Source organism: Nonomuraea rosea (assembly GCF_039539705.1).
In the GTDB taxonomy this organism is placed as follows: domain Bacteria; phylum Actinomycetota; class Actinomycetes; order Streptosporangiales; family Streptosporangiaceae; genus Nonomuraea; species Nonomuraea rosea.
Map to the genome: position 1 here is coordinate 1 of NZ_BAABDQ010000043.1, position 54614 is coordinate 54614.

The 54614-nt window shown below is 72.7% G+C and carries 55 protein-coding genes and 6 tRNA genes (1 of these 61 running past the window's edge); 23 read left to right on the top strand and 38 right to left on the bottom strand.

Annotated elements, in window-relative coordinates; translation table 11 throughout:
* Positions 1-1030, top strand: a 1030-nt coding sequence (locus ABEA43_RS54475; RefSeq protein WP_345574888.1) for an MFS transporter, incomplete at its 5' end; no start/stop codon positions are given.
* Between the two features lie 20 nt (positions 1031-1050).
* On the opposite strand, the gene ABEA43_RS54480 is transcribed toward ABEA43_RS54475, so the two are convergent.
* Positions 1051-1791 (bottom strand): NAD(P)H-binding protein, encoded by a 741-nt coding sequence (locus tag ABEA43_RS54480; protein ID WP_345574890.1) that lies wholly within the window; start codon positions 1789-1791, stop codon positions 1051-1053.
* Positions 1792-1815: 24 nt separating this feature from the next.
* On the opposite strand from ABEA43_RS54480, the gene ABEA43_RS54485 reads away from it, so the two are divergent.
* Positions 1816-2139: a MarR family winged helix-turn-helix transcriptional regulator gene (locus tag ABEA43_RS54485; protein ID WP_345574892.1), complete on the top strand. Its 324-nt coding sequence runs from the start codon at positions 1816-1818 to the stop codon at positions 2137-2139.
* A gap of 28 nt (positions 2140-2167) precedes the next feature.
* On the opposite strand, the gene ABEA43_RS54490 is transcribed toward ABEA43_RS54485, so the two are convergent.
* Together ABEA43_RS54490 and ABEA43_RS54495 are read right to left on the bottom strand one after the other, a co-directional pair.
* Complete coding sequence (locus tag ABEA43_RS54490; protein ID WP_345574894.1) at positions 2168-2536, bottom strand: hypothetical protein; 369 nt, start codon at positions 2534-2536, stop codon at positions 2168-2170.
* Between the two features lie 8 nt (positions 2537-2544).
* Positions 2545-3267 (bottom strand): SDR family oxidoreductase, encoded by a 723-nt coding sequence (locus tag ABEA43_RS54495; RefSeq protein ID WP_345574896.1) that lies wholly within the window; start codon positions 3265-3267, stop codon positions 2545-2547.
* A 102-nt stretch (positions 3268-3369) separates the two neighbouring features.
* Here ABEA43_RS54495 and ABEA43_RS54500 point away from each other — a divergent pair, with 102 nt between their 5' ends.
* Positions 3370-4206, top strand: a complete 837-nt coding sequence (locus tag ABEA43_RS54500; RefSeq protein ID WP_345574898.1) for a helix-turn-helix transcriptional regulator — start codon at positions 3370-3372, stop codon at positions 4204-4206.
* Between the two features lie 58 nt (positions 4207-4264).
* Here the strand turns inward: ABEA43_RS54500 and ABEA43_RS54505 are convergent, their stop codons facing one another.
* From ABEA43_RS54505 to ABEA43_RS54550, 10 genes are all read right to left on the bottom strand, one after another.
* Positions 4265-4663, bottom strand: coding sequence for a VOC family protein (locus ABEA43_RS54505; RefSeq protein WP_345574900.1), 399 nt, complete (start codon positions 4661-4663; stop codon positions 4265-4267).
* Entirely contained in the window at positions 4660-5277 is a 618-nt protein-coding gene (locus tag ABEA43_RS54510) for an SRPBCC family protein (protein WP_345574902.1), read from the bottom strand. The genes ABEA43_RS54505 and ABEA43_RS54510 overlap by 4 nt, the downstream gene beginning before the upstream one ends.
* Entirely contained in the window at positions 5277-5642 is a 366-nt protein-coding gene (locus tag ABEA43_RS54515) for an ArsR/SmtB family transcription factor (protein ID WP_345574904.1), read from the bottom strand. The genes ABEA43_RS54510 and ABEA43_RS54515 overlap by 1 nt, the downstream gene beginning before the upstream one ends.
* Before the next feature lie 53 nt (positions 5643-5695).
* Positions 5696-6301: an energy-coupling factor transporter transmembrane component T family protein gene (locus ABEA43_RS54520; RefSeq protein WP_345574906.1), complete on the bottom strand. Its 606-nt coding sequence runs from the start codon at positions 6299-6301 to the stop codon at positions 5696-5698.
* Positions 6298-6972 carry an energy-coupling factor ABC transporter ATP-binding protein gene (locus ABEA43_RS54525; RefSeq protein WP_345574908.1) on the bottom strand — a complete coding sequence of 225 codons (675 nt, stop codon included), beginning with the start codon at positions 6970-6972 and terminating at the stop codon, positions 6298-6300. The genes ABEA43_RS54520 and ABEA43_RS54525 overlap by 4 nt, the downstream gene beginning before the upstream one ends.
* 71 nt (positions 6973-7043) lie before the next feature.
* Positions 7044-8192, bottom strand: coding sequence for a thiolase family protein (locus ABEA43_RS54530; protein WP_345574910.1), 1149 nt, complete (start codon positions 8190-8192; stop codon positions 7044-7046).
* A gap of 1 nt (position 8193) precedes the next feature.
* A complete protein-coding gene (locus ABEA43_RS54535) occupies positions 8194-9555 on the bottom strand; it encodes an AMP-binding protein (protein WP_345574912.1) in 1362 nt (453 codons plus the stop codon).
* A 7-nt stretch (positions 9556-9562) separates the two neighbouring features.
* Entirely contained in the window at positions 9563-10171 is a 609-nt protein-coding gene (locus ABEA43_RS54540; RefSeq protein WP_345574914.1) for a biotin transporter BioY, read from the bottom strand.
* Between the two features lie 91 nt (positions 10172-10262).
* Entirely contained in the window at positions 10263-10901 is a 639-nt protein-coding gene (locus ABEA43_RS54545; RefSeq protein ID WP_345574916.1) for a DNA/RNA non-specific endonuclease, read from the bottom strand.
* A 196-nt stretch (positions 10902-11097) separates the two neighbouring features.
* A complete protein-coding gene (locus ABEA43_RS54550) occupies positions 11098-11922 on the bottom strand; it encodes an NAD(P)H-binding protein (RefSeq protein WP_345574917.1) in 825 nt (274 codons plus the stop codon).
* Positions 11923-12021: 99 nt separating this feature from the next.
* Between ABEA43_RS54550 and ABEA43_RS54555 the strand changes: the two genes are divergently transcribed.
* Positions 12022-12426 (top strand): winged helix-turn-helix transcriptional regulator, encoded by a 405-nt coding sequence (locus ABEA43_RS54555; protein WP_345574919.1) that lies wholly within the window; start codon positions 12022-12024, stop codon positions 12424-12426.
* Positions 12427-12441: 15 nt separating this feature from the next.
* Here ABEA43_RS54555 and thrC read toward each other — a convergent pair whose 3' ends face one another.
* Positions 12442-13518: a threonine synthase gene (gene thrC, locus ABEA43_RS54560; RefSeq protein WP_345574921.1), complete on the bottom strand. Its 1077-nt coding sequence runs from the start codon at positions 13516-13518 to the stop codon at positions 12442-12444.
* Positions 13519-13582: 64 nt separating this feature from the next.
* Between thrC and ABEA43_RS54565 the strand changes: the two genes are divergently transcribed.
* Positions 13583-14509 carry a MurR/RpiR family transcriptional regulator gene (locus tag ABEA43_RS54565; RefSeq protein WP_345574923.1) on the top strand — a complete coding sequence of 309 codons (927 nt, stop codon included), beginning with the start codon at positions 13583-13585 and terminating at the stop codon, positions 14507-14509.
* Here the strand turns inward: ABEA43_RS54565 and ABEA43_RS54570 are convergent.
* From ABEA43_RS54570 to ABEA43_RS54625, 12 genes are all read right to left on the bottom strand, one after another.
* On the bottom strand, positions 14493-15020 hold the full coding sequence (locus ABEA43_RS54570) for a GNAT family N-acetyltransferase (protein ID WP_345574925.1): 528 nt from the start codon (positions 15018-15020) through the stop codon (positions 14493-14495). The two genes, ABEA43_RS54565 and ABEA43_RS54570, sit on opposite strands and share 17 nt — an antisense overlap.
* Positions 15021-15066: 46 nt before the next feature.
* Positions 15067-15633 carry a helix-turn-helix domain-containing protein gene (locus ABEA43_RS54575; protein WP_345574927.1) on the bottom strand — a complete coding sequence of 189 codons (567 nt, stop codon included), beginning with the start codon at positions 15631-15633 and terminating at the stop codon, positions 15067-15069.
* Positions 15634-15660: 27 nt separating this feature from the next.
* The gene (locus tag ABEA43_RS54580; RefSeq protein ID WP_345574929.1) at positions 15661-15957 is read right to left on the bottom strand and encodes a DUF6204 family protein; all 297 of its coding nucleotides are present in this window, start codon (positions 15955-15957) and stop codon (positions 15661-15663) included.
* A gap of 2 nt (positions 15958-15959) precedes the next feature.
* Entirely contained in the window at positions 15960-16598 is a 639-nt protein-coding gene (locus ABEA43_RS54585) for a TetR/AcrR family transcriptional regulator (protein WP_345574931.1), read from the bottom strand.
* A gap of 50 nt (positions 16599-16648) precedes the next feature.
* The gene (locus tag ABEA43_RS54590) at positions 16649-17707 is read right to left on the bottom strand and encodes a BUD32 family EKC/KEOPS complex subunit (RefSeq protein WP_345574933.1); all 1059 of its coding nucleotides are present in this window, start codon (positions 17705-17707) and stop codon (positions 16649-16651) included.
* Between the two features lie 110 nt (positions 17708-17817).
* Positions 17818-18639 (bottom strand): nitroreductase/quinone reductase family protein, encoded by an 822-nt coding sequence (locus ABEA43_RS54595; RefSeq protein WP_345574935.1) that lies wholly within the window; start codon positions 18637-18639, stop codon positions 17818-17820.
* A 323-nt stretch (positions 18640-18962) separates the two neighbouring features.
* Positions 18963-19043, bottom strand: a tRNA-Tyr gene (locus tag ABEA43_RS54600).
* A gap of 19 nt (positions 19044-19062) precedes the next feature.
* Positions 19063-19138 (bottom strand) — tRNA-Arg (locus ABEA43_RS54605).
* 15 nt (positions 19139-19153) lie between these two features.
* Positions 19154-19226, bottom strand: a tRNA-Glu gene (locus tag ABEA43_RS54610).
* Positions 19227-19247: 21 nt separating this feature from the next.
* Positions 19248-19320: transfer RNA gene (locus tag ABEA43_RS54615), tRNA-Leu, on the bottom strand.
* A gap of 6 nt (positions 19321-19326) precedes the next feature.
* Positions 19327-19398, bottom strand: a tRNA-Gly gene (locus tag ABEA43_RS54620).
* Positions 19399-19425: 27 nt separating this feature from the next.
* Positions 19426-19496 (bottom strand) — tRNA-Ala (locus ABEA43_RS54625).
* 390 nt (positions 19497-19886) lie between these two features.
* On the opposite strand from ABEA43_RS54625, the gene ABEA43_RS54630 reads away from it, so the two are divergent.
* Positions 19887-20489 (top strand): TetR/AcrR family transcriptional regulator, encoded by a 603-nt coding sequence (locus ABEA43_RS54630; protein WP_345574937.1) that lies wholly within the window; start codon positions 19887-19889, stop codon positions 20487-20489.
* Positions 20490-20498: 9 nt separating this feature from the next.
* On the opposite strand, the gene ABEA43_RS54635 is transcribed toward ABEA43_RS54630, so the two are convergent.
* Positions 20499-20942: a winged helix-turn-helix transcriptional regulator gene (locus ABEA43_RS54635; protein WP_345574939.1), complete on the bottom strand. Its 444-nt coding sequence runs from the start codon at positions 20940-20942 to the stop codon at positions 20499-20501.
* Positions 20943-21071: 129 nt separating this feature from the next.
* Between ABEA43_RS54635 and ABEA43_RS54640 the strand changes: the two genes are divergently transcribed.
* Together ABEA43_RS54640 and ABEA43_RS54645 are read left to right on the top strand one after the other, a co-directional pair.
* Positions 21072-21944, top strand: coding sequence for an aldo/keto reductase family oxidoreductase (locus ABEA43_RS54640; RefSeq protein ID WP_345574941.1), 873 nt, complete (start codon positions 21072-21074; stop codon positions 21942-21944).
* A gap of 68 nt (positions 21945-22012) precedes the next feature.
* The gene (locus ABEA43_RS54645; protein WP_345574943.1) at positions 22013-22795 is read left to right on the top strand and encodes a MerR family transcriptional regulator; all 783 of its coding nucleotides are present in this window, start codon (positions 22013-22015) and stop codon (positions 22793-22795) included.
* Positions 22796-22797: 2 nt separating this feature from the next.
* Here the strand turns inward: ABEA43_RS54645 and ABEA43_RS54650 are convergent, their stop codons facing one another.
* A complete protein-coding gene (locus tag ABEA43_RS54650) occupies positions 22798-23445 on the bottom strand; it encodes a response regulator (RefSeq protein WP_345574945.1) in 648 nt (215 codons plus the stop codon).
* Positions 23433-24680, bottom strand: a complete 1248-nt coding sequence (locus ABEA43_RS54655) for a sensor histidine kinase (protein ID WP_345574947.1) — start codon at positions 24678-24680, stop codon at positions 23433-23435. Before ABEA43_RS54655 ends, ABEA43_RS54650 begins: the two co-directional genes overlap by 13 nt.
* A 133-nt stretch (positions 24681-24813) precedes the next feature.
* On the opposite strand from ABEA43_RS54655, the gene ABEA43_RS54660 reads away from it, so the two are divergent.
* Together ABEA43_RS54660 and ABEA43_RS54665 are read left to right on the top strand one after the other, a co-directional pair.
* Positions 24814-26244 carry an alpha/beta hydrolase gene (locus ABEA43_RS54660; RefSeq protein ID WP_345574949.1) on the top strand — a complete coding sequence of 477 codons (1431 nt, stop codon included), beginning with the start codon at positions 24814-24816 and terminating at the stop codon, positions 26242-26244.
* Positions 26245-26324: 80 nt separating this feature from the next.
* A complete protein-coding gene (locus ABEA43_RS54665; protein ID WP_345574951.1) occupies positions 26325-27704 on the top strand; it encodes a serine hydrolase domain-containing protein in 1380 nt (459 codons plus the stop codon).
* Here the strand turns inward: ABEA43_RS54665 and ABEA43_RS54670 are convergent.
* Positions 27697-28824: a hypothetical protein gene (locus ABEA43_RS54670; protein ID WP_345574953.1), complete on the bottom strand. Its 1128-nt coding sequence runs from the start codon at positions 28822-28824 to the stop codon at positions 27697-27699. The two genes, ABEA43_RS54665 and ABEA43_RS54670, sit on opposite strands and share 8 nt — an antisense overlap.
* 60 nt (positions 28825-28884) lie before the next feature.
* The gene (locus ABEA43_RS54675) at positions 28885-29250 is read right to left on the bottom strand and encodes a YybH family protein (RefSeq protein ID WP_345574955.1); all 366 of its coding nucleotides are present in this window, start codon (positions 29248-29250) and stop codon (positions 28885-28887) included.
* Between the two features lie 103 nt (positions 29251-29353).
* On the opposite strand from ABEA43_RS54675, the gene ABEA43_RS54680 reads away from it, so the two are divergent.
* Both ABEA43_RS54680 and ABEA43_RS54685 read left to right on the top strand, forming a co-directional pair.
* Positions 29354-30223, top strand: a complete 870-nt coding sequence (locus ABEA43_RS54680) for a LysR family transcriptional regulator (protein WP_345574957.1) — start codon at positions 29354-29356, stop codon at positions 30221-30223.
* A 100-nt stretch (positions 30224-30323) separates the two neighbouring features.
* Entirely contained in the window at positions 30324-31694 is a 1371-nt protein-coding gene (locus tag ABEA43_RS54685) for a serine hydrolase domain-containing protein (RefSeq protein WP_345574959.1), read from the top strand.
* Positions 31695-31707: 13 nt separating this feature from the next.
* Here the strand turns inward: ABEA43_RS54685 and ABEA43_RS54690 are convergent, their stop codons facing one another.
* Entirely contained in the window at positions 31708-32586 is an 879-nt protein-coding gene (locus ABEA43_RS54690; RefSeq protein WP_345574962.1) for an alpha/beta fold hydrolase, read from the bottom strand.
* An 84-nt stretch (positions 32587-32670) separates the two neighbouring features.
* Here ABEA43_RS54690 and ABEA43_RS54695 point away from each other — a divergent pair, with 84 nt between their 5' ends.
* From ABEA43_RS54695 to ABEA43_RS54710, 4 genes are all read left to right on the top strand, one after another.
* Positions 32671-34800 carry an AfsR/SARP family transcriptional regulator gene (locus tag ABEA43_RS54695; RefSeq protein WP_345574965.1) on the top strand — a complete coding sequence of 710 codons (2130 nt, stop codon included), beginning with the start codon at positions 32671-32673 and terminating at the stop codon, positions 34798-34800.
* A 70-nt stretch (positions 34801-34870) separates the two neighbouring features.
* Complete coding sequence (locus tag ABEA43_RS54700; protein WP_345574968.1) at positions 34871-36316, top strand: DHA2 family efflux MFS transporter permease subunit; 1446 nt, start codon at positions 34871-34873, stop codon at positions 36314-36316.
* 96 nt (positions 36317-36412) lie between these two features.
* Positions 36413-37327: an alpha/beta fold hydrolase gene (locus tag ABEA43_RS54705; protein WP_345574970.1), complete on the top strand. Its 915-nt coding sequence runs from the start codon at positions 36413-36415 to the stop codon at positions 37325-37327.
* A gap of 161 nt (positions 37328-37488) precedes the next feature.
* Complete coding sequence (locus ABEA43_RS54710; RefSeq protein WP_345574972.1) at positions 37489-38520, top strand: hypothetical protein; 1032 nt, start codon at positions 37489-37491, stop codon at positions 38518-38520.
* Between the two features lie 5 nt (positions 38521-38525).
* Here the strand turns inward: ABEA43_RS54710 and ABEA43_RS54715 are convergent, their stop codons facing one another.
* Entirely contained in the window at positions 38526-39974 is a 1449-nt protein-coding gene (locus tag ABEA43_RS54715; protein ID WP_345574974.1) for an MptA/MptB family glycosyltransferase, read from the bottom strand.
* 108 nt (positions 39975-40082) lie between these two features.
* Here ABEA43_RS54715 and ABEA43_RS54720 point away from each other — a divergent pair, with 108 nt between their 5' ends.
* The gene (locus ABEA43_RS54720; protein WP_345574976.1) at positions 40083-40538 is read left to right on the top strand and encodes a hypothetical protein; all 456 of its coding nucleotides are present in this window, start codon (positions 40083-40085) and stop codon (positions 40536-40538) included.
* 5 nt (positions 40539-40543) lie between these two features.
* Here the strand turns inward: ABEA43_RS54720 and ABEA43_RS54725 are convergent, their stop codons facing one another.
* Complete coding sequence (locus tag ABEA43_RS54725) at positions 40544-41632, bottom strand: sensor histidine kinase (RefSeq protein ID WP_345574978.1); 1089 nt, start codon at positions 41630-41632, stop codon at positions 40544-40546.
* Complete coding sequence (locus tag ABEA43_RS54730) at positions 41629-42291, bottom strand: response regulator transcription factor (RefSeq protein WP_345574980.1); 663 nt, start codon at positions 42289-42291, stop codon at positions 41629-41631. The genes ABEA43_RS54725 and ABEA43_RS54730 overlap by 4 nt, the downstream gene beginning before the upstream one ends.
* A gap of 142 nt (positions 42292-42433) precedes the next feature.
* Between ABEA43_RS54730 and ABEA43_RS54735 the strand changes: the two genes are divergently transcribed.
* A complete protein-coding gene (locus ABEA43_RS54735) occupies positions 42434-43939 on the top strand; it encodes a DUF1349 domain-containing protein (RefSeq protein WP_345574982.1) in 1506 nt (501 codons plus the stop codon).
* Positions 43940-44023: 84 nt separating this feature from the next.
* On the opposite strand, the gene ABEA43_RS54740 is transcribed toward ABEA43_RS54735, so the two are convergent.
* Positions 44024-44887 (bottom strand): LysR family transcriptional regulator, encoded by an 864-nt coding sequence (locus tag ABEA43_RS54740; protein WP_345574984.1) that lies wholly within the window; start codon positions 44885-44887, stop codon positions 44024-44026.
* A 106-nt stretch (positions 44888-44993) separates the two neighbouring features.
* On the opposite strand from ABEA43_RS54740, the gene ABEA43_RS54745 reads away from it, so the two are divergent.
* Both ABEA43_RS54745 and ABEA43_RS54750 read left to right on the top strand, forming a co-directional pair.
* Positions 44994-45641 carry a dihydrofolate reductase family protein gene (locus ABEA43_RS54745; RefSeq protein WP_345574986.1) on the top strand — a complete coding sequence of 216 codons (648 nt, stop codon included), beginning with the start codon at positions 44994-44996 and terminating at the stop codon, positions 45639-45641.
* 7 nt (positions 45642-45648) lie between these two features.
* On the top strand, positions 45649-46227 hold the full coding sequence (locus ABEA43_RS54750; protein WP_345574988.1) for a cysteine dioxygenase family protein: 579 nt from the start codon (positions 45649-45651) through the stop codon (positions 46225-46227).
* A 15-nt stretch (positions 46228-46242) separates the two neighbouring features.
* On the opposite strand, the gene ABEA43_RS54755 is transcribed toward ABEA43_RS54750, so the two are convergent.
* Positions 46243-46419: a hypothetical protein gene (locus tag ABEA43_RS54755; protein WP_345574990.1), complete on the bottom strand. Its 177-nt coding sequence runs from the start codon at positions 46417-46419 to the stop codon at positions 46243-46245.
* A 138-nt stretch (positions 46420-46557) separates the two neighbouring features.
* On the opposite strand from ABEA43_RS54755, the gene ABEA43_RS54760 reads away from it, so the two are divergent.
* Together ABEA43_RS54760 and ABEA43_RS54765 are read left to right on the top strand one after the other, a co-directional pair.
* Entirely contained in the window at positions 46558-48078 is a 1521-nt protein-coding gene (locus ABEA43_RS54760) for an ABC transporter transmembrane domain-containing protein (RefSeq protein WP_345574992.1), read from the top strand.
* Positions 48075-49838: an ABC transporter ATP-binding protein gene (locus ABEA43_RS54765; RefSeq protein WP_345574994.1), complete on the top strand. Its 1764-nt coding sequence runs from the start codon at positions 48075-48077 to the stop codon at positions 49836-49838. The genes ABEA43_RS54760 and ABEA43_RS54765 overlap by 4 nt, the downstream gene beginning before the upstream one ends.
* On the opposite strand, the gene ABEA43_RS54770 is transcribed toward ABEA43_RS54765, so the two are convergent.
* On the bottom strand, positions 49804-53484 hold the full coding sequence (locus ABEA43_RS54770) for an NACHT and WD repeat domain-containing protein (RefSeq protein WP_345574996.1): 3681 nt from the start codon (positions 53482-53484) through the stop codon (positions 49804-49806). The genes ABEA43_RS54765 and ABEA43_RS54770 overlap by 35 nt on opposite strands.
* Positions 53485-53794: 310 nt before the next feature.
* Between ABEA43_RS54770 and ABEA43_RS54775 the strand changes: the two genes are divergently transcribed.
* On the top strand, positions 53795-54614 hold the beginning of the coding sequence (locus ABEA43_RS54775; RefSeq protein WP_345574998.1) for an SGNH/GDSL hydrolase family protein. The gene runs 1157 nt beyond the window's last position; 820 of the gene's 1977 nt are visible here — the first part of the coding sequence; its start codon is at positions 53795-53797; the stop codon falls past the right edge of the window.

A 54614-nucleotide genomic window follows, 5' to 3' on the forward strand; every position in this document is an offset into this window, starting at 1 on the left:
GTGGCTGGCCGCGCGGTGGGGCGGGCGGCGGCTGCTGGGGCTGACCCTGCTGGCCGCCGTGCTCGCGGTGCTCGGCACGGCCGCGGCGCCGTCCGTGGGGTGGCTGGTGGTCGCCGCCGTCGCGATGGGGGTCGCGTCCGGGGTGCTCAACGTGGCGCTGAGCATCGAGGCGATCGCCGTCGAACGCGCGCTCGGCAGGCCCGTCATGGCCACCTTGCACGGCACGTGGACGCTGGGAGCGGTGGCCGGGGGCGCGGCCGTCACCACGTCCTTGCACCACGGCGTCGGCGTCCAGGCGCTGATGACGACGGGCGCGACCGCCGTGGCGGTGGCGATGCTGCTGACCGGCACCCGGTTGCGCGGACTGCCGGGCGCGGACGGCCCGCCGGCGGCGCGGGTCGCCCAGGAGCCCGCGCCGCTCCAGCCGCGAGTCGTGGTCATGCTGGGCGTGGTCGGGGCGGCCGCCTTCATCACGGAGGGCGCCGCCACGGACTGGGCGGGCGTGCACGCGACCCGGGTGCTCGGCGCGGACGCGGCCACCGGATCGCTGGTGTACACCGTCTTCTTCGTCGCGATGACGCTCGTGCGCTTCGTCGGCGACGCCGTACGCGCCAGGGCCGGCGCCGTGACCAGCATCCGGCTGGCCGGGTGGACCGCCACCGCCGGCGCCGGCCTGGTCCTGCTCTCCGGCGAGCTGCCCGGCCCTCCGCAGGCGGGCATCGCCTGCGCCATCGCCGGCTGGGCGCTGGCCGGGGCCGGCATGGCCGTGGTGTGGCCGATCGTGACCAGCACGCTGGGCGCCGCCGGCATCGGCGCGCAGCGCCTGTCCGCGGTCACGACCATCAGCTACGGCGGCGGCCTGGTCGGCCCCGCCGTCATCGGGTACGTCGCCGGCACGGCCACACTGCCCGCCGCCCTGATCATCCCCGCGGTCCTGGCGTTGCTCGTGGCGACCGTGGCGCCGCGGCTGCTCGGAACGATGCTGCAGGCCCGGACGCCGGATCGCCCGTCGGTCCTCCAGTCCGGCTGACGACGCTGCGGACGTGTGGATCAGGCGACCCGGAAGGCGCCGGCGTTGCGTTCGCACCAGGCGGCGAAGGTGCGGGGCTTGCGCCGGAGCAGGCGCTCCACGGTGCCGGTACGGAATCCGGCGGTGTCGGCGCGCGTGAGGTGGAACCCCTCGACGATGGCCTCGGCCAGCGCCGGCGGCGCCCCGTTGGGAAACCGGGCGGCGACGGCCTCCTCCGCGGTGGTCACCGGCCGGATCGCGATGTCCCGGCCGGCCGCCGCGGCCAGGATCTCGACCTGTTCGGTGATGGTGAACGGCTCCTCGCCGGTGAGGACGTATTCCTGGCCTTCGTGGCCGTCACCGGTCAGGGCCAGGGCGGCCACGGCGGCGATGTCGGCGGGGTCGATCGGCGCGTATCGGCCGGGTCCTGCCGGGTCGAGGACACAGCCCGCCTGGCGGATGGTGGGCAGCCAGTCGAAGGCGTTGGTCATGAAGCCGCCGGGCCGCAGGAACGTGGCCGAGATGCCGGAGGCCCGGATGGCCTGCTCGCGTTCGTGGTGCCAGCGGCCCATGGCGGGCATGGGATCGCCGAGCACGTTGAACGAGGACAGGTGCACGATATGGCGCACCCCCGCGGACTGGGCGGCGGCGACCGCGTGCCTGGTGTGGTCGAGGCCGATGCCGGGGGTGAGCAGGAACAGCCGGTCGGCTCCGGCGAAGGCGGGCGGCAGCGTCGCCGGGTCGCTCAGGTCCGCCACGACCCGCTCGGCCCGCTCGGGCAAGGCGGCGGCGCGGGCCGGGTCGCGGTGCTGTGGAAGCAGGACGGCCGCACCCCGGGCGAGGTCGCCGCCGCACTGAACGTCACCACCGCCAACGTGGTCAAGGCGGCCACCCGGATGACCGCGGCCGGCCTGCTCACCCGGCGCCGCGACGACCGGGACAACCGGCTGGTCCGGCTGTGGCTCACCGACGCCGGACGCGCCCTTCAGGCACCCATCGAACGGGAACGGCGGCTGCTCGAAGAGCAGGTCACCGCCGACCTCACCGAGGCCGAACGCGAACATCTCCTCAGCGCGCTGACGAAGATCCACCGCTCGGCGACCGTCCTGCTCGACCCGGCCATCACTTGAGATGGACGAGAACGGTCTCGCATCGAGGTCAGACCCAACGGCGAATGGCGTCGATCGTTGTTTCCGGTGAGGTGTTGAAGCAGAAACGAATCCCGGGAGTCGTCGCCGCCAGAACGTTGATCAGCCGTTCGAACAGGAGGGTGTGCTCAGGGACCATGCGCACCCCGCCTCCGATCATGACCACGCCGAAGGGCCCCTCGGGCAGCCGTTCGCGGATGGTCTTCTCTGCCTCGTCCGGGTCGGTGCCGACCTGGCACGACACCGTGTCGAGGCCCGCCGCGCGCAGCGCCGCGTCGCCCTGCTCGATCCGGGCGGTGAGCGTCGCCTCGTCGAGGCCGGGGAACGCGGTGTAGTCGATCGTGCTCGGATGCAGGCCGATCGTCAGGATCTTGGTCATCTTCACTCCTACCATGGGACGGGGCCATCACTGCCGAAGAAGCCTCCCGTCGGCCCGTCTGGGTCCAAGGTGGCCAACCTGATGATGGCATCGGCTCCCTCCTCGACGGTGTGGACGCCCGTGTGATAGTTCATGTCGGTGGCGGGGTTGCCCGGGTCCGCCGCGTTGACCTTGAACCCGGGCAGCGCCCGGGCGTACTGGGAGACGATCATGTTGAGCGCCGCCTTCGACGAGGCGTAGTCCAGGCTCAGGAAGCCGTGCTCGGGGCGGGCGGGGTCGGCGCCGCGTGCCAGCGAGGCGAGGGAGCTGGACACCATGACGACGCGGGGCCGCTCCGACCCGCGGAGCAGCGGCAGGAACGCGTGGGTGACCCGCACCGGGCCGAACACGTTCACCTCGTACAGCACCCGGAGCGCGTCGGCGTCCATGTCGGCCGGGCTCAGCATCGGGCCACCGACGCCGGCGTTGTTGACGAGCACGTCCAGGCGATCCACCCGCTCGGAGACGGCCTTCACGGCCGCCGCCACGGACTCGTCCGAGGTGACGTCGAGCTCCACGAACTCCACCTCGGCACCCTCCTCCGCCAGCGCCTCGGCGGCCCGGCTGCCGCGTTCGCGGTCCCGCGCCGCCAGGAAGACCTGCCAGCCCTTGCCGGCCAGGCGGCGTACGGTCTCCCGGCCCAGCCCTTTGTTCGCTCCGGTGACCAGCGCGACTGTCTTCACTTCTGTCATGGAGCCGATCTTGGCCGCGCGCGCCGGGGCCCACCAGGACCGGTACGGCCTAGGACCGGCCGTACCACCCGGACGCGGCGAACCGCGAGGCATAGTCGAAGGGTGAACCGCGCAGAACTCGCCGAAATACTCCGCACGGCCCGAGCTCGGGTACGACCGCACGACGTCGGGCTGCCCGCGGGAACGCGTCGCCAGGTGCCAGGTCTGCGCCGAGAGGAGCTGGCCATGCTCGCGGGCCTGAGCGTCGACTACGTGGTCCGGCTGGAGCAGGGGCGCGGACCGCGGCCCTCCCGTCAGGTCATCGCGGCCTTGGCCCAGGCCCTGCGGCTCGACGACGACGACCGCGACCTGATGTTCCGGCTCGCCGGCCACGAGCCGCCCCAGGCGGGACGCATCGCGATGGTCGTCCGGCCGAGCGTGCTCCGGCTGCTGGACCGCATGGCGGACCTGCCCGTGCTGGTGTTGTCGGCCAAGGGAGACGTGCTGGCCTGGAACCCCCTCGGGGCGGCGCTGCAAGGCGACATGTCCGCCTGGCCGCAGGGGCGGCGCAACCTCATCTGGCAACGTTTCCTCGGCAGCAGCCGCTGTCAGGTCGCCGCGGGCCCGGAGGAGGACGACGCGGCCGCCTACGCTTCGGTCGGCACGCTGCGTGCCGCACAGGCCCGCTACCCCGGCGACCTCGACCTGATCCAGCTGATCGCCGAACTACGTCGTGGCAGCCCGCGGTTCGACGAGCTCTGGCGGGAGGGACGGTCCTCCCCATGGCGTACCGCGACCAAGACCATCAGGCACCCCAGCCTGGGCACGATCTCGCTCGACTGCGACACCATGCTGCTCCCTGACGGCCACCAGACCGTGCTCGTGTACTCGGCCGAACCGGGATCCCCGGAAGCGACGGCGCTCGACATGCTGCGGGTGATCGGACTGCAGCCGGTGTGAGGAGGGCTTCCTCAGCCTCGGGCCTCGTGATCACGAGCCCCGAGGCCGAGGCGCCGGGTCACGGCAGGTTGAGCTGCCAGGACACGCCGAACCGGTCGTTGACCCAGCCGAACTTGGTGCTGAAGCCGTAGGAGTCGAGCGGCATCAGCGGCTGCCCGCCCTCGGACAAGGCCGTGTACAGCCGCTGCAGCTCCTCCTCGGTGTCGCACCCGACGTACAGCGACATCGACGGCGTGAACGTGAACTGGTGCTGGACGTCGCTGTCGATGCACATGTACTCCTGGCCCGCCAGCGTGAACGTCGCGTGCCTGACCGTGCCCTCCTTGCCCGACTCCCCGGCGCCGTAGCGGGAGATGGCGACGATCTTGGCATCGTCGAACAACGAGAGGTAGAACGTCATCGCCTCCTCCGCGTCGCCCTTCTGGAACATCAGGAACGGGGTGATCTTCTGCGTCATGCGGGACCCTCTTCCGGGGCGTAGAAAGCGGTGGTTTTGGCGACGGCGGTGGAGACCGCGTCGGGATCGGCGCCCGTGGCCTGATACGCCTCGCCCCAGGCCGCGCTGCTCGCCGTGATGTAGCGCCGGCCCGCGTCGGTCAGATGGAAGCGGCTCTCGTCGACCCGCTCACCACCCGCCAGGTGCAGGGCCAGGCCCAGCAGTGCGAGATCCCAGCCCACGCCGGTCGCGCCAGGACCGTACTGCTCCCACATCTCCTCCGGGACCTCGGCGGTGTGGCGCAGCTCGAACAGGGTGCCGCCATCCTCGGCGGACAGGGTGACCTCGACTTCGGAGAAGGCGGGCTCCGGGCCGTACTGCCAGGTGACCTTGAGCAGGCCGGGCGGCTCGCACCGCAGGATCTCGCCGCCGGCGTTGCCTTCGAGCTGGTACGTGCCGCCCACCTTGAGATCCCCCGTGACCGGCATGAACCAGCGGGCGAGGCGCTCGGCGTCCGTGCAGGCGTCCCACACGTCCGTGACCTCGGCGTCGTAGCGGCGCCGCAGCACCAGGGCCTTGCGCTTGCCGTCGAGCAACTCGCGGTGCGCCCGGGTGAGCTCGTTGACGATGTCCATCAGGTGTCCTTGTCTTCGTCTTCCGGTGCCTCGTCTGCTTTGCGGCGTTCGCGCTTGCCGCGGGCCAGCTCCGTCGCCAGCGCGTCCAGGCGCTGGCTCCAGAAACCGCGGAAGCGCTCCAGCCAGAGATCGACCTCCTGCAGCGGAGCCGGATCCACCGCGTACAGCCGCCGGGTGCCCTGGGCCCGCACACTGGCGAAACCGTGGTCGCGCAGCACCCGCAGATGCTGCGAGACGGCCGGCTGGGAGATCCCGAACTCGCTCTGGATGACGGTCGTGACCTCGCCGGAGCTCTGCTCCCCGCCGGCCAGCAGCTCCAGGATCCGGCGCCGGACCGGATCGCCGAGGACGTCGAATGCGTGCACGACCTGAGTATTTCAGGCAGTGCTTATATAAGTCAAACCCGGTATTAGGCGGGTCAGTCGTCCAGGCCGCGGGCGCTCAGCGCCTCGCCCAGGGCGTCGGCGTGCCGCAGCGAGCTGACCACCAGCGGCACGGCGAAGGCGCGCAGGCTGCGTTCGACGCCCCTGGCCCGCTGCGCCTCCCTGACCCGGGTGGCCAGCCCGGCCACCACCGGCACGCTGCGGATGGTCAGCGACAGCAGCAACGACAGCCTGAACGGGTCCAGGCCCGCGAACCTGACCGGCGACAGGCACCGCTCCAGCGCCGACATCATCGCCGAGGTCCGCGTGGTGAGCGTGACCAGCCCGGCCAGCGCCACCGCCAGCACGATGCGCAGCACCGTGACGGCCGCGCTCTGCAGGTCCGCGAACACCCACTGCATCCCGAACAGCCCCACCGCGAACCAGCGCACCGGCCTGACCTGCGCCCAGGCCGCCGCCATCCCCGCCCGCGCCAGCGCGTACAGGGCCGCCACGACGACTCCCGCCACGGCCAGTGCCGCCGGCGTGCGCAGCAGCACCAGCGTCGTGCACGCCACCGCCAGCCCGGCCAGCTTGACCCCGGCCGGGAGCCGGTGCAGCGGCGAGGCGCCGGGGAGGTAGGCGCCGGTGAGGTCGTTCACGACATGATCTTCCGGTAGTGGCCGATGGCCTCGCCCGGGGCACCGTCGGCGACGACCCGGCCCTGGTCCAGCACCAGCACCCGGTCGAAGTCCGCCAGCAGCGGCAGGTCGTGCGTGACCACCAGCACCTGCTGCGGCAGGTCGCGCAGCAGGGCGGCGACCTGGCGGGAGTGGCGCAGGTCGAGCAGCGTGGTCGGCTCGTCCATCACCAGGATCTCCGGCTCCAGCACCATCACCGAGCACAGCGCCAGCAACTGCTTCTGGCCTCCCGACAGATGGTGGGCCGGGTGGTCGGCGTGGCCGTCCAGGCCGTACCTGGTCAGGACCGCCTCGACGCGCCGCGCCACCTCCTCGCGGGTCAGCCCCTTGCGGCGCAGGGAGAAGGCCACGTCCTCGGCCACCGTCGGCATCACGATCTGCGCGTCGGGGTCGGTGAACAGGAACCCGACGCCGCGCCTGATCTTCGCCGCGTCGCGGCGGGTGTTCAGGCCCAGCACGGTCACGGTGCCCGACGTCGGCAGGGCCAGGCCGTTGATCAGGCGGGCCAGCGTGCTCTTGCCGGAGCCGTTCGCGCCGACCACGCCGACGCGCCGCTCGGGCAGGCGGGCGCTGACGCCGTGCAGCACGTCACGCGGGCCGAGGCGCACATGCACGTCGGCGAACTCGATCACCTCACACCACCGTCTCCCCCGCAGCTCCCGGCCACGCCGGGCACATCACCCATGCCGGAAATGTCGGCCACTCACACCACCTCGAACAGGGCCGCGACGCCCAGCCCGCCGCCGACCGCGGCCGCCGCCAAGCCCATCGTCCCCGCAGGCGCGCCCGCCCGGACGAGCCGGCTGAACAGCCGGGTCACCACGACCGCGCCCGTCGCCCCCCACGGATGCCCCAGCGCCAGCGCACCGCCGCCCGAGCACACCCGCTCCCCGTCCGCGCCCAGCGGATCCAGCCCCAGCGCGTCGGTCACGGCCAGCACCTGCGCCGCGAACGCCTCCACGATCTCCACTGCCGCGATCCGATCCATGTCCACCCCCGCCCGCGCCAGCACCCGCCGCACGGCGGGCACCGGACCCCATCCGGGCAGCGCCGGATCGCACCCCGTCACCGCGCCGGCCACCAGCCGCATCCCCGGCAGGCCCGCGCGCAGCCGCTCGGGCACCAGGGCCACCGCCGCCGCGCCGTCGCTGATCGGGGAGGAATTACCGGCCGTCACTGTACCCCCCGCCACGAACGCCGCAGGCAGCCGGGCCAGCGACGCCGCCCGCAGCGGACGCGGTCGCTGGTCGCGCGACCGCTCTCCGATCGCGACGATCTCCTCGTCGAAGCAGGCGGCCAGCGCCTTGGCGTGGCTGCGGCAGGCGTAGGTGTCCTGGCGCTCCCTGCTGATGCCGCACGCCGCCGCCAGGGCCTCGGCGGCCGGGCCCATGTCGGGGTCGGGGTGGCCGTCCGGCGCGAAAGGCGCCCTGTCGTACGGCTGCGCCGCCCCCCGGTGCGTACGCAGCGGCGCGGTCGACGCGCTTTCCACGCCCCCGGCGATGACGAAATCCATCTCCCCGGCGCGGACCGCCTGCCCGGCCACCAGGATCGCGGCCAGGCCGCTGCCGCACTGCCGGTCCACGGTGAGCCCCGGCACCTCGTGGCCCAGGCCGGCGGCCAGCGCCGACACCCTGGCCACGTTCCCGCCGGGGCCCATGCAGTTGCCCAGCACCACGTCGTCGGCCCGCCGCCCGGCGACGTCGCGCGCCACGGCCGCGATCACGGGGGCGGCCAGCCGCTCGACCGCCAGCTCCTTGAACGCGTGACCGGCCGTCCCGATCGGCGTCCTGCGCGCCGCCACGACGACCGGCGCGGCACCGCCGCCGATCTTGGCAAGACTATGTCGGTTCATGTCAGGACAGCCGCCGGATGTCGGGATCGCCGCCGGCCAGCCGTTCTGCGAGTAGCGCGCGGGCGGGCTTGCCCCCCTGGGTGCGCGGCAGGCTCGGCACGGCGTACCAGCGTCTGGGCCGCTGGGCGGTGTCCAGCCCGCCCCTGGCCGTCGCCTCCAGCAGCGCCCGCGACGGCGGCGCGACCCCGTCCGACTCCAGGACCGCGGTGACCACCGCCCCCAGGTACGGGTGCGGCGAGCCGATCACCACGATGTCCCCCACGCCGGGCACCCTCCTGAGCACCTCCTCGACGTCCTCGGGCACGACGGTGGCGCCGCCGGTCTGGATCGCGCCGTCACCACGGCCGCGCACCCGCAGGACCTCCCCACTCCGGTACGGCTCCGCCATGTCGCCCACGCTCACCCATCCGCCCGCGTCCCGGCGCAGCGGCCCGGCCGCGTCGCCCAGGTAACCGTCGGCCAGCCATGGCGAACGCGCCCACACCTCGCCCGGCCTCTCCCGCGCCCCGTTCCTGACCTCGATCTCCACCTCCGGAAACGGCCGCAGCCCGCCACCGTCGGCGTCCACGGCCACGAACGACAGCTCGGTGGCGCCGTAGTACGACACCACCCCCACCCCGGCGCAGGCCGCCGCCGCCCGCGCCCCGGCGTCCAGCGCCGCGCCGCCGACGACGGCCGTGCGCAGCGTACCCGGCTGTTTCAGCACGTCAGGCAGCCGATGCGGCACCAGGTGCACGACGCTGGCGCTGGCCAGGTGGCCGGCCAGCGACCCGCCGGGCCAGCGACCGGGCAGCACGGCGGTCGCGCCGGTGGCCAGCGTGTGCACGGCGGCGAAGGCGTACAGGGAAGAGGAGAGCGGGCCCGGGATCAGCACGACGTCATCGGGCCCGATCCCGGTCAGGTCGCACAGATGCTGGAACGAGCCCGTCCACGACGCGCGGGTGCGCACCACCGCGCGCGGTCGCCCGGTGCTGCCCGAGGTGAAGCAGGCCCACGCCCGATCACCGGGCGCCGCCCGCGGCGTCACCGGCGGACCTTCCGCGTACGGCAGCGGCGCGCCGACGTGGGCGTCCACCGCACCGGCGACCCGCGCCCACCGCGCGCGATCCCAGTCGGGCTCACCGACCAGCGGCGTGGCGCCGGCCAGATCCGCCGCCAGCGCGGCGGTCAGCAACGCGACCGGGTCGTCCAGGCCGACGGAGACCAGCGCGCCCCGGCCGGACCCCTGCCCGAGCAGGTGCCGGGCGGCACCGTTGATCTTCTCGGCGAGCTCGGCGTAGGTGAGCTCGCCCTGAGGGCCGCGGACCGCCGGGCGCGCGGGGCGCTCGGCGGCATGCCGCAGCACGTGTTCGGCGACGGGCATCGAAGGGTCAACGCCCCCCGCCGGTACGCAGCCGTTCGTGGTGCACGGCGGGCACCGCGTCCGGGTAGGCCCGCTGCGTGCCCCTGGCCACCACGGACGCCACCACCGCCTTGATCAGGTCGCCGGGCAGGAAGACGGCCGCCGCCCACAGCGTCGCGCCCAGCGGCACGCCCGTGACCAGCGCCTGCACGGGAACGCCGAACAGGTAGACCACCCCCACACCGCCCACCAGGCACGCCACCACCAGGTGGACGATCCCCGGACTGCGGCCCGCGCGCTCGACCAGCCAGCCGGTCACCGCCGCGCCCGGGATCCAGCCGATCAGGTAGCCCGCCGACGGCCCGGCGAACACGCCCAGCCCGCCCCGGCCGCCCGACAGCAGCGGCAGACCCGCCGCGACCAGCACGAGCAGCACCGTGACGGCCAGCGCGGCCCGCCACGTGCCGAGGATCGCGCCCGCCAGCATCACGCCCAGCGTCTGCAGCGTGATGGGGACCGCGTTGCCGAACACGTTCAGCGACCCGGGCAGGCCGAGCACCGCGATCAGCGCGGCGAACACGGCCACCCTCGCCAGGTCCCCCGTGGGGAACCTGCGCTGTCTTCCTGCATCCTTCATGAGGTCGATCCCACACCAGAACGACACGCTTCGGTCATGGAGGGATCCCACAACTTTCCGCGCGATCATCTGCGAACGACCGATACCCGTCCTACAGACCCTCCCTGCCGCAACGGGCCGCGTGGAAGGCGTCGGTGATTTTGGTCTCCCAGGATTTGAGCTGCGCGGCGGGCAGGTTCTCGTTGGGCAGGGTGAGCGCGACCTTCCTGGACACGTTGGAGATCCGCGGTGACATGGTGATCTGGATCCGGTCGGGCGCGATCGCGTCCTTGTCGGCGTAGTGCAGGCGTACGCGGTAGTCGGCCACGGTGCCGTCGCCTTCGAGGCAGGCGCGGGCGCCGTTCTCGACGCGTTTCATCAGGCCCTGGTTGATCTGCCTGCCGCGCATCGGGACCAGGTTGTAGCGCCTGCTGACGCCGTTGAAGGAGGCGGCGATGAGGTGGCCGCCCTGCCAGTCGCCCCGGCCGCCCCAGTTCCCGACGGTGCTCTCGCACTCGCCGCGCTGCGCGGCCTTCGCGGTCAGGGTCTTGGCCAGGGCGTCGATCGGGCGTCCGAGGTGGTCGGTGGTGAAGGTGTGCTGGTTGGCTCGGTAGGTGTGGTCCGGCGTCAGGAGCCGCTCACAGGTGGCGGCGTCGGGTGCGTACGCGGGGGCGGCCGTCGTGGACGTCGCGACGAGCGCGAGTACGGCGGCCGCGCCCCGCAGGGCAGTGGGCACACGGGTAACGGGCACGGAGGTCGTTCCTCTCGTGAAATGGGGGATTTCGCCGGTTCAGGAGTGACCACAGGACAGGGCGAATCGCCCTATCGGCCGCCTCGTCGGCTTTGTTCCGACATACGTGCCCGAGGGATGAATCACATAACGTTACTGAATGGCTACTTTTAGTAGTTAGCGCAGGTAGGTCGGGCTGTGAATCCGTTCTTGAGGATCATGCGAAGGCGGCGATGTTGCGTCCCGCCCAATCGGCGAAGGTCCGGGGCGGACGGCCGAGGAGCCGCTCGACGTCGGGACTGACGCGCTGTTCGGCGGCGGACGGTGTGCCAAGGGCGCCGAGCGTGGCCTCGACGACCGGCTCGGGCATGTAGCCGAGCATCTGACTCCGTGCCTCCGCACGGCTCAGCTCCGCGAACCGCACCGGCTCGCCCAGGGCGTCCCCGATCGCCGCGGCCTGCTGCCGGGGGGAGATCGGCGCAGGGCCGGTCAGCGTGTAGGTGTTGCCTTCGTGGCCCGGCTCGCGCAAGGCGACGGCCGCGACCTCGGCGATGTCGGCCGGATCGACGGCCGGCACCGCGACGCCGCCGAACGGCGCCGCGACCACCCGCTGCGTACGGACCGAGCCGGCCCATTGGAGCGCGTTGGAGTCGAAGTTGCCCGGCTGCAGCATCGTCCACCCCAGGCCCGACCGCTTGACGGCGTCCTCCAGATGCGAGGAGTGGCGTTGCGTGCCGACGCCCTGGGACGACAGCAGCACGATCCGGGGGACGCCGGCCGTCCGCACGACGTTCAGGATCTCATCGAGATCGCCGTTCGCCATGAAATCCGCGGAGGTCAGCAGGAACAGCGCGCCGGCTCCATGGAGGGCGGGGGCGAGGCTCTCCGGCTCGGCCAGGTCGGCCTGCCGGTGCCGCACCCCCGCGGGCACGTCCTGTTCTGAGATCTTGCGCGACAGCGCCGTCACCTGCTCGCCCGCTGCTGCGAGCGTCCGCACGAGCTGCCGTCCGACGTTGCCCGTGGCTCCGGTCACCACAATCATGTTCGCTCCCAGTCATCGAGTCCTCTGCGGACTCGTCGGAAGCTAGCAGCGCTGGGATAGTAGGTACCTATAGGAAAGTAATGGGAAGAAGGGGTCATTGTGACCAACAGCACAATTCCGGCGGACGGCGTCGATGTCCCCCCGGAGCTGGCGTGTCCGATCACCCCGGTGGTCGACATCGTCTTCAGCCGCTGGACGACTCCCATCCTGTGGGTGCTCCACGAGTACGGGCGTCATCGGTTCGTGGAGCTGCAGCGCCGGATCGTCACCATCACCCCCAAGGTGCTGACCGAACGGCTGCGGCAGCTCGAACGCGACGGGCTCGTGGTGCGCACCTACCACCCCGAGGTGCCGCCGCGGGTCGAGTACGAGATCAGCGAACTGGGACGAAGCCTCGCACCGCTGTTCGCGGCACTGTCCGAGTGGTCGGTCAACCTGGACGAGGTCGAACGGGCCCGGCAGGACTACGACACCAGGGAGCAGCATCGCGGCCGCCGAGCCTGATCCGGCACTCCTCTCTTAGGCCGGGTTCAGCGTGGCGAGCCCCAGGGCGCGGGCCACGTCCGAGGTGGCCGCGGAGGCCTCCGTCGCGGTGTAGCCGTCGCGCATGGAGGCGTCCAGGTCCTTCAGCCCGTTGCCGCTGAGCGTGATCACGATCCGCAGGCCGGGCTCCAGCGCGCCGCGGGCGTGCCGGTCGAGCAGCCCGGCCACCCCGGCCGCCGACGCGGGCTCGGCGAACACGCCGTCGTGCCCGGCCAGCATCCGGTACGCCGTGAAGATCTGCTCGTCGCTCACCGCGTCGATCAGCCCGCCGGACTCGTCGCGGGCGGCGATCGCACCGTCCCAGGTGGCCGGGTTGCCGATGTTGATCGCGGTGGCCGCCGTACGCGGGACCGCCACCGGCTCGCCGAGCACCAGCGGGGCCGCGCCGGCCGCCTGGTAGCCCCACATGCGAGGCAGCCGCGTGGACCGGCCCGCCGACCGGTAGGTGCGGTAGCCGCCCCAGGTCGCGGTGATGTTGCCGCCGTTGCCGACCGGCATGCAGTGCACGTCGGGCGCGTCGCCGAGCGCGTCCACGATCTCGTAGGCGACGGTGCGCTGGCCGGACAGGCGCAGCTCGTTGCCGACGGAGTTGACCAGCGCGATCGGGTGGTCCGCGGCCAGCTCGCGGGCTGCGCGCAGGCAGTCGTCGAACGTGCCGTCGATCTCCACGATGCGGGCGCCGTAGCGTACGGCCTGGCTGAGCTTGCCGAGCGCGACCTGCCCCTTGGGGACGAGAACGGCGGCGGTGAGCCCGGCGCGGGCGGCGTAGGCGGCGGCCGATGCGCTGGTGTTGCCGGTGGAGGCGCACAGGACGGTCTCGGCGCCGGCCTCGGCCGCCCTGCTGATCGCCACCGTCATCCCGCGGTCCTTGAACGAGCCCGTCGGGTTCGCGCCCTCGACCTTCAGCCAGACCTCGCAGCCGGTCAGCGCCGACAGGTGGGCCGAGCGGAGCAGCGGGGTGTTGCCCTCGCCCAGGGAGATGGAGGGGGTGTCGTCGGTGACCGGCAGCCAGCGCCGGTAATCGCTGTCGATCAGACCATGCCAGGTAGTCATGCCCAGCACCGTAACATCTGTTTCTTCCATGCCGGAATACGGGAGGTGATGTAACATTTGACAGGTGGAGAATGATCCGGTGGCCGCCCGGCTCGGCGCGGTCTATCCCGAGTTGCCGCCCGGTGAGCGGGCGATCGTGCGGGTGCTGCTCGACGACTATCCGTTCGCGGCGCTGGGCTCGCTGCGGGCGCTGGCCGAGCGGGCCGGGGTCAGCCCGCCGACGGCGTCGCGGCTGTTCGACCGGCTGGGGTACGGCGGCTTCGCCGACTTCCAGGCGGCGGTCAGGGACGGGGCCCGGGACCGGTCACGCCTCCACGAGTTCGTCACCCGAACCCCCGGCCCCGGCACCCGCACACTCGGTACCGGCACGCCCGACGCGTCCACGCCTGTGGTCGCGGCGCCCGGCGCTGAGCGGGGCGCGGCGAAAGCGGGCGGGGAGGGTGCGGTTTCCGCGTTGGAGCGGGCGGCCGAGGACCTGCGGGCAGGGCTGGAAGGGACGCTGGCCGCCCTGTCCGAGCCGCTGCTCGACGCCGCCGCGACCGTGCTGGCCGAGGCCCGGTCGGTGTGGGCGCTCGGCGGGCCGCTGAGCGAGCTGGCCGCCGAATACCTCATCCGCCAGCTCGCCAGCCTGCGCCCGGGCGCGCACCGCGTACCGGATTCCGCGGCGGCCCGCGCCAGGACCGTGCTGGAGCTGGGCGGATCCGACGTGGTCGTGGCCTACGACTTCCGCCGCTACTCCCCTGCCGCCGCCAGGTTCGCCGCCGCCGCCCGGGCCCGCGGCGCGCGGCTGGTGCTGGTCACCGACGCCTGGGAGTCGCCGCTGGCCGCCCAGGCCGAGGTGCTGATCAGGCTGCCCCGCGAGGCGGCCGGGCCGATCGCGCCGCTCGCGCACGAGATCGCCGTCACCGAGCTGCTGCTCGTCGCCACGGCCGCCCGGCTGGCCCCCGCGCAACGGCTGGCCGACCTCGACGCGCTCACGCAGACGTTGTGAGCCGCTTGTAGAAGAAGCTGCAGTCCCGCAGCGTGCCGTCAGGGGATCCGGCGTAGTCGGGGACGATGCCGTAGCGGGTCCAGCCGCCGCTCGCGTACACATGCTCGGCCACGCTGCCCGTCTCGGTGTCCAGGAGCAGCAGGCCGGCCCCGGCCGTCAGCGCGGCCTGCTCCGCGGTGGCCAGCAGGGCACGGGACAGGCCCCGGCCGCGGGCGTCGCGGCGGACCATGAGCTTGACGATCTCCGCGCGGTGGCGGGCGTTCGGCTTGGCGGCCAGGACCAGGCCGACGACGGCGGCCACGCGGCCGCCGTCACGGCAGACCCAGACCATGAAGTCGCCGCCGGCCACCGCCGGGGCCTGGGCCCGCCACCAGGCGGCGGCCTCCTCATGGCCGAACGGCGCCAGGAAGCCCACGGACGCGCCGCCGTCCACGGCGTCGACGAGGAGCTCGGCGAGATCCTTGACGCAGGCGCTGAAATCCGCGGCGGACAGACGGTCGATGGTGTGCATGCGGCTCCTTCGCATCAGGTGGTCGATGGCCGTGATGAACAGGCGGTCACGGGAGGACGATCAGCAGCGCGTACCGCACCGGCCCGGGCCCCGGGCAGCGGAAGCGGGAGGCGCCCCACAGACGGAAGCGCAGGCAGTCGCCCGCCTCCACGGTGTGCGTGCGACCGTTGGCGGTGATCTCCACCGCCCCTTCCAGCACCCAGATGTGCTGCTCCAGCCCCGGTACGGGCGGCGCGTCGTACGCGATGTCCGCCCCGGGCCGCAAGGTGCCCTCGACGACCTCCCCGCGCAGGCCAGGGTGCGGCGGCGACACCGAGCGGCGCACGAACCCCGACTCCTCGTCCCGCCACACCGCCTGCGCCCCGGCGCGCACCACCTGCGGCGGCTCCGACTCCACCTCCGCCAGCAGCCGCGACATCGTCCGCTCGTGGACCGCGCAGAGCTTGCCCAGCAGGGCCGCCGTCGGGCTGATCTGCCCGCGCTCCAGCCGCGACAGCGTCGAGCGGCTGATCCCCGACCGGCTCGCCAGCTCCTCCAGCGACCAGCCCCGCTCGACGCGCAGCTCGGCCAGCCGACCGGCCAGCCGCGCCTCGATCTCCTCAGCTTCTCTCACATACGGGAATATATCCCACATATGAGACTAGCTGTTGCGCCCCTTCCGCCGGATCTTGATGTCCCGCATGTCCGTCACGCCGATCTGCAGGATCTCGTACGGATGCCCGTGCGCCTCCAGCGCGACCATCGCCCCGAGCGCGCCCTCGTCCTCGCCGTCGCCCGGCTCGGCGGCCACCTGGCAGCGGAACGTGAACGCCGACATGCTCCCGTCATGCGTGAACGTCCCGGCCTCGGTGTACGCCGCGCCTTCCGTGGCCCGCACCGCCTCCCGGCCGGCCTCGTCGAGGCCCTTGAACTTCCCTCTGATCGTCACCCTGAACACGATCACTCCTCTCGTACGGCATAGGCCAGAACGCGCTCGCTCAGCAGGCCTTCCGCGACCTCAAGCAGCTCCAGCACCCGCTCGGCGATCGCGTCGGGCCGCTCGCCCGCCGCCGCGCCCCGGCCGATCTCCGACAGCACCAGTGCGTGCAGGGCCCCGACGTGCCAGGCCACCACCCGTGGCAGCGGATCGCCCGGGGCTGCGCCGGTCTCCTCGGCCAGTACGCCGGCCAGCGCCTCCGTCATCTGGTGACCGAGATCCTCCAGTCTCGCGGTCAGCGTCGGAGCGCCCCGCACCATCTCCAGGAACCGTCCGAACCCCGGGCTCAGCCCCACCCTGCGCTCGCGCCCGCGCACCTCTTCGCGCAACCGCGCCAGAACCGCGCCCGCCGCCGACTCGCCCCGCGCCCGCCGCCGCACGATGTCGGCCAGCCGCTGCGGCGAGGCCTCCTCGGGCGGCAGGACGAGGTCCTCCTTGGCCTGGAAGTAGTTGTAGACGGTGTTCACCGACACCTCGGCGGCCGCCGCGACCTCGGCGATCGTGACGTGCTCGAACCCGCGCTCCACGAACAGCCCGATGGCCACGTCGGAGATGCGCTGCCGGGTCTGGCGCTTCTTGCGCTCCCGGAGTCCTTCGGTCATGTTTGGAGTCTACTGCAAATTTGCAGTCCATTGCATTTTTGCAGCGGTCTCTACGCGGCGATCGCGCTTTCTGCCCGCTCGGCCGGGTACGGCGTGGTCCGGCTCGTGCCGAACAGGTCCCAGTAGAAGTCGTTCAGCACGGCCGCGAGGGGTGCGCGCCGGTCGAGGATCGCCGCGAGCGGCTCCGGCAGGCCGGGCTGCCGCTCTCCCTCGGCCCACCGCCGGACGAAGTCGTTGCGTGCGACCGGCGGGGTCCCGTGCGTGGACCGCACCCCGGCCGCGCTGGTGACCAGCCAGTTGACCAGCCACATCATCGTGTGCCCCAGGTCATGGGTACGGTTGCGGACGGCGAACGCCGACTCCTCCGCCGACAGCTCGAACCGGGGTGACGTCGCCAGCCCGAAATCGGTGAAGTAGAGGCGGCGGCCGTCGGTGAGGATGTTGTGGAAGTGGGCGTCGAAATGCAGCAGGCCGCCCGCGTTCATGACCTCGACGCCCTCCAGCAGGCGCTCCTCCAGCAGCACGCCCGCCGAGGTGACCGCCTCGATCCCGGCAGCCTGCCGCGTGGCCAGCCAGTCCGGGAGGCTGAGAGGGATGTGCTCCATGAACAGCACGATGCTCGCCGCGGCCGCCGCGATCGCTTCGAGCCGCCGCCCCACCGACGGCGCGCCGCCCCAGAAGGCGACGGCAGCCTCGACGTCGGCGTAGTCCTCATGGACGGGCGGCGCTCCCGGCAGCACCCGCCAGTGGTACATCAGCGGGAAGGCCGCGCTCCGCCCGGCGAGCACCCAGTTCGTCGTCATGGCGCAGGCCGCCAGCTCACGCCACGCGCCGAACCCGGGCGAGCCGACGCCGTACTGGCAGAACGTGGGCAGGCCGAACAGGTTCGCCGTGGACATGACGTGCTCGGGACGGCGTTCGAGGTCGGTCAGGGGGATCCGCTTGGCGAACACGGGCACGCCGCCCGCGTCGAGCAGCACCGAGACGCCGCCGATGCCGGAGCCGATCACCTTCGCGCGGTCCACGAGCTCGCCGAGCCGCCTGTCGCTGAGCAGGGCCAGCTCGTTCGACGCGGCGGCGTACCTGGTCAGGCGGGCCGGACGTGACATGTCCGATCCGTCGTGCGAAAGTCCCACGCCCTGCCTCCCGATGACCTTGCTCGTCGCGAGACTAACGGCAATCACCGCGAACCGCGGGACACCGCGCGATCCCCTGGCGGTCAGTTCAGGAGCGCGACGAGCTGCTCCTCCTCGTAGTCGAGGTGCGCCTCCAGCTCCTGGGTGAGCCGGTCCACCTCGGTCAGCAGCGTCTCCGGCGTGAGTCCGTCGTCGGCGAGCGAGGTCTGGAGCTGCTCCAGGAGGCGCTGGACGACCACGTGCTCGGCGCGCAGCCTGGCCAGCACCTCGGCGAGCTCGGGGTAGCGGCTCTCCAGCGCGGCGAACAGGCCCCTGTCCTCGTGCGAGTGGTGCACGTGCAGCCCCTGGCACATGGTCAGGCAGTTGATGCGCAACTGCGCGCCCAGCCGGGGGCCGGATGTGCGCACCTCCTCGCGGATGACGGCCAGCTCCCGGCGGAAGGCGTCGTGGACGTTCCTGAGCATGTCGCCCATGCGCCCGGCGGGCGGTCCCCCGTCGATGGGGACGAGCGCGACGACCGGCAGCGTCCTCCCCGATCTGACCTGATAGTCGCCCCAGCCCGGGTCGGCTTCCACGGCTCGCGCGAACACGCGCTCACGTTCCTCGCCCTGGAGGACAACTGCTTTGGCCTGGTACGTGAAGGTGCCGTCCTCGACGGTGGCCTGCGGGTCGGCGAGCAGGTTGTGGTACCAGGCCGGATGATGCGGCGCACCGCCGGCCGAGGCGATGATCAGGACGCGCTCGCCGCCGTCGGGCAGGTAGCCGAGCGGCGTGGTGTGGCGGCGGCCGGTTCTGGCTCCGGTGGTGGTCAGCAGGAGCAGCCTGCCGCCCTCGAACGGGCCGCCGACCTTGCCGCGGTTGGCACGGAATTCGTGGATGATCTGCTGGTTGAAGTCATTGGGCATGCTGAAGTTCGCTCCAGGCGGGTCGTGATGTCAAGGACATGGGAAACCCGCGCGGCATGCCGACGCGAAACGGGTGGACTACACCGCAGAAGGCATGGGGTGACGCGCGGGCGCGGTGTGTCTAAGCACGACCGACGGTGTGAGTGTTCACGGCGTCATCCCCTTTGAGTCGGCGCCTCCATGTCGCTTCCGTTTTCCGGCCGGCGACACGCGACGCGACGGCCATTACACGCGTACGCCGCAAGATCTGTCAAGTCCTCTGGGGACTCCACAGCGGAAGAACACCGGAGCCGCCTCGGCCCCCATCCTGTCGAGGCGGATCGTGCGCGAGGACGGAGTCGAACCGCCACAGCCGAAGCGTCCGGTTTACCGCCGAATGGGCTCGCCACGTGCCCGGCTCGCGCAAGGGTGAAACATATCGAGTAGCCCCAGCAGGATTCGAACCTGCAACAGACCCGGCTTCGTAGGCCGGCGCTCTCATCCATTGAGCTATAGGGCCAAGTAAATGGCGTCGTACCCCGTACCGGACTCGAACCGGCGATTTCCCGGGTGAAAGCCGGGCGTCCTGACCGCTAGACCAACGGGGCGCGCCTCAGAAAAGGCGTTCGTACGTCCGGCGGGATTCGAACCCGCACCGTCCGGTTCCTTAAACCGGTGCCTCTGCCATTGGGCCACGGACGCATGGTGAGCCGCAGCGGGGACTCGAACCCCGTCCTGCTGGGTGGAAGCCAGCTGCCTTACCGGTTCGGCCTCTGCGGCGGAAAGTGGCGGGCGTGCCGCCACCGGTGGACCGACAGGATCTTGAAACCTGAACTCCTGCTTGCAAGGCAGGTGTGATGCCTTTTCACCATCAGCCCTTGGTGTCTTCCGCTGTGGAGTTGTCAATTTTCCGCAGAGCAATGAGAAAGGCCGCCCGGTGTGCACCTGGCGGCCTCTGGATGATCCTTCGCGAGGTTTATCCAGAAGCCTGCCCGAGATAGGCGCCGCCCAGCGCCGCAAGCCCGCGCGACAGGCGCGCTTCCTGCTCTCGGGTGGCGGCTGCGGATCGCATGACTGGCCTTTCTCTGCGTCGTCTCCGAGCGGCTCTTGTCCGCTCTTTCCGGTCGATGTGGCCAACAGTAATGGGCGGCGTCCGGCGGCTGCCACTCATTTATTAAGACGTTCGCGCGATCCATTCGGTTTCCGTGCGGCGTTTACCGACTGTGAATACGGACCGTATCGTCTCGTGTCGCTGCTACCCTGATCACATGCCGAAGCAACCCGACCCTGCCCGCCGCAGCGAGCGCTCGCGCCAGGCCATCCTCGACGCCACCCGCGAGCTGGTCTCCGAGGTGGGCTACGCCAAGGTGTCGATCGAGGCGATCGCCGCGCGGGCGGGTGTGGGCAAGCAGACGATCTACCGCTGGTGGCGCTCCAAGGGCGCCGTGGTCTTCGACTCCTTCCTCGCGCTCAGCGACGCCGGCGAAGGCGACCTGGCCCTGCCCGACACGGGCGACATCGAGGCCGATCTCAAGGCGGTGATGCGGGCGACGGTGGCCGAGTTCGCCGATCCGGCGTTCTCGGCGCCGATCAGGGCGCTCAACATGGAGATCATCGGGGACCCCGGCCTGGCCGCCCAATACCTCGAGAAGCTGGCGGGCCCGCTCGACGAGGCCAAGAAGGCCCGGCTGCGCAGTGCCCAGCAGGCCGGCCAGATCGCCCCGGACGCCGACCTGGACCTGGCGCTGGAGCTGTTGTACGCCCCCCTCTACCAGCGCTGGCTGCTGCGCTCGGGCCCGCTCACCCCCGAGTACGCCGACGCCCTCGTGGACCTCACCCTCAAGGCCCTGCGCCCCTCTGCCCGGCCGTGACGGTCCCTGTCAGGCGACGCGGGCATCGTACGTCTCGCGGTTGGCGAGCACGTCGTCCATGTGCGTCTCGGCCCAGGTCTTGAGGCCGCGCATCATGTGGTGCAGGGAGAGGCCGAGGTCGGTCAGCTCGTAGGAGACCGTGACGGGCACGGTCGGCGTCACGGTGCGGGTGATGAGACCGTCGCGTTCCAAGGAGCGCAGCGTCTGTGTGAGCATCTTCTGGCTGACGCCGGCCAGCAGGCGGGACAGCTCCGAGTAGCGCATCGATCGCGGTTCGCCCGCGCAGCCGGCGTCCAGCTGATGCGAGCCGTCGCTGCCCAGCGCGGCCAGGATGAGCGTGACCCATTTGTTGGAGAGCCGGTCGAGCAGCTTGCGGCTTGGGCATGCCGCCACGAAAGCGTCATATTCCGCCTTGACCTGGGCCCTCTTCTGGGCCGCCGTCGTCGTTGCCATTGACTGCTCCTCCAACACGCGGGTGTCTTACGCACTTCGAAGTGCCTGCTTCCCATAAGGAAGTTACCCATCCATAGTGGAGCAAGGAGCCGTCAGGCACCACCCAGTTCGACACGTAAAGGCAGACATATGAGCATATTTCCCGCTTCGCTTCCCGGCGGCACCTGGACCCTGGGCGACCTGACTGTCACCCGGTTCGGCTACGGTGCCATGCAGCTCGCCGGTCCCGGGGTGATGGGTCCGCCGGCCGATCACGACGGCGCACTCGCCGTCCTTCGCGAGGTCGTCGAGCTCGGAATCACCCATATCGACACCAGCGACGCTTACGGACCGCGCGTCACCAACCAGCTGATCCGTGAGGCGCTGCACCCGTACCCCGAAGCGCTGCACATCGTGACCAAGGTCGGCGCGACCCGTGACCAGCAGGGCGGCTGGCCCCCGGCCCGGCAGCCGGAAGACGTGCGCCGCTCCGTACACGAGAACCTGGAAGCCCTCGGCCTCGAGGTGCTCGACCTGGTCAACCTTCGGATCGGCGACGCCCAGGGACCCCGGCCCGGCTCGCTCGACGAGCCGTTCGAGGCGCTCGCCGAACTCCAGCGGCAGGGCCTGATCCGGCACCTCGGGGTGAGCAACGCGACGGCGGAACAGGTCGCCGAGGCACGGGCGATCGCGCCGATCGTGTGCGTCCAGAACCTGTACAACCTCGCCTACCGGCAGGACGACGAACTGATCGACGAGCTGGCTGAGCAGGGCATCGCCTACGTGCCCTTCTTCCCGCTCGGCGGCTTCAGCCCCCTGCAGTCCTCGGCGCTCTCGACGGTGGCCGCCCGGCTGGACGCCACGCCGATGTCCGTCGCCCTGGCCTGGTTGCTGCATCGCTCGCCGAACATCCTGCTCATTCCCGGCACCTCGTCGGTGGCGCACCTGCGCGAGAACGTCATCGGCGCGGGACTCTCGCTCTCCGACGAGGAGCTGGCCGAGCTGGACAAGATCGGCCAGTAGGCGGAGGGCGGGCCCACCGGATCGCCGCGATTTGACCCTGACCTAGCGTCAATGTCTTAACTGGGAGCATGCGCATCGGAGAGCTCGCGGCGCTGATCGGGGTGTCCACCCGGACAGTGCGCTACTACCACCACCAGGGCGTCCTGCCGGAGCCGCCCAGGCTGGCCAACGGTTACCGCGAGTACGGCATGCGCGACGCCATCGCCCTGGCCCGCGTCCGCCGCCTGGTCGAGCTCGGGCTGAGCCTGGACGAGGCGCGTGACGTCATCGCCGACGACCGGTCCAGGGAGCTGCCCGAGATCCTCACGGAGATCGACGCCGACCTGGCCAGGCAGGAGCGGGAGATCCAGGTCAGGCGGGCCCGGCTGGCCGCGGTGCTGGCGCGGGCCGAGGCCGGGACGCTCAGCCCCGAGGACACCGCCTCGCCCGACCTGGTGGCCTTCCTGCGCACGGTCGACCTGCCCGCCTCGAAGGCGGCGGCCTGGGATCGCGAGCTGCTCGTGCTGATGGACACCATGGCCGACGCCCCGCACAAGCAGCGCGCGTTCACCCTGCTGGATTCGCTGGCCGGCGACCCCGAGGTGGCGGCCATCGGCCAGGAGTTCTACCGCAGGCTCGACGAGCTGGCCGGCGCCGAGCCCGGAGACCCCAGGGTCGCGCCGCTGGCCGCGATGATGGCCGACTACAGCGCCAAGCACCTGCTGGTCGAGCCGGGAGCGGGCGACTGGGACGCGTCGGCGGTCGAGCCCTTCCTCGACGAGCTGGCCCCCGCCCAGGCGGAGGTCGTCCGGCAGGCCACCCGGATCATCGCGGCCGGCCCGGCCCCGGACGCCGCCGGAGGCACGGACTAGCCTCAGGCGCGCAGGTACATCAGGACCGCCCGGACGCGGCGGTGGTCGTCGGTGGCGGTGGGCGGCAGGTCGAGCTTGGTGAAGATGGCGTTGATGTGCTTGCCGACCACCTTCTCGCTGACGTGCAGCTCGTTGGTGATCGCGGTGTTGGAGCGGCCCTCGGCCATCAGGGCCAGGATCTGGCGTTCGCGGGGGGTCAGGCGGGTGAGCGGGTCGTGGTGGCGGGTGAGCAGGCGGCGGACGACCTCGGGATCGATGACGCAGCCGCCGGCGGCGACCCGCTCGATCCCGTCGACGAACTCCCGCACCTCCAGGATGCGGTCCTTGAGCAGGTAGCCGACTCCCCCGGTGTCCGTGGAGGCGAGCAGCCTGGCGGCGTAGGCGGTGGCCACGTACTGGCTCAGCACCAGGACGGGCAGGCCCGGGCGCGCGTGCCGCAGCGCCACGGCGGCGCGCAGGCCCTCGTCGGTGTACGTCGGCGGCATCCGCACGTCGGTGACCACGATGTCCGGGGAGTGCTCGGCGACGGCGGGAGCCAGCGCGTCCGGCTCGCCGACGGCGGCGACCACGTCGTGGCCGAAGCGGGCCAGCAGCGCCGCCAGCCCCTCGCGCAGCAGCAGGGCGTCCTCGGCGAGCACTATGCGGAGCACGGTAACTCCAGGCGCAGGACGGTCGGCCCGCCGGGCGGGCTGGTCAGGACGAGGGTGCCGGCCAGGGCGTCCACCCGGTCGGCCAGGCCCGTCAGCCCGGTGCCGCCGGCCGGGTCGGCGCCGCCGCGCCCGTCGTCGCGCACCTCGACGGTCAGCGTGCCGCGGGTGTGCTCGCCGGTCACCAGGATCGCGGTCGCCGCCGCGTGCCGGGCCGCGTTCGTCAGGGCTTCGGCCACGACGAAGTACGCCGTGAGCTCCACCGGCGGCGGCAGGCGTACCGGCAGGTCGAGCCGCACATGCACCGGAACGGCCAGGCCGCCGGCCAGCTCGGCGACGGCGGCGGGCAGCCCCAGGTCGGTGAGCACCCGGGGGTGGATCCCGTGGACCAGCTCGCGCAGCTCGGCCAGCGCCGCCCGCGCCTCGCCGGCGGCCTGCGCGAGCAGCGGCCGGGCCGCCGCGGGGTCGTGGTCGAGCTCGAGCTGGGCCGTGACGAGGGTCATGCCGAGCCGCAGCAGCCGCTGCTGGGCGCCGTCGTGCAGATCCCGCTCGATCCGGCGGCGTTCGGACTCGAAGGCGTCGATCAGGCGGGCCCGCGAGCGGGTCAGCAAGCGGACGCGGGCCTCGTCCCCGGGCGCGAGCAGCAGCCGGGCCAGCTCGCCCTGCGCCATGGCGGCCGCGGCCGTGGTGTAGGCGAGCAGGACCGCCGAGGCCAGAACAGCCACCGCCGCCCCTCCGGCCAGCAGCGGCGCCGCCGACGGGGACGCGTCGGCCGGGTGGGACACCGCGACGCCCGTCTGCGCCGATGAGGTGGCGAAGTTGGCCACGCCGCTGGCGTAGATCAGCGCCGGGGCCGCCCCGAGCAGTACCGCCGCGACGTTCATGACCAGCAGCACGCTGCCGTGCAGGACCGTGTACGCCAGCTCCCGCCACGTGGCCGCCTCGGTGTACCGGGCGCGCAGCCACGCGGCGGCCCCCGGCCGGTCCGGCACGCGGTGTGGATCCGCCAGCGCGGGCACGCCCAGGAGGGCGACGCGCCGCCGTTCGAGCGCCGCCAGCGGGAACGCGCCCGCCACCAGCGCCACCGGCAGCCAGGCCAGGGCCAGCAGGCCGGTCGCGATCCCGGTGAACACATAGGCCGCCGTGCGCAGCGGCCACGTCGACACGACGAAACGCAAGGGAGCGTGGCGCAGCGCCTCCGCCACCGTCCTCCCCCTGGCCGTGCCGCTCACCGCCATGGCCGCCACTGTACGAGCTCGGGGCCCGGTCGCGAGGTAGTGCCTGCCCACCCCTCCCCCTGGGTGCGGGGACTCCTGTGCCTGCCCGGCGTACCGCCTTCGATGGAGGCTCGACGCGAAGGAGATGGGATTCATGCCGCATTTCGTACGCACGCTGGGAGCGGTGCTCGCCGGTGCCGCGCTCATGTTCTCGGGAACGCCCGGCCCCGGCGGCGCGGCGATCGGCTGGGCGCCGTGCGCCGGTGACAGGACGGCGGAGTGCGGCAGCCTGCGTGTCCCGATCGACTGGGCCCGGCCGGACGGCGCGACGTTCGGGCTCGCGGTGGCCCGGCGCAAGGCCACGGACCCGCGACGGCGCATCGGCGTCCTCGTGGCGAACATCGGGGGCGGCGCGGGAACCGGTTTCGTCCAAGCCGAGGCGGGCGCCTATTTCGGGAAGGAGATCCTGGCCAGGTTCGACGTGGTGGGCATCGACCCGCGGGGCACCGGGGGCAGCCGGCCGGTGCGGTGCTCGGCTGACATCGTACGAAAAGAGCCGATTCCGGACCCGCGCGATCAGGCGGACTTCGACCGGCTCAAGGCGTACGCGGCCGAGCTGGCCGCCGACTGCCGTCGCCGTACCGGCCCGGTGGCCGACCACCTCGACTCGCTCAGCGTGGCCCGTGACATCGACGCCGTACGTGCCGCGCTCGGCGAACCCACGCTCAGCTACCACGGCGTGTCCGCGGGGACGCTGGCCGGGCAGCACTACGCCGAGCTGTTCGGGCGGCGCGTCCGCGCCATGTCGCTGGACAGCGTCATCGACCACAGCCTGTCCACCGGACAGCTCCTGCTCGGCCAGGCGGCCAACGCCGAGGACGCGTTCGGCGCGTTCGCCCGCTGGTGCGCCCGCGACCGGGCGTGCGTGCTGCACGGCCGCGACGCCGGGCGGGTCTGGGACGGGCTGATGGCCAGGGCCGACCGCGGCACGCTGCGCGACCCCGCGCTGCCCGGCCGCGTGCTCAGCGCCCTCGACCTGGCCACGGAGGCGCATCTGGGCGGGCTCATGGAGCCGTCCTACCGGTGGCTGGCCGAGCGGATGGCCTCACTGGAGTCGGGCAGGCCGGGCCCGCGAGGCGTCGTGCGCGGGCAGCCGGGTCCCGAGGTGCGGGAGATCGAGCATCCGGCGCCCGCCACCTGCCAGGACTGGCGGCTGGAGATCCCCGACCACCGGCGGTTCGCCGCCTACGCCGAGCGGATGCGGCGGGTGGCCCCGCACCTGCGGACGCAGCCGGACACGCAGGCGTTCGCGCTGGCCTGCGCGGTGTGGCCGGTCGAGCCGGGCAATCCGCAGCATCGTCTCAGGATCGGCGACGGCACGCCCCCGATCCTGCTGATCAACGCGCGGCATGACCCGGCCGCCGGGCACGGATGGGCGGTCAGCGTCCGCGGGCAGCTTGGGCGGGGTGCGGCGCTGGTGACGTACGAGGGCGGGGGTCATGGCGTCTACCAGCGCACCTCGTGCACCCGGCGGGTGGTCGACGACTACCTGCTGCTCCTGCGCGTGCCGGTGGCCCCTTGCTGAGCCCGCGGTTGCGTACATCCGTCTCGTCTGCGTACAGTGTGCGCATCGACGGAACGTCGTACGCATCTGAGGAGAGAATCATGACCTTCGACCTTGCCCACTGGCAGGCCCGCTTCGACGAGCTGGCCGCCGCCAACCACGTGCCCGGCGCGACCCTGGCGGTCCTCGCCGGCGGGCGGATCCACGAGCTGGCCACCGGCGTCCTGCACCGGGGAACCGGCGTGGCGGCCACGCCCGACTCCGTTTTCCAGCTCGGCTCGATCACCAAGGTCTACACCGCCACCTTGATCATGCAGCTTGTCGAATCGGGTGAGCTCGACCTCGACGCCCGGGTGGCAGACGTGCTGCCGGACTTCGCCGTCGCCGACCCGGAGGCCACCAAGACGGTGACGGTCCGCCAGTTGCTGAGCCACACCAGCGGCATCAGCGGCGACTTCACCCACGACACCGGACGCGGCGACGACTGCCTGGCCCGGTACATCGACGCCTGCACGGTCGTCTCGCAGGACTGCCCGCCCGGCACCGCGAGCTCCTACAGCAGCACCGGCTACAACATCCTGGGCCGCATCATCGAGGTGCTGACCGGCCTGACCTGGGACGCCGCCTTGCGCGAGCGCATCTGCGCGCCGCTCGGCCTGACCAGCACGGTGACGCTGCCCGAGGAGGTGCTGCGCTTCCGCGCCGCGATGGGCCACCTCGGAGAGCCCGGCCGGCTGCCCGACCCGGCGCCGTCGTGGAACCCGCTGCCGCGCTCGGCCGGCCCGTACGGCGGCGGCGCCCTCTGCGCCACGGCCGCCGACGTGGTCAGGTTCGCCCGCACGCACCTCGACGGCGGCGCGGCCCCCGACGGCACCCGCCTGCTCGGGACCGCGACCGCCGAGCGGATGCGGCGCCTGGAGGTCAACGTCCCCGACAAGTGGACGGTCAGCTCCGACGGCTGGGGGCTGGGCTGGACGCTGTACGACTGGTTCGGCGTGCCCGGCTTCGGCCACGACGGCGCGACGATCGGCCAGTACGGCTACCTGCGCGTCGCACCGGAGTCCGGCGTCATCATGGTCCTGCTGACCAACGGCGGCGGCGCGCGCCAGCTCTACTCCGAGCTGTTCCACGAGCTGTGGGACCAGGTGGCCGGCATCCAGGTGCCCGCCCCCTTCGGGCCGCCCGAGCAGCCTGCCGCGGTCGACTTCGCGCCGCTCGTCGGCACCTACCGGCGCGAGGGCGTCGCCATCCACGTCAGCGAGCGCGAGGGGACGCCGCATCTGGTGTACGAGTTCATCGACGGCATGAAGGACCTGTCGCCGCCCATCGAGGCCGACCTCGTGCCGCTGTCGCAGACGGTCTACGCGGCGGCGGGCACCGGGGCCTTCAGCGACGACTGGATGCCGGTGGTGTTCTCGACCCTGTCGAACGGGACGGGCTGCGTCTACGTCGGACTGCGCGCCACCCCGAAGATCACCTGACCGGACGGCTCGAATCGGGTGGACAGGCGCGGAAGATGTGCTCCGCGACCTCCTGGATCGACCTGCCATCCGTGTCGATGCGCACGTCGCCGGCGCCCTCCCGGTCGAGTGCCGCGGCGTCGGCCGCCGCCCGCTCCGCGACCCGGTGCAGCGCGGCGGGGTCGAGGCCCTTCAGCTCGTCGCCCGGCAGCGCCGGTCCGCCTCCCCCGCCGCGCAGCGCGACGCGTTCGGCCAGCGTGGCGGGGCCGGCGTGCAGGCGTACCACGGTCAGCGCCGCCTCGGGCAGCAGTTCGGCGTAGCGGCGTACGGTCTCGTCACGGTCGGCGTCGCCGGAGACGACCAGGCAGCGGGCGCCCGCCGCGAGGTGCCCGGCCCAGACGGCCGCGAGGTTGCGGGCCTTGAGCAGGTGGTCGCCGGTGCCCGGTCGTAGGGCGCCGATCTGCTTGAGATCGACATAGGCGGCCGGTACGCCGGAGCGTACGAGCTGGGAGAAGGCCTCGTACCCGGCCGTGGACTTGCCGGCCGCCGTGGCGCCGGAGATCCACAGCACCCGGGCTGGGTCCAGCACCGGTGCGCTGGGCACGAGATCGCCAGACGCGCCAGGAGCGGCGGCGAGGCCCGCTCGGTTGAGGACCAGTTCGGCTGACTTTGCGACGGTGAGGCCGCTGGTGTCCACGCACAGGTCCGCGAACCCCGTGCCGTCCAGTCCCTCGGCCTCCGCGACGGCGTCCGCCACCAGGTCGGGACGCCAGCCCCGGCCGAGGAAGCGTTCCTTGAGCTCGGCCGGCTCCACGCGCAACCGGCACACCGTCAGCGCGGCGTCCGGGAGCAGCTTCGCGTACTCCGCGATCTCCTCCGGCGAGTCGACGAACCCCGACAGCACCACGCACCGCGCGCCCGCCAGCCGGAAGTTGGGCCACATCGCCGCGAGGTTCCGTGCCCGGAGGTGGTGCGTGCCGCTCTCGGGGAGCGGCACGCAGAGGCTGATCTGGTCGGCGTCCACGAACGCCGTTCTGACCCCGGCCCGGCCGAGCCGGCTGGAGACCTCCCAGCCGAGGGACGACTTCCCGACCCCCGACGGCCCGCACAGCCACAGCAAAGGCAGACGATCACCGCTCATCCGCCGCACGCTAGCGGCCCGCGCCGGCCCCCCGCGAGCGTATTTCCGCCGGCCGGCGGCTCAGCCGGCAGGTGAGACGAACTCGGGCTGGTCGAGCACGCGCAACCAGCTCCCGTCCGGCTGACGCCTGACGACCTGCGCCCGGGCGCCTGATCCGTCCTTGGGCGGGGTCGAGGTGAGCGCGAGGTCGCCGCTGAGCAGCGTCGGCAACGGCGTCTCCGGCTCGAAACGGGGGCCGCCGGCCAGCACCTTCGCCCACAGCGCGCGGATCGCCTCCCGCCCCACCGTCTGGCTGCCCGGCGGGTAGGCCAGCACCGCGTCCTCCTCGTACAGCGCGGCCACCCCGTCGGCGTCCCCGGCGTTGGACCGCTCGACGAACAAGCGGGTGATGTCCTCAGGCCGCATGGCCTTCTCGTACTCCGGCATGGCTGCCTCCAAGCAATCGTTCGGGCTTCAACACCTCCCACCCTGCCAACCGGGCTACCAGAAGTCCAACAGATGGATCGGATGATAACTAGAATCTGGAGTCATGGAACTGAGGCAGCTCGAATACTTCGTCGCCGTGGCCGAGGAGCAGAACTTCACCCGCGCGGCCGAGCGGGTGCACATCAGCCAGTCCGGCGTCAGCGCCCAGATCCGCCAGCTCGAACGCGAGCTCGGAGCCGAGCTGTTCGACCGGTCGGGACGTACGGCCACCCTCACGGTCGCGGGCCTGGCCGCGCTGGAGCACGCCCGCGCCGCGCTCGACGCCGCGGCGGCGGTCGGCCAGGCGGTGGGCGAGGTGACCGAGCTGATCCGGGGGCGGCTCGCGGTGGGGATGGTGACCGGCTGCACGGTCACGCCGCTGTTCGACGCCCTGGCCGCCTTCCACCGGGCGCATCCCGGCGTGCGGCTGTCCCTGCTGGAGGACGGCTCCGACCGGCTCATCGAGTCGGTCCGCGCGGGCGCCCTCGACCTGGCGCTCGTCGGCACCGCGACCGCCCCCGACGGGCTGGAGACCCACACGATCATCAGCGAGCGGCTGGTCGCCGCCGTCCCCGCCGGGCACGCCCTGTCCGGCCGGGACCGGGTCACGCTGGCGGAGCTGAGCGCGTACCCGATCGTGTGCATGCCGGTCGGGACCGGCCTGCGGACGGTGTTCGACCAGGCCTGCGCCGCTCAGGACGTGCGGCCCGTGATCGCGCTGCAGGCCACCGCCGCCGACGCCATCGCCGACCTGGCCGCCCGCGGCATCGCGGTCGCCGTGCTCAGCGAATCGATGGCCGCGCAGTACGGCGACCGGCTCACCGCCCTGGCGATCGACGACGCCACGACGCCCGCCCTGCTCGCGCTGGTCTGGCGCGGCACGCACGGCCCCGCCGTGCGCGAGCTGCTCGCCTACGCCCGCCGCGCCTTCTGACGAGCGCCGACAGTCCGCGTCTGTACGCCGTCAGCCCGCTGTCAGCGGCCACGGCCATCGTCGGATGTGCCCCCAGAACACCCGAAGCGAGAGGCGCATCATGTCGCAGGAGAATCTGTCCGAGTTCGTCGAGGCGGCGGCCAAGGAGTTCGGCATCCCCGGCGTGGCCGTCGGGGTGCTGGCGGGCGGCCGGGAGTTCCACGCCGCCCACGGCGTGACGAGCGTCGACCACCCGTTGCCGGTCGATGAGCGGACGCTGTTCCATCTGGCGTCGGTGACCAAGACGTTCACGGCGACCGCGCTGATGCGGCTCGTCGCGGAGGGCAAGGTGGACCTGGCCGCGCCGGTGCGCCGCTACGTTCCCGAGCTGCGGCTCGCCGACGAGGAGGCCGCGGCGCGGATCACCGTGCTGAACCTGCTCAACCACACCGCCGGCCTCGACTGGAACCTGATCGACGCCGGCGCGGAGGACGGCTCACTGGCCGCGTTCGTGACGAAGCTGGCCGAGCTGCCGCTGATCGCCCCGCCCGGCGCCCGGGCCTCCTACAGCCAGGCCGGCTACAACCTGGCCGGGCGGATCATCGAGAAGGTCACCGGACTGCCGTACGAGAAGGCCGTGGCCGCGCTGGTCCTGGAGCCGGTCGGGCTGTCGAACACCTTCTTCGAGCTGGACGACGTCGTGGTCCGGCGGTTCGCCGTGGGGCACAACCGGGACGAGGACGGGGAGCTGCGGTTCGCGCAGCCGTGGAAGGCGAATCCGGCGCACGCGCGCGGCGACAACCCCGGCGGCGGTATCGCGTCCTCCGTCAGCGACCTGCTGCGCTGGGCCCGCTTCCAGCTCGGCGACGGGGACGGCGTCCTGCCGGCCGGGGCGCTGCGCCAGATGCGCGAGTCGACGATCGAGCTGCGGGCCAGCACGCTCGGGGACGCCTTCGGGATCTGCTGGTTCCTGCGGGACGTGGACGGCGTCCGCACGATCGGGCATGGCGGGTCGGGCAACGGGCAGTTCGCCGAGCTGCTCATCGTGCCGGAGCACGACTTCGCCGTCGTCTCCCTGGCCAACGCCGGCCCGGACGGCTACGCCTTCAACCAGGCCGTCGTCCGCTGGGCGCTCGAACACCACCTCGGCGTCGTTGCGCGCGACCCCGAGCCGATCCCGTACGACGACACGCGCGCGAGCGAGGTCGCCGGCCGCTACGAGAGCGACGCCATGAACCTCGACCTCGCCACCGACGGGCACCGGCTCACCCTCGCGGTCGGGATCAAGCCGGAGCTCCGCCAGGCGTCGGAGGCCGAGATGCCGCCGGATTATCCGCCGGCCGCCATCGGGTTCCTGCCCGGCGACGGCGACGAGTACATCATCACCGAGGGCGGACTGAAGGGGCAGCGCGGCTACTTCAGCCGCGGCGACGGCGGCGCGGTCGTGGGCGTGGACCTCGCCGGCCGGCTGTTCACCCGGGCCACGTCCTGATCGCGTGCGGGGCTCAGCGGGTGAGCAGCTCCCGCAGGGCCTTGGCGATGTCGGCGGGCGCCTCTTCGGCCATGAAATGGCCGCTGGTGACGGTCATGTGCCGGAGATCCCGCGCCCAGGCGCCCCACAGCCCGGCGGCGTCGTAGCCGAGGGCCGCGCCCCAGTCCTGCTGGATCACGGTGACCGGCATCTCCAGCCGCCGCCCCGCGTCCTTGTCGGCCCGGTCGTGCTCGACGTCGATGCCGGCGGAGGCGCGGTAGTCGGCGACGATCGAGGGCACGGCGGCGCGGCAGGCGTCCAGGTACGCGGCCCGTACGCCGGCGGGCACGGCCTGCGGGTCGTTGGCCCAGAGGTCGAGGAAGTGGCCGAAGAACGCGTCCGGGTCGGCCGCGATCATCCGTTCGGGCAGGCCGGGCGGCTGGGCCATCAGGTAGAGGTGGAAGCCGACGGCGGCGCTGGTCCCGTGCAGCACGTCCCACATGTCGAGGGTCGGCAGCACGTCGAGCACGGCCAGGTGGGTGATCGCGGCGGGATGGTCGAGCCCGGCGCGGAAGGCGACCAGCGCGCCGCGGTCGTGCCCGGCCAGCGCGAACCGCTCGTGGCCCAGGGCCCTGGCCAGGGCGACGACGTCGGCGGCCATGGTGCGCTTGGCATAGGTGGACGCGCCGGCTTCCGCGGGCTTGTCGCTCGCGCCGTACCCGCGCAGGTCGGGACAGATCACCGTGTGGTCGGCGGCGAGGTCGGCGGCGACGTGCCGCCACATCAGGTGCGTCTGCGGGAAGCCGTGCAGGAGCACGACGGGGCTCCCCGTGCCGGCGACGGCCGCGTTGAGTGACACGCCGTCGGCGACGGGGACGCGACGGTAGTCGAAGCCTTCGATGACAGGCGCCATGGTTTGCGTCCTTTCCGGTGGATGACCAGGTGTTATCAGCCTGCCGGGCGCCAATGAGCAGCCGATGAGCAATATCGTGGAGGGGTGCGGTTCGGGGTGCTGGGGCCGGTGACGGCCTGGGACGAGGGCGGGAACGCGATCGCGTTGAAGGGGCCGCGGCATCGCGCGGTGCTGGCCCGCCTGATCGTCGCCCGCCGCCGCGTCGTCCCCGTGGACGTGCTCGTCGATGACCTGTGGGTGGATCCGCCGCCGGACGCCGTGGGCGCGGTGCGTACCTTTGTGGCGGCTTTGCGGCGCGCACTCGAGCCTGAGCGCCCGCCGCGCGCCGCGGCCCGGCTGCTGGTCACCGAGGGACCGGGGTACGCGCTGCGCGCCGAGCCTGACGCGGTGGACGCCTGGCGTTTCGAACAGGCGGTGACGGCACCCCTGCGTGGTGGAGAGGCGCCGGCCCGGCTGGCGGAGGCGCTGGGGTGGTGGCGCGGGCCCGCGTACGCGGATTTCGCCGAGGAAGACTGGGCGCGGGCCGAGCGGTCGCGGCTCGCGGAGCTGCGGCTGCAGGCGGTGGAGCGGCGCGCCGAGGCGCTCCTGGCGCTGGGGCGGGCCGCGCAGGCGGTGCCGGACCTCGACGCGCACGTGGCCGGGCATCCGTGGCGCGAGGACGCCTGGCGGCTGCTGGCCCTCGCGCTGTACCGGAGCGGCCGCCAGGGAGACGCGCTGGCGGTGCTGCGCCGGGCACGGACGCTGCTGGTGGAGCAGCTCGGCGTGGACCCGGGGCCGGGCTTGCGCCGCCTGCAGGCCGACATCCTGGCCCAGGCCGCCCACCTCGACGACCAGGGGGCGGGCCGTGGTGACCAGGGATCGGACCTCAGCGACCAGGGGACAAGCCGCGGCGACGCCCATGCTTTTCAGGCGGACCGGGTGTGGGCGCAGGCGGCCGCCGCGTACGACCGCACGGTGGCCGCCGGCGCCAGGGCCCGGCTGGAGTCGACCGTGGGCCTGCTGCGCAACCTGGCGGTGACCGGCGGCGGAGGTCTGGAGGCGGCCCGGCGGCAGCGCCTGGCGGCCGTCACGGCGGCCGAGGAGCTGGGCGACGCGGAGCTGACCGCCCGCGTGATCGGCACGTACGACGTACCGGCGATCTGGACCCGTTCCGACGACCCCGCACAGGCGGCGCAGATCGTGGCGGCGGCGGAGCGCACTCTCGCCGCGCTCCCGCCCGGCACCCACGAGGCCGCCAGGGCCCGGCTGCTGGCCACGATCGCCCTCGAATCGCGCGGCACCCGAGGCGAACGCGGCCCGCAGGCCGCCCGCCAGGCCGAGGAGATCGCCCGGCGGCTGGACGACCCGGCGCTGCTGGTGTTCGCGCTCAACGGGGTGTTCATGCAGACCTTCCACCGGGCAGGGCTGGCGCCGCGCAGGGACGAGATCGGTGCCGAGCTGATCGACCTGTCGGCGCGGCACGGCCTGGTCACCTCCGAGGTGCTCGGGCACCTCATCCGGCTCCAGGCCCGCAGCGCCCTCGCGGACTTCCCCGCCGCCGACCGTCACGCGCTCGCGGCGGAGCGGCTGGCCGAACGGCACGAGCTGCCGCTGGTGGGCGTCTTCACGCAGTGGTACAGGGCGCTTCGGCTGTCCGCCCAAGGGGCGAAACAGGCGGAGTCCGCCTATCGGGCCGCGGCCGCCCAGCTGGACGGCGCCGGGATGCCCGGCCTGCAAAACGGCCTGCTGCCACTCGCCCTCCTGTCCGTGCAGCTGCGACGCCCCCCGAGTACGCGGATCCTGGCCGTCGAGGGGATGGACTGGGGACCCTACGAGCCGCGGATCCTGGCCGACGAGGGCGCGGATCGGGGACTCGGCGAGGGCGCGGATCGGGCGCCCGACGAGAACGCGGACCGGGGACTCGACGAGGGCGCGGACTGGGGACCTTACGAGCCGTGGGTCCGGCCCTTGGCGCTGCTGGCCCAGGGCCGCCGTGACGAGGCCGCGCACGCGCTCGCCCAGGTCCCGGATCCGCCGCGCGACCTGCTGTTCGAGGCCATGTGGTGCCTCACGGGCGAAGCCGCCGTCGCCGTCGGCGACCGGCAGAGGATGGAACGCGCCCGCGACGAGCTGCTCCCGGCGGCGGACGAGCTGGCCGGAGCGGGCAGCGGCGTGCTGACCCTGGGCCCCGTCGCGGATCACCTCGCCGTGCTCGACGCCGCCCTGCGCCGCTGATCGGCCGGGAGTCCTCTTGACTTCGAGCATGCTCTAACTTCTAGCGTCCGCGGTCATGAGGGGTTCAACCATGCAACCGTCCACGACCAGCCGCCGTTACCTGGTGCTCGCGATCTGCTGCGCCAGCGTGATCGCAGTGGTCATGGACATCTCCATCGTCAACGTGGCGCTCCCGGACATCCGCCGTGACCTGCACGCCTCGGTGTCCGGCCTGCAGTGGACGGTCGACGCGTACACCGTGGTCCTGGCCAGCTTCCTGGTGCTGGCCGGATCCACCGCCGACCGGTACGGCCGCCGGCGCGTCTTCCAGATCGGCCTCGCCGCCTTCGGGCTCGGCTCGCTGCTGTGCGGCCTGGCGCCGAGCATCGGCTGGCTGGTCGCCGCGCGGGCGCTGCAGGGCGTCGGCGGCACGATGCTCAACCCCGTGGCGATGGCGATCATCGTCACCGCCTTTCCCGACCAGGCCGAGCGGGCCAGGGCCATCGGCGTGTTCGGCTCGATGACCGGCCTGTCGCTGGCGCTGGGCCCGATACTCGGCGGCGCCCTGGTCGACGGCCTCGGCTGGCACGCCATCTTCTGGATCAACGTGCCGATCGTGGCCGTCGCGCTCGTGTGCACCGCGTTGTTCGTGCCCGAGTCGCGTGCCCCGCGGGCCCGCCGGTTCGACCCGGTGGGCCAGCTCCTGATGATCCTGATGCTGAGCAGCGTCGTCTACGCGATCATCGAGTCCGGCGGCTCGGGCTGGACCTCGCCGGTCGTCCTCGGGCTGCTCGCCGTCGCCGTGCTCAGCGCGCTGGGCATCCTCCTCCACGAGCCGCGCCGCGCGGACCCGCTGCTGGAGCTGCGGCTCTTTCGCAGCGTGCCGTTCAGCGCGGCGATACTGACGGCGATGTGGGGGCTGTGCGGGTTCGGCGCGTTCCTGTTCGTGACCACCCAGTACCTGCAGGAGGTACGCGGCCTGCCGGCGCTCACGGCCGGTCTGTGCCTGCTCCCGGTCGGCGCGCTGGTCATGGTGCTCTCCCCGGTCACCGGCCGGCTGGTCGGCGCGGGCGGTCCCCGGCTGCCGCTCGTGGTCGCCGGGGCCGCGCTGGCACTGGGCGGCGGCGCGTCGCTCTGGCTCCACCCGGCCACGCCGCTGCCCGCCGTGCTCGCGATCTACCTGTTGTTCGGCGTCTTCCTGGGGACGATCAACCCGCCGATCACGAACGCGGCGGTGTCCGGGATGCCGCGCTCGATGGCCGGGGTGGCCGCCTCGCTGGCCTCCGTCGGGCGGCAGACCGGCACCACCCTGGGCGTCGCGATCGCCGGCACGATCGTGGGATCGGCCCCGGCGGGGACGGCGTTCACCGACGCGGAGCACGGCGTGTGGTGGCTGGTGGCCGGGCTGGGCGCCGGCATCGTACTCCTGGCGCTGCTCAGCACCGGGCGCTGGGCGCTGGGCACCGCCGAGCGGGCGGCGGCGCTGTTCGAAGGGGTGGACCGCGATCCTCCGGCAAGGGTCGGCGCCCGCCGGTGACAGCACCACTCGGCCGGAGGGCGGCTTACCGGATACGATGATCAAAGCGTACAAATCCATCGCGAGCTCCTCCATACCGGAGACGAGAGGGACGCCTTGCAGACCCAGGAAGCCGAGATCGACGGACCGGCCGGGCGGATCGCCGTGGCGGACCACGGCGGCGACGGTCCCGACGTGCTGCTGGTGCACGGCGCCAACCGCACGCTGCTCGACTGGGAGCCGCTGCGCCGGGAGCTCCCCGACGCCCGGCTGGTCGCTTACGACCTGCGCGGCCACGGCCGTTCCGACGTCCCCGCCGACGGCGACTACGGCTGGGATGCCCACCTCGCCGACCTCGACGCGGTCGCCGACGCGGTCAAGCTGACCGATCCGTACGTGGTCGGGCACTCCCTCGGCGGGATGATCGCGATATGCCACGGCCGTCGGCGGCCCGAGTGCCCCGGCGTGGTGGACCTCGACGGGTTCGGCGGCGGCGACCCCGCGCTCCACCCGGGAATGCCGCCGCAGGAGGTCGTACGCCGCAGGGCCGCCCAGATCGCCGCGCTGGCATCGGCCCCTTCCGTGCTGAGCGACGAGCAGGTGGCGGCGATCACCGCCCAGGTACGGCAGCGCGCCCAGGCCATGGGCGTGGACCCCGCCCTGGAGGAGGCCGCCACCCGCCGGTCCCTGGCCCCAGAAGACGCCCCAGAAGACGCCTCAGCCTGGCGGCGCAAGCCGAGCCCTGCCGCGCTCACGGAGCTGCTCGCCCCGCTGGACGGATGGAACGTCTTCTCGGTGCTGCGGCAGACCCGCTGCCCGGTGCTCCTCGTCCAGGCCGGTCAGGTGCCGCCCATGGCGCAGCTCCCGGACGAGTTCCGCGAGCTGAACGAGGCCCTCATCGCCGGAATCGCCCAAGAGCTCGCCACCCTGAGCGGCCCCAGGCTGGAGCGCCTGCCGGACGCGGGCCACCTCCTGCACTTGCAGGCCGCCGCCGAGGTGGCCGGCCTCATCCGCACGTTCCTGAAGAGCTAGACCGGAGGAGGCCGGACGGCGCTTCGTGAGATGATCGCGATCATGAACGGTATCCCAGGCCACGGCCGCCGCGGCTCGCGCGCGATGGCCACCCCCGCCCCTGCTCCCGCCGGTGTCCCTGTGGTGCCTGGCCACGCCGCCGTCCCGATCGAGTGCTGAGCATGCGCGGCACGCACAAGACCCCTGCCCTGGAGCCCGGCTCCCTGCTCGCCGGCGTCGGTCCCACCATGGACCGGCGCAAGGACGCCGCCACGCCGCCCGCCCCGAGCGTGCGCAGCGTCGGAGAGATCACCGGGCTGCGGCCGCACCGCCTGCCCCGCGACGGCGGCGAGGTGCCCGGCGCCGACGTGGACCTGGTCGACGCCCTGGACCCGCTGACCTGGCGCACGGTCGCCGCCTGGCTCCAGGACCGGCCCGCCGCGGGCACCCGGCAGAGCCGCCTGCAGGTCATGGCCTCGTTCCTGCGCTGGCTGCACCTCGTGGAGCCGGCGCTCGACCCGCTCGCGGCCACCGGCGCCCACCTCGACGCCTACTGCGACGCCGCGCTCACCGGCGCGCTCAGCACCGGCGTGCGCTCCCCCGGCAAACCCCTGTCGAGCGCGACCGTGACCAGGAAACGCAACGCCCTGTCCGCGTTCTACGCCTTCGCCTGGCAGAGCGGCGCCGTACGGGACAACCGCGCCGCGGGCACCCCGGCGGCACAGGACGCCTCCGGCCTGCGCGCAATCACCCGCGAAGAACGGCGGCTGCTGCGCCGCGGCGTCGCCCACCTGGCCGCTGACGGCCGGTCCGCCGAGGCCGCCGCCGTCGCGCTGCTCGACGGCACCGGCGCCGCACCCGGCGCACTGGCCAGGCTCACCCTGCAGGACACCCGCACCCTGCCGGCCGGCAACGAAGCCGATCCCGTCATCGTCACCCTGCCCGACCGGCGCGGCGACCTTGTGGCGTTCCCGATCCCCGCACTGGCCCGCCCGCTGCTGCGCAGGCTGAGCGTCGGTCTGTCGGCCGCGGACCCGCTGCTCAGGCAGGACGACGGCCAGCCGGCCGACTCCGAGTGGATCACCGTCGCGCTCACCCACGCCGCGCTCGCCGGCGGCATCCCCGAGGGCCGGGCACGGCTGCTGCGCCCGCACATGCTGCGCGCCACCACGATCGCCGAGCTCCTCCACGACGCGGGGGCGCATGCCAGGTAGAGCACTCAGCCGGACCGCGCTTCGGCGGCGCGGTCCCCGCTCTGCCCGGCTCGCCAGGCCCACCAGACCAGCGCCGCCGTCAGCGCCATGAGCAGCCAGGGCACGACATTCGCGCGTACGACCTCCACCAGCCACTCCTGGGCGCCGGGCGGCTGGCCGGCCTGCCGGGCTGGAAGGTAGGCCAGCGACAGCAGGATCACCCTGGCCGTCATGAAAGCGGCCAGCACCGGGTGAAAAGCCAGCGCCAGCAGCGCGAAGGCCAGCCCGTCGTACCAGGGCAGTGCGTACGGGGCGGCGAACAGCCAGGCCACCGTCACCGCCACGGCCACCTCGGCGGCCTGCAGCGCAGCCCGGGAGAAGACGCGGACCAGCAGCACGGCCAGCCCGGCGAACAGCAGCAGCGACCCCACCTGGATCCACACCGTGTACGCGCCCGGCCCGAAGGCCTGCTGCAGCCCTCGTTTGACCAGGCTCCACGGAACGGCCAGGGAGACCCGGCGGCCGGCGGCCCCGACCTGGTCGAACGCCTGCGGCCCGGCCAGGGCGTAGACGATCCCGGCGGCCGCGACCGCGCTCCCCGCCACGACGGCCAGGGTGCGGGGCGAGCGGCGCAGCTCCCAGGCCGGGCCGAGCGCCACCAGCCCCGCCGTCGCCTTGACGCCGACGCCCAGCCCCAGCAGCAGCCCCGACCGGACAGGCCGCCCGGCCGCGCCGCACACCAGGGCGGCCACCATGCACAGGATGGCCAGGGTGTCGACGTGCATGCCCGCGGCCAGCTGGTAGATCAGCAACGGGTTGACGGCCCACAGCAGCGCCACCTGCCGCCGCCGCGTGCCGTCAGCCGCGCTCCGGTACAGCAGCAGGCCGGTGACGATGTACGCGGCCGCGTTGACAACCGCCAGCACGAACACGATCAGCCGTACGGAGTCCCCGCCCACCAGCGCCGCCACCGCCTGCACCGCCGTGGCGACCGGCCCGTAGACGCTGGTGACACCGCCCCATTCCGCCACCGCTCCGGTCACCGGGTCGCCCGGGAGCCCGTCCGGCGGCACCGTGTACGGGTCGTACCCGAGTGCGGCCAGCCGCCCGTAGGCGGCGTAGTTGAGGTGATCGGCCGACCCCGACGGCGGCAGGAACGCCAGCACCGCCACCGCCGCGATCCCGGCGGCCAGCCACAGATCGGCCCGGAACGTCCAGCCGCGGGCCAGCGCCGCCAGCCCGGCGGCCAGCCCCGCGCCGCCCAGCGTCACCGCCGCCGCGCCGAGCGCGATGACCAGGTATCCCCCGGGGTGGACGGCGAGCGAGAACGGCGGTTGCCAGGACGGGCCGGCCAGGGGCGGCACCATGGCGGACGGGCCCAGCGCGCCGATGAGGATCGTCAGCAGCACCGAGGCCGCGATCCCGGCCGTCGCCACCCGCCCCAACCGCCCGGCCTTCCCGGAGTCGCGTGTCACCCCTGCATCTCAGCACACAACCGTGCACGTCCCGCCTCGCCGACAGGCCCTTCAGGGACGGAGTAGGTTGGAGCGGGTCCATGAACGTGAAGGGCCGGAGGATTCGGCGTGCAGGAGATCGAGTTCCGGGCTGAGGGCCAGGACCTGCTGAAGATACTCATCGACGGCGTTGCGCTGCTCGACCTCGTACGCGAGGCGGAGCTTCCGTACGCGCGAGAAGAGCAGCTCGAACGCGCCAAGGAGTTCGCGCCCGAGCCCGCGCCCCTGCTGGCCGGCGACTACGCCTACTTCGGGCGCTCCTGGACGGGCTGGCCGAGCCGGCACTACCTGGGTGAGCCGGCCGAGACGGCCTACAACCAGGAAGACGACGAGATCATGCTGCTCGGCTGCACGTGCGGCGTTTCGGAGTGCTGGGCGCTGCTGGCCACGATCGAGGTCACCGAGACGGAGGTCCGCTGGTCGGGGTTCCGCAACAACCATCGGGACTGGGACGTGTCCGCCACGCTCGGGCCGTTCGTCTTCTCCCGCGGGCAGTACGAGCGCGCCCTGCGCGCCGGCCGGTGATGGGGTCACTCGGAGGCGAACCGCACGGTGATGGCCAGGCCCCCTTCGGGGCGCGCCTCGGCGGTGAGGGCGGCGTGGTGAGATCGGGTGACGGCATCGACGATGGCGAGGCCGAGCCCGTAGCCGTCACGGCCGTGCCGATCGGGCGCCAGCTTCTGGAAGGGCTGGAAGAGGCGCTGGATCTGGTCGCCGGGGATGACCGGCCCGCTGTTGGCGACGGTGAGGGCCACGTGCGTGCCGCAGGACTGCGTGGTGATCTCTACATGCCCGGCTGATCGGTTGTGGCGGATGGCGTTGTCGACGAGGTTGGCGACGAGGCTTTCGATCAGTCCCGGGTCCCCGGCGGTCACCGCGGGTTTCAGGTGTTCTGCGAGGTCGATGCCCTTCTCCGTCGCCTGGTCGCGGCGGGAGACAAGCACTCCTTCGATGACGTGGGCGAGGTCGAGGGTGTCCCGGCGGGTGCGGCCGCGCTCGCTGGTGGCCAGGGCGAGCAGTGCCTGGACGAGCCGTTCCTGGTGCCCGCCGAGAGCGAGAGCCTCCTGACAGGCCGAGCGCAGGCTGCCGGCGTCGGCATCGGGGTCGGCGAGCGCGACCTCGAGGAGGGTACGCAGGCCGGCGAGTGGGGTGCGCAGCTCGTGGGAGGCGTTGGCGACGAAATGGCGCTGGGCGTCGAAGGAGGCTTGCAGGCGGGCGAACAGGTCGTCGAGGGTGTGGCCGAGCTCGGTCAGCTCGTCGGCGGGCCCGCCGAGGTCGAGGCGGCGGTGGAGGTCTCCGGCGGAGATGACCTTGGCGGTGGCGGTGATGGCGCGCAGCGGGCGCAGGAACCGGCCGGCGACGAACCAGCCGAGGGCCAGGGCGACGGGAATCAGGATGACCAGGGCGACGGCGGACCCCATGAGGAGCTGGGGCAGGCTGATCCCGGGCCCGGATCCGGTGACCACGCCCGACGAGGGGTCATCTTTGGGGACGGTCGCCTGGACGCTGGCGAGCGGAAGATCGACCATGACGAGCACGAAGACGCCGGCGGCGTAGATGCCCGCCGCGTAGGCGAGCGCGAGCCGCTTCTGCAAGGACCTTCTGGCGAGCCTGGTCATGACGACCCGATGCGGTAGCCGCCTTCGCGGATGGTCTCGATCACGGGCGGGTCGCCGAGCTTGGCCCGCAACCGGTGCATGGTGTGCTTGACGGCGCTGCTGAAGGGGTCGGCGGCCTCGTCCCAGACGCGTTCGAGCAGCTCCTCAGCGGAGATGACCAGTCCGGGCACGGCGAGCAGGCATTCGAGCAGGCCGAACTCCCTGGGGCTCAGCTCAAGGCGCCGACCGGCCCTGGACGTGACCCGGCGGGCCGGATCGAGAGTGATGTCCCCGCAGGTCAGCGTGGGCGGCAGCGGCGGGGTGGCGCGGCGGGCCAGGGCACGGACGCGGGCCACCAGCTCGGCGAACGCGAACGGCTTGGGCAGGTAGTCGTCGGCGCCGAGGCTCAGCCCGTCGACGCGGTCCTCGATCGTGCCGGAGGCGGTGAGCATCAGGACGCGGGTCTCGCAGCGGCCGTGGGCGAGCCGCCGGCAGATCTCGTCCCCGTGGACGCCGGGCAGGTCACGGTCGAGGATCACCACGTCGTAGCGGGTGACGGCCAGCCGGTCGATGGCGGCGGTTCCGTCCAGGACGACGTCGACGGCCATGCCCTCGCGGCGCAGCCCTGTTCCGATGGAGCGGGCGAGGACCTCGAAGTCCTCGACGACGAGGACCCTCACCGCCGCTCACCGCCGGTCGTCGTGCGGGCGGGCCGGCCGCCGCTTCGAGGTGCCATGCCTCGACGATGCCAGATCCCAGGTTCCAGCCGGGTCGCGGCCGCTGCGACCGGGCTGGGACCGGGTGCCGCGTACAACCGTCGGCATGAGCTCCTTCACACCTCACCCTTTCCCCCGGTTGCTGCGCGCCGAGTGGACCGCGTTCATGACCTTGCGCGGCTGGGCGGTCGCCATGGCGGCCTCCGTGCTGGTCACCGTGGCGCTCGGGCTGCTGATCACCGGGGGCGCCCGCAGCTCCTGCGTGACCGGGAAGGGCGAGGGCCCCTGCCCCGCGCCTGTGGTGGGACCCGACGGCACGGCGGTGAAGGACAAGTACTACTTCGTGCACCAGCCGCTCCAGGGCAACGGCGGCATCACCGCCCGCGTGTCGGACATGACCGGGCAGATGCGGCTGCCCGACGCCGTACCCGGGGTGCGCAACGTCGAGGAGGGGGTGGTGCCGTGGGGGAAGGCCGGGCTTCTCGTACGGCAGAGCCTCAAACAGGGCACACCGTACGCCGCCGTCATGCTCACCGGCGAGCACGGCGTGCGGATGCAGCACAACTTCACCCATGACGTCGCCGGCGGCCCGCACAACGGCCCGCAGTGGCTGCGGCTGGCCAGGTCGGGCGACACCATCACCGGGTACGAGTCAGACGACGGCAAGACCTGGGCCGAGGTCAGCACGGTCACGCTGGCCGGGCTGCCGGAGACGGTGGAGATCGGGCTGTTCGCCGCTTCACCGGGCACCGTGTGGGACACGGCGGTGGCCTTCGCCCAGACCACCGCCACCTTCGACCAGATCGTGCTGCGGGGCGCCAACGGCTCGTGGCGCCGCGACGACGTCGGCGTCGTCATGGAGTCCGACGGCACGACCCCGCATCACCCGGGCCAGGCCGTCGAGTCCGGCGGCAAGCTCATCGTGACCGGGGGCGGTGACATCGGGCCCGCGACGGTGGAGGGCGGCATGCGCGCCGACTTCACCCTGATCGGCGGGGCTGTGGGGCTGATCCTGGTGCTCGTGGCGGCGGTCTCGTTCGTCACGGCGGAACGCCGGCGCGGGCTGATCGGGACCGGCGAGCCGGACCCGGCACGGCGGCTGGCGGCCAGGGCCGTGGTGGTCGGCGGGGTCGCGTTCGTGGCCGGGCTGGTGACCTCGGGGATCGCGGTCCCCGTCGGGCTGGCCGTGTTGCGTGCCCATCAGAACCCGATCCAGCCGATCACCCTGGGCACCGAGCTGCGGGTGATCGTCGGCTACGCGGCGCTGACCGCGGCCGCCGCCGTGCTGGCCCTGGGCCTGGCCGCGCTGGTCAAGCGGGGCCTCGTCGCCGTCGCGCTCGCCGTCGCGCTGGTCGTCGTGCCCAACCTGCTGGCGACGGCGGGGCTGGTGCCATGGCTACTGATGTTCACCCCCGCCGCCGGGTTCGCGATCACGCAGAGCGTCCCCACGTTCGCGCATGTGGACGTCGTCCAGTCGATGGTGGGGGTCTACTATCCGCTGCCGCCTTGGGCAGGGCTGGCCGTGACCTGCGGATACGCCGCCGTCGCCCTCGGGGCGGCGCTCGCCGTACGGAGCGGTCAGGCGCGATCGTGTGCGGCCCGGACCCGGTGAAGCAGGTTGCCGGGATGTGGCTCGCCGGCTCCCCCGCTGCTGATCGCGGTGCTCAGGCTGGTGAGTGCGCGCGTGCGGCGTCGCTCACGCGGCCACATCGGCGAGAGCCGCCAGGACGGCGGCGATCGCGGGCGGGTCGGGCGGGTCGCCGTACGTGGCGGTGTAGAGCTGGCGGGGAGAGCTGCTGAGCTCGGTGGCGTGGATGTCGGGCCGGCGATGGGCCTGGAGCGCGAGCCCTGGCAGGGTGGTGACGCCCACGCCGGCGGCGACGAGGGCTTGCACCACGACCATGTCGTCGCTGAGCGATGCGATGCGCGGGGTGAAGCCGTGTTGACGGCACGCGGCGATCAGCTCGTTCTGGCAGCGCTGGCAGCCGCCGATCCAGGCGGAGTGGCGATGGTTGGCGATGCTGTCGTCGGGTCGCCGGCTGATGAGGTAGATCGAGTCGTCCCTGATGTGGGTGAGACGGTATCCCTCTTCTTCGAGCGGGGCGTCGGCGTGCTGGAAGATGAGGGCGATGTCGATCTCGCCTTGGCGCAGCATCTGCAGCGCTTCGACCGGGTGCCGCTCGATCAGGATCAGCTCGAGCCCCGGGTGCGCCTGGGCCAGGGTGACGGCTGCCTTGGGCACGATCGTGCTCAGCGCCGACGCGTTGGCGGCCAGCCGGACCCGCCCCGCCTGCAACCCGACCTGTGCCGCCAGCTCGCTGGTCGCCGCGTCGACGCGGCCCACGATCTCAGTGGCCCGGTTGGCCAGCAGCTGTCCTTCCGGGGTCAGCCGGATCCCCCGGCCGACGCGCTGGACGAGCTTGACGCCGGTGGCCGCTTCCAGGCGGGACAGGTAGTGGCTCACCGACGGCTGGGAGTAGTGCAGCTCCTTCGCCGCCTCGGTAACGGACCCGTGTCGTGCCACCGTGGCCAGGACCTTGAGATGGATCAGGTTGAGCATTCATCAAGAATAGCCATGTGAAGTGCTCGATATTGACATTAGACGTCATGAATCTGGCGATCCATGCTTATGCCTGACAAGAAGCGCACCTCGAAGGAGCAAGCTGATGTCCGACGTTCGCGTTCACAATTTCACGATCTCGCTCGATGGCTTCGCCACCGGCGCCGGTCAGGCCCCGGACGCCCCGTTCGGTCACGCCGGCGAACGCCTGCACGAGTGGATGTTCGCCACCCGGTACTGGTACGAGATGGGCGGCAGCCGGGGCGGCAGCGTCGGCGCCGACCACGCGTTCGCGGCGATGCACGGCTCCGGAATCGGCGCCGAGATCATGGGCGCCGGCAAGTTCGGCCCGCCGAACTGGCAGGACGACCCCGGTTACAAGGGCGCGTGGGGCGCCAGCCCGCCGTTCCACACGCCGGTCTTCGTGCTCACGCACCGGCCGCGGCCGTCGATCGAGATGGAGGGCGGCACCACGTTCCACTTCCTGGACGCCTCACCCGCACAGGCGCTCAAGACGGCCCGCGAGGCGGCCGGCGGCCTGGACGTGCGCCTGGGCGGCGGGCCTTCCGTGGTGCGCGACTTCCTCGCCGAGGGGCTGGTCGATCACATGCACGTGGTGCAGGTCCCGATCCTGCTCGGCCGCGGTGTCCGGCTCTGGGACGGCCTGGAGTCGCTGGAGGAGGCGTACCACATCGAGGCGGTCTCCACGCCGAGTGGCGTCACCCACCTGACGTTCACCGCCAAGAGACGGTGAGGCGACGGTGATGGAGCACAAGGGGCAGACCATGGACGCCTTCATCGAAGACGTGGCGTCGCTGGTCGGCAGCGTCGACGACGAACACAAGATCACAGAGCTGGTCGCGGCCCGGTTGTCCAGCCTGCTGGACAGCGGCTACCGGCTTCCCCCGGAGGTCACCCGGCCGTCGGACGAGCACCATGTCACCTACCCGCTCTACATCGCGCCCGACGACAGCTGGTCTCTGGCGAGCGTCGTCTGGAACGTAGGCCAGCGCACGCCCGTGCACGGGCACGAGACCTGGGGTGTCGTCGGAATCTACGCGGGAGGCGAACGCGAGCTCCGCTACGTCAAGCCGGCGGCGTCCGGGTCGAGCGGAGCCCTGACGCCGGCCGGTGAGCACGTGTGGGAACGCGGGCAGGTCACCGTGTGCTGTACGACCGACGACGACGTCCACGCCGTGGTGGCCGTCGGCGACGAGCCCACCGTCGGGATCCACGTCTACGGAGGCAACATCGGCACCATGAGCCGGCGCTTGTACGATCCGGCGACCGGCGCGGTCCGATGGTTCGTCTCGGGCTGGGACACTCCGGCAGGCGGATGAGACGGCTTCCGGTCGTCAGCGCGTCCACCAGCGGGCGGTCGAGCGGGTGTCGCGCAGGGCGTCGGTGGCGCAGTGCACCTCGCCGCCGAGCAGATGTGCCCACGACAGGTCCGCCACCCAGCGCACGTGCACGCCCAGCATGGTGTCCAATTGCGCGTCGATGTGCCCGGCGGCCCTGTCGTTGGCGGACATCAGCGCCCGGTCGGCCAGCAGACCCCCGACCGTCGGGGAGCCGGGGAACAGGCGGGTGCGGCCGGCAGCTGATCAGGTTCGGACGGGTGCTCCAGGGCGGGCGAAGAGGCGCCACGGCCATGCTCTAGCGTGATCGGCATGGAGGCGGCTCGGTATTTGTGCTGGCTGGCCTGGGCACAGAAGGGCCGGGTCGCGCTGGGCGCGACGCTGGGAACCCTCTGGATGGTGGGGCTGACGCTCCCGCCGTACCTGCTGTCCAGGGCGATCGACGACGGCCTCGCGCCGGGCTGGGTGCTGGCGCTGCTCGGCGCGGGACTGGTCAACGCCTGGCTGGCGATGTTACGGCACCGTACGATGACCAAGATCCGGATGGACGCCAACTTCCGCACCGTGCGCGCCCTGGTCGAGCAGATCAACAAGCTGGGCGCCGACCTGCCCAAGCGCGCTTCGACGGGCGACGTGGTGACGATCGGGATCGGCGACGTCATGACCATCGCCGCCTCGCTGACGGTGACCGGCCCCGGCGTGGGCGCGGTGATCAGCTACGGCGTGGTGGCGGCGCTGCTGCTGCAGGTCTCCGTGGTGCTGGCCGTGGTGGTGCTGCTGGGCGTGCCGCTGCTGGCGATCCTGCTCGGCCCGCTGCTCGGGCGGCTGATGAAGGTGCAGAACGGCTACCGCGAGAACCAGGGCAGGCTGTCCACCCGCCTGGTCGACCTGATCGAGGGGCTGCGGGTGCTCAACGCCTTCGGCGGCAAGGGCACCTACGCCGAGCGGTACCGCGCCGACTCGGCGAGCCTGCGCGAGCAGGGCTACCGCGTGGCGTCGCTGACGAGCTGGATCGGCGCGCTGGGGGCCGGACTGCCCGCCCTGTTCCTGGCCGCGGTCACCTGGCTGGGCGCCCGGCTGGCCGCCGAGGGGGCGATCACGGTGGGCGAGCTGGTCGGGGTGTACGGGTACATCGCCGTACTGGTGGTGCCGGTCTCCTTCTTCATCGAGGGCAGCTTCCAGGTCAGCCACGGCCTGGTCGCCGCCCGCCAGGTCACCCGCTTCCTCGCGCTGCGCGACGGGGAGCGGCCCAGGCCCGCCGGGTCGGAGGTCACGCCGGGGAGCCTGGTGGGGCTGGTCAGCGCCCGGCCCGAGGAGAGCGTGGCGATGCTCGAAGGGCTGGGCGGGTTCGACGGCACCTCGCTGATCGCCGACCACGACGCCGCCCTGTTCGCGGGCACGCTGCGCGAGGTGCTCCAGGGCCGTGGCGAGGCGGACGACGCGGCCATTCACCGGGCCGTGCACGTCGCCGCGGCGCAGGACGTGGTCGCGGGGCTGCGCCACGGGCTCGACTCGATGATCGAGCCCGGCGGCCGCAACCTGTCGGGCGGCCAGCGTCAGCGCGTGCGCCTGGCCCGGGTGCTGCTGGCCGAGCCCGAGGTGCTGCTGGCCGTGGAGCCCACCTCCGCGCTGGACGCGCACACCGAGTCCCTCCTCGCGGGGCGGCTCCGCACGGCACGCGCCGGCCGTACGACGGTGGTGGCCACCACCTCGCCGCTGCTGCTCGCCCAGGCCGACGAGGTGCTGTTCATCGAGGACGGGCGGGTGGCCGCCGCCGGCACCCACCGCGAGCTGATGGAATCCACCCCCGCCTACCGGTCGGTGCTCGCGTGACCCGAGACCTGCCTGTCGCCGGCCGCCGGCAGGTGCGGCGGGCCGCCCTGCGCCTGGTCGGGCGCGACGTGCCGGGCTTCACCGCGACGCTGCTGCTCAACAGCCTCGCGGCGGCCGCGGCGCTGGTCAGCCCGTGGCTGCTGGGCCGCATCATCGACTCCATCAGCGCCGGCGGCACGGTCGACCTGCTCGCCGCGATCGCCGTGGGCGCGGCGCTGGCCCAGCTGGTTTTGTCCAGGTACGCCGAGAAGACCGGCACCCGCTTCAGCGAACGCGTCCAGGAACGCATCCGCGCCGAACTCCTGGACCGCGTGCTGGCCCTGCCCGCCGCCACGGTCCAGCACATCCGCACCGGCGACCTGACCGCCCGCGGGACCACCGACGTGGCCGTCGTCGGCAGCACCCTGCGCGACGCCGCCCCCGCGATCCTCGTCTCGAGCCTGCAGGCGCTCTTCCTGATCGTCGCCGTCTTCCTGGTCGACCCGGTCCTGGGCGCCTGCGGCCTGGTCGCACTGGCCGGCATCGTGGCCGCCTCCCGCTGGTACCTTCGCCGCGCCCGCTCCGCCTACCTGGAGGAAGGGTCCGCCCGCTCGGAGCTGGCCGAGCACCTGGCCGCCAACGCCGCGGGCGCCCGTACCATCGAGGCCCTGGGACTGCAGGCCAAGTGCACGCGCGCGGTGGAACGGGTGATCGGGCGCAGCCGGGCCGCCCAGCTGCGGACCCTCTTCCTGCGCAGCGTGCTCTGGCCCTCGGTGGAGATCTCCTCGCTCCTGCCGCCCGTACTGGTGCTGCTGCTCGGCGGGGTGCTCCTGGACCGCGGCCAGGTCACGCTGGGCGCGGTCGTCACCTGCGTGCTCTACCTGCGCCAGCTCGGCCAGCCGATCGAGACGATCCTGATCTGGCTGGAGCAGCTGCAGAGCAGCGGCGCCTCCTTCGCCAGGATCGAGGGCCTCGCGACACCGGCGCGGGAGGAGGCCGCCGCCGCGGCGCCGCAGGGCGACCGCATCGAGGCGCGCGGCGTGCACTTCGCCTACGAAGGCGGCGACGACGTGGTGACCGGCGTCGATCTGACCGTACGGCCCGGCGAGCGCCTGGCCGTCGTCGGCCCTTCGGGAGCCGGCAAGTCCACCCTGGGCAAGCTGCTGGCCGGCATCGACCGCCCCCGCCTGGGCACGGTCACCGTCGGCTCGGTCCCCGTCGCCGACCTCTCCCCCGCCCAGCTCCGCGAGCACGTCGTCCTGGTCACCCAGGAACAGCACCTGTTCCTCGGCACCGTCCGCGACAACCTGCTGCTGGCAGATCCGACGGCCGGGGACGACCGCCTGGACAAGGCGCTGGCGGCGGTCGGCGCCGACTGGATCGGCTCACTCGACGACGAGCTGGGATCCCAGTCGTCCGGCACCATCCTCGGCCCGGACCGGGTCCAGCAGCTCGCCCTGGCCAGAGTCATCCTGGCCGACCCGCACACCGTCATCCTCGACGAGGCCACCGCCATGCTCGACCCCCGTACGGCCAGGCGCGCAGAACGCTCGCTCGCCGCCGTCCTGGAAGGGCGGACCGTCATCGCGATCGCCCACCGGCTGCACACGGCCCGCGACGCCGACCGGGTGGTGGTCATGGACGACGGCCGGGTGGTGGAGGTCGGAGCCCACGACGAGCTGGTCACGGCGGGCGGGGTGTACGAGGCGCTGTGGAGGTCGTGGCGCGCCGACCCCGTCCAGACGGTCAGGGGCACACCTGCCGGAACTCCTCCCTCTTGACGTGGCGCTGCCACTCGGCGCGGGTGAAGGAGCGGCCCGCCTGGGCGCACACCGCGGCGGCGGGGTCGGCGGGCGCCGCGACGTTCCACAGCCGCAGGGTCAGGTCGGCGCTCACCGTGGCGAGCGTGGCGCCGTCCGGGCTGAAGGCCACATCGGCCACGGCCTTCGTGTGACCGGTCAGCGCGGGGCCGATCTGGCGGAGGGTCGGTACGTCCCACAACCGCACGGTGCGATCCCCCGAGCCGGTGGCGAGGATCCTGCCGTCGGGGCTGAACGCCATCGCGTCGACGGAGTTGGTGTGACCGGTCAGGATGACCCCGTTCTGACGCCCGCTCGCCACGTCCCACAACTGCACGGTGCCGTCGGCCGCCGTGGTGGCCAGGAGCTTCCCGTCGCCGCTGAAGGCCAGGGCGCTGTGCTGGTCCGTGGCGGCGCCGCGCAGCGGCTCTCCGATCTGGCGGCGGCCGGCGACGTCGAACAGCCGTACGGTCAGGTCGCTGCCCGCCAGCGCCAGGATGGAGCCGTCGGGGCTGAACGCCTTCGCGGGCACGAAACTGGTGTGGTCCTTGACGACGATGCGAGATCCGGCTGCCTCGCGGCGGCCCGCGACGTCCCAGATCCCGACGGAACCGTCGTTGCCGGTGAGCACCCAGAAGGCGCTGAGCCCGCCGTCGGCGCTCAGCTCGCCGAACGAGCTGAGCCTGTCGGCGCGGCCGATCTGACGGCGGGTGACGGCGTCCCACCGCCGTATGGCGCCGTCGGTCCCGGCCGTGGTCAGCGTCCTGCCATCGCGGCTGAACCTGATGGCGCGGGCACCGGCCCATTCGCGGGGCACCGGGTCGTCCTTGGGGCGCAGGCGGCGGCCGGACTCACGCCGGGTGGCCACGTCGTAGAACCTGACGGCGCTGTCCTTGCGGCTGGTGCCCATGGCGACCACGGGGTCGGAGGTGGCCAGGGACTTTCCGTCGGGGCTGAAGGCGACGTCGTACGTGCCGGGCAGCACGGCGCCGAGCTGCCGGTGGGCCGTCGGGTCCCACAGCCACACCTGGCCGTCCACGTCGGCGGCTGCGAGAGTCCTCCCATCCGGGCTGAACGCCAGTCTCTCGTTCCAGAACCGCCTGTTGGTCAGCGGGTCACCCACCTGCTCCCGGCTCGCGGTGTCCCACAGCCTGGTGTAGCCGTCTCTGCCGCCGGTGGCGAGCCTCGTTCCGTCCGGGCTGAAGGCCACCGTGTAGAAGCCGAGGTCGCTGCCGGTTCCCCGCAGGACACCGCCGATCTGCTTGTGGGTGGTCAGGTCCCACAACCGGGCGGTCCGGTCCGCGATGCTGACCGTCGCGAGCCTTCCGCCGTCCCGGCTGAGGGAGAAGGCGCTGATGTCGCCGGCGTGCCCGGTGAGCGCCTTGCCGATCTGGGAACGGGTGGCGAGGTCCCAGACGCGTGCGGTGTCGTCGGCGCCGGCGCTGATCAGACGTTTCCCGTCCGGGCTGAAGGCCACCTGACTGATGGAGTTACGGACGGACGTGTGGTCGGCGCGGCCGATGGGGGCTCCGGTCTGCTGGCGCTCGACGGTGTCCCACAACCGCACGGTGCCGCTCGTGGTCGCGGTCGCGAGGATCCTGCCGCTCGGGCTGAACGCCATCGCCCCCACCCCGTCCACGACGTTCATCGGGCGTCCCAGCGGCCGGCGGGTGGCCACGTCCCAGAACACGACCTCGTGAAGGCAGGCCGTGGCCAGTACCTTCCCGTTCGGGCTGAAGGCCGTCTCGAATCCTAAGACGCACAATCCGTCATGGACGATCGGGTCGCCGAGCTGCCGGCGGGTCGCCGAGTCCCACAACCGGACGGTGCCGTTGTAGCCGGTCGCGATGACCGAACCGGTGGGGCTGAACAGCAACTGGTCGATGGAGCTGTCCTGCGCGGAGAAGATTCCCCGGTCCGGGCGGGCCGCCACGTCGAGCAGGCGCCGGCGGGTCTCGGGGGTTTCCGCCATCCGCCACGCCGTCACGGCCAGGAGCGCGGACGTGACCGGATCTTCGGTGACCTCGCTCTCCATGGCGAGCTGGCGTGACACTGCCAGTTGCCGCTCCTGGACCGCCAGCCGGCGCTGCTGGTCGGCGTTGTCCGCCGCGTTCACCGCGATGCCGGCGGCGAGCAGGGCGAGCACCGACAGCATGACCAGACCGGCCATGACGAAGGCGCGGCGGCGGCCCGCTCGCCGCGCGGCTCCGGCGGACGCCGCGACGAAGCGGCTCACGATGGGGCCGGGCGGCGGGAAGCTGCCCGGGTCGCGGTCCCAGCGAGGCAGGCTGTCCTGTACGGCCAGCAGCCGGGCCCCGCGGTAGAGGAAGGCGGGGTCCCGATGGTTCCCGGCCCATTGCCCGGCGTCCTCGACGAGCCGGTCGTACACCGCGTGCGCGGTCAGGTCGGGTTCGAGCCACTGCCGCAGGGTGGGCCAGGCGATCAGCAGGGCGTCGTGGGCGATCTCCGCGCCGTCCTCGTGCAGGGTGATCAGGCGGAGGCCGGCGAACGCCGACAGCAGCTCGCCGATCTGGGCCCGCCGCTGCTCCGAGTCCGCGGCCGCGGCGGCGTGGAGCTCGGTCCAGACCGCGCCGCGCCGCACCATCCGCCCGCCTGAGGTGATCAGAGTCATCCGCCGGAAGATCCGCAGCGCGGCCTTGCGGTCCTCGGGCGGCATCCGGTCGAGCAGCTCGTCGGCAGTGCGCCGCACAGAGTCCCGGACCTGGCCGGAGTCCTCGTACCCGCGGATGGTCAGCCTGCCGTCCTCGCGTCTTTCCCAGGTGTTGAGCAGGGCCTGTGACATAAGCGGCAGGGAGGCGGCCTCGAACCCGTCGCCGGACTGATCGCCGCCGGCGCGCACCTCACGCAGGATGATCTCGACCAGGCCGGGCTCCAGGTCCAGGCCCGCGGCGGCGGCGGGACCGGTGATGGCCAGCCGCAGGTCCGGCTCCGTCATCGGCTCGACGATGACCTGGCCGTCCTGGATGGCCTCGGCGAGCTGCGGGTAGGCGGCGCAGCGGTCCCAGTAGTCGGCGCGCACCCCGATGATCACCGCGGCGCCCGCTCCGGCCAGGGCCTTGAGGGTCTGGACGAACGCCTGGCGCTCCCGCTCGTCGGACACCAAGGTGAACAGCTCCTCGAACTGGTCCACCACCAGCACGAACCGCTCGTCCGGCGGGCCGGCCTCCCCAGGACGCTCCCGCACTTCCTCGCCGGCCTCCTCCGGGCGTCTCCGCGACTGCTCGCCGGCCTCCTTCGGATGCGCTCGTAATCGTTCGCCGGCCTCCTCGGCGCTGCCGCCGAATGCCTGCGCCCAGGCTTCGGCCAGCGCGCGGAACGGCTCCGCGGTCGGCGTGAGGAGCAGGCACGGCCAGTCCCGCGACCCGGCCAGCGGCGGCGTGCCCTTCGCGAGCGCCGGCATCAGCCCCGCACGCAGCAGCGACGACTTGCCCACACCCGAGGCCCCCGAGACCAGCAGGATGGAGCCGTGCCCCCGCAGCCGGGGCGCGAGCCGCTCCAGCAGGTCGCGGACCGCCCGCCGCCGTCCGAAGAACAGCTCGCTCCTGTCGCTCTCGAACGGCGCAAGCCCCTGGTACGGGCACACCTCATCCTGGTCCCGCGTCCCCATGGTTCTCATTCTCCCCGCCCACCTCCGCGCCGATCAACGTTCGGCGTCCGCGCGGCGGCCACGCCCGGCCTTGTCGCAGGCCATCGGCAGACACCGCCACCGAACCGCTGGCCCGCGGTGCCTGCCGTCCCGGCGCCTGGACACCGGCAGCCGCGCTGGGGCCCGGCCTGGCGGCAACCGCAGGCGGCACCTTCGTAGATGTCGGGGTGGTCGGGTGGGGGAACACCTGATGTTAACGCTCGCACAGCGGCGGATGATGCGTTCGGTACGACACCTGCTTCCGTCTTTCTCGAAAAGGAAGGCTGTGTCCATGCGTCCTCCCCTCCGGTTACGGCGATGGCTCGGGCTGGGCCTGATCGGGCTCGTGGCCGCCCTCGTGGCGACCGCGTTGTCCGGCGTTCCGGCGTCCGCCGGGCCGACTATGCCGCGGCCGACCACGGCGCCGGGCGTGCCGACGTTCAAGCCCGTCCCGACGTTCCCCACGCCTCCCCCGACCTTCCAGCCGACGCCCGACCCCACCGACACGCCCACCGGCACCCCGACGCCCGCGCCGACGAAGCGGAAGTACAAGATGGCGGTCGTCGGCGACAGCTACACCAGCGGTGAGGGCGCCAGCCATGACAGCGTCTACGTCGGGTACCCGAACGCGGAGGACTGGCGGCACCAGTCCGGGTATGCGCCCGCCCACCTGGCGTGGGCCTACCTGGAGCAGGGCCGGTACCCGTTCGGCAGCTACACGGTCCGGCCGGTCGAGATCCGCACCACCTGGGCCTCCGACGAGCTGCACTTCAACGCGTCGTCAGGGGCCGAGACCAAACATCTCATGTACAAGCACTGCGAGAACAGCAGTTGCAGCGAGACTCGGAACCCCCCGCAGATCGACGGCGTGCCCGCGGACTCCGACATCGTCTACTTCGGGCTGGGCGGCAACGACGCCGGCTTCGGGTCGCTGCTGTCGCTCGCGATCAAGTCACACTACGTGGGCGGGGCCGACGAGGACATCCACGACCCGCAGGCGTTCAACCACCAGGCGCGCGACGTTAAGGCCGAGGTGAAGCGGCTGACGGATCGGCTGCCGCAGGTCACGTCGAACATCGAGCAGGCCCTGGTCGACACGCATCTCAAGGCGC

Excerpts from the sequence above, each read along its gene's own strand:
- ABEA43_RS54490 (WP_345574894.1), bottom strand. The coding sequence starts at position 2,536 with ATGACCAAGATCCTGACGATCGGCCTGCATCCGAGCACGATCGACTAC.
- ABEA43_RS54495 (WP_345574896.1), bottom strand. The coding sequence starts at position 3,267 with ATGACAGAAGTGAAGACAGTCGCGCTGGTCACCGGAGCGAACAAAGGG.
- ABEA43_RS54505 (WP_345574900.1), bottom strand. The coding sequence starts at position 4,663 with ATGACGCAGAAGATCACCCCGTTCCTGATGTTCCAGAAGGGCGACGCG.
- ABEA43_RS54510 (WP_345574902.1), bottom strand. The coding sequence starts at position 5,277 with ATGGACATCGTCAACGAGCTCACCCGGGCGCACCGCGAGTTGCTCGAC.
- ABEA43_RS54530 (WP_345574910.1), bottom strand. The coding sequence starts at position 8,192 with ATGAACCGACATAGTCTTGCCAAGATCGGCGGCGGTGCCGCGCCGGTC.
- ABEA43_RS54535 (WP_345574912.1), bottom strand. The coding sequence starts at position 9,555 with ATGCCCGTCGCCGAACACGTGCTGCGGCATGCCGCCGAGCGCCCCGCG.
- ABEA43_RS54540 (WP_345574914.1), bottom strand. The coding sequence starts at position 10,171 with ATGAAGGATGCAGGAAGACAGCGCAGGTTCCCCACGGGGGACCTGGCG.
- ABEA43_RS54550 (WP_345574917.1), bottom strand. The coding sequence starts at position 11,922 with ATGATTGTGGTGACCGGAGCCACGGGCAACGTCGGACGGCAGCTCGTG.
- thrC (WP_345574921.1), bottom strand. The coding sequence starts at position 13,518 with ATGACTACCTGGCATGGTCTGATCGACAGCGATTACCGGCGCTGGCTG.
- ABEA43_RS54570 (WP_345574925.1), bottom strand. The coding sequence starts at position 15,020 with ATGCACACCATCGACCGTCTGTCCGCCGCGGATTTCAGCGCCTGCGTC.
- ABEA43_RS54585 (WP_345574931.1), bottom strand. The coding sequence starts at position 16,598 with ATGACCGAAGGACTCCGGGAGCGCAAGAAGCGCCAGACCCGGCAGCGC.
- ABEA43_RS54590 (WP_345574933.1), bottom strand. The coding sequence starts at position 17,707 with ATGTCACGTCCGGCCCGCCTGACCAGGTACGCCGCCGCGTCGAACGAG.
- ABEA43_RS54595 (WP_345574935.1), bottom strand. The coding sequence starts at position 18,639 with ATGCCCAATGACTTCAACCAGCAGATCATCCACGAATTCCGTGCCAAC.
- ABEA43_RS54630 (WP_345574937.1), top strand. The coding sequence starts at position 19,887 with ATGCCGAAGCAACCCGACCCTGCCCGCCGCAGCGAGCGCTCGCGCCAG.
- ABEA43_RS54635 (WP_345574939.1), bottom strand. The coding sequence starts at position 20,942 with ATGGCAACGACGACGGCGGCCCAGAAGAGGGCCCAGGTCAAGGCGGAA.
- ABEA43_RS54640 (WP_345574941.1), top strand. The coding sequence starts at position 21,072 with ATGAGCATATTTCCCGCTTCGCTTCCCGGCGGCACCTGGACCCTGGGC.
- ABEA43_RS54645 (WP_345574943.1), top strand. The coding sequence starts at position 22,013 with ATGCGCATCGGAGAGCTCGCGGCGCTGATCGGGGTGTCCACCCGGACA.
- ABEA43_RS54655 (WP_345574947.1), bottom strand. The coding sequence starts at position 24,680 with ATGGCGGTGAGCGGCACGGCCAGGGGGAGGACGGTGGCGGAGGCGCTG.
- ABEA43_RS54660 (WP_345574949.1), top strand. The coding sequence starts at position 24,814 with ATGCCGCATTTCGTACGCACGCTGGGAGCGGTGCTCGCCGGTGCCGCG.
- ABEA43_RS54665 (WP_345574951.1), top strand. The coding sequence starts at position 26,325 with ATGACCTTCGACCTTGCCCACTGGCAGGCCCGCTTCGACGAGCTGGCC.
- ABEA43_RS54670 (WP_345574953.1), bottom strand. The coding sequence starts at position 28,824 with ATGAGCGGTGATCGTCTGCCTTTGCTGTGGCTGTGCGGGCCGTCGGGG.
- ABEA43_RS54675 (WP_345574955.1), bottom strand. The coding sequence starts at position 29,250 with ATGCCGGAGTACGAGAAGGCCATGCGGCCTGAGGACATCACCCGCTTG.
- ABEA43_RS54680 (WP_345574957.1), top strand. The coding sequence starts at position 29,354 with ATGGAACTGAGGCAGCTCGAATACTTCGTCGCCGTGGCCGAGGAGCAG.
- ABEA43_RS54685 (WP_345574959.1), top strand. The coding sequence starts at position 30,324 with ATGTCGCAGGAGAATCTGTCCGAGTTCGTCGAGGCGGCGGCCAAGGAG.
- ABEA43_RS54690 (WP_345574962.1), bottom strand. The coding sequence starts at position 32,586 with ATGGCGCCTGTCATCGAAGGCTTCGACTACCGTCGCGTCCCCGTCGCC.
- ABEA43_RS54700 (WP_345574968.1), top strand. The coding sequence starts at position 34,871 with ATGCAACCGTCCACGACCAGCCGCCGTTACCTGGTGCTCGCGATCTGC.
- ABEA43_RS54710 (WP_345574972.1), top strand. The coding sequence starts at position 37,489 with ATGCGCGGCACGCACAAGACCCCTGCCCTGGAGCCCGGCTCCCTGCTC.
- ABEA43_RS54725 (WP_345574978.1), bottom strand. The coding sequence starts at position 41,632 with ATGACCAGGCTCGCCAGAAGGTCCTTGCAGAAGCGGCTCGCGCTCGCC.
- ABEA43_RS54735 (WP_345574982.1), top strand. The coding sequence starts at position 42,434 with ATGAGCTCCTTCACACCTCACCCTTTCCCCCGGTTGCTGCGCGCCGAG.
- ABEA43_RS54740 (WP_345574984.1), bottom strand. The coding sequence starts at position 44,887 with ATGCTCAACCTGATCCATCTCAAGGTCCTGGCCACGGTGGCACGACAC.
- ABEA43_RS54745 (WP_345574986.1), top strand. The coding sequence starts at position 44,994 with ATGTCCGACGTTCGCGTTCACAATTTCACGATCTCGCTCGATGGCTTC.
- ABEA43_RS54755 (WP_345574990.1), bottom strand. The coding sequence starts at position 46,419 with ATGTCCGCCAACGACAGGGCCGCCGGGCACATCGACGCGCAATTGGAC.
- ABEA43_RS54760 (WP_345574992.1), top strand. The coding sequence starts at position 46,558 with ATGGAGGCGGCTCGGTATTTGTGCTGGCTGGCCTGGGCACAGAAGGGC.
- ABEA43_RS54770 (WP_345574996.1), bottom strand. The coding sequence starts at position 53,484 with ATGGGGACGCGGGACCAGGATGAGGTGTGCCCGTACCAGGGGCTTGCG.